The sequence below is a fragment of the Flavobacterium frigoris genome (genome assembly GCF_900111075.1).
Lineage (GTDB): Bacteria > Bacteroidota > Bacteroidia > Flavobacteriales > Flavobacteriaceae > Flavobacterium > Flavobacterium frigoris.
In genome coordinates, this window is record NZ_FOFZ01000002.1 from 461373 (window position 1) to 519043 (window position 57671).

Genomic DNA, 57671 nt, shown 5'->3' on the forward strand with positions numbered 1-57671 from the left:
AAAGTAAACGGAATAGCCGAGGATCTAACCTGGGAAGTTTTTCGCGATACTTTAATAGAACAAGCAGAACAAGGAGTTTCTTATTTCACCATTCACGCTGGAGTTCTATTGCGTTACATCCATTTAACTGCGGAACGTGTTACTGGAATCGTATCTCGTGGGGGTTCAATCATGGCCAAATGGTGTTTGTTTCATCACAAAGAAAACTTCTTATATACGCACTTCGAAGACATTTGCGAAATCATGAAACAATACGACGTGGCTTTTTCCCTTGGAGATGGTTTGCGTCCGGGTTCTATTGCTGATGCTAATGATGCCGCACAGTTCGCTGAACTAGAAACTTTAGGTGAACTAGCAAAAATTGCTTGGAAGCACGACGTACAAGTATTCATAGAAGGCCCAGGTCATGTACCGATGCACATGATAAAGGAAAATATGGAGAAACAATTAGAACATTGCAACGAAGCACCTTTTTACACCCTTGGTCCGTTAACGACTGATATTGCACCGGGTTACGATCACATCACCTCAGCTATTGGTGCTGCCATGATTGGTTGGTACGGTTGTGCGATGCTATGCTATGTAACTCCAAAAGAACATCTTGGCTTACCCAACAAAAAAGATGTAAAAGACGGTGTCATCACTTATAAAATTGCTGCCCATGCTGCCGATTTAGCCAAAGGACATCCGGGTTCTCAATACCGTGACAATGCCTTGAGTAAAGCGCGATTTGAATTCCGCTGGAATGATCAATTTAATTTATCATTAGATCCAGATACCGCTAGAGAATTTCACGATGAAACACTTCCGGCAGAAGGGGCAAAAGTGGCTCATTTTTGTTCTATGTGCGGACCCAAATTCTGCTCGATGAAAATATCACAAGAAATTCGTGATGTCGCCGAAGCTGAGAAAGGCATGAAAGAAAAATCAGAAGAGTTTATTGAACAAGGAAAAGAGATTTATATTTAATCCCCCTAGTCCCCGAAAAGGGAACTCTAATTTGACTTATAAAATACAAATGATTGTAATCACAAATCCAATTGCTATAGCAAATGAAACCAACACCATTCACGCTCTTTTCAAGTGTGGATTGGAGTTGCTTCATGTGCGTAAACCCCATTTTTCAGAAGAAGAAATGAAAGTGTTTTTATCGAAAATTGGATTCGTTTATCGATCACGATTGGTTTTGCATCAGCACCATCAACTCGCAATCCTCTTTGGTGTCAACCGAATTCATTTTACTGAAAACGCTAGGACAAATTGGAGCTTGGAAACGAAAAACAAGCAGAAACATTTCATCAAATCGACTTCAACTCATGCTATAGCTGATTTTAACAAACTAGACTGTTCTTTTGAATACGCTTTTTTGAGTACGATTTATCAAAGTATTTCTAAACCCGATTACACATCTGATTTGAATGTACGAAAAGCCATTACCGAACGTACCAATTATAAAACCAAACTAGTGGCTTTGGGTGGAATATCAGCGCAAAACATTGAAAAAACCTTTCAGCTCGGATTTGATTCTGTTGCACTATTAGGAAGTATTTGGAATACTAATCAACCTATACAAAATTTTAAATTATGCCAGAAAATCGCCCTTTTGTATTAAGTATTGCCGGTTTTGACCCTTCGGGAAGCGCAGGATTCTTGGCTGATTGCAAAACATTCGAACAACATCAGGTATATGGTCTTGCTATCAACTCGGCAAATACGATCCAGACTGAAAATGAGTTTTTTGAAATAGAGTGGACTTCATTAGAATTCACCATGCGTTCGATAGAAAAGCTTTTTGATTCTTATAAAATTAAGGCTGTCAAGATTGGGATAGTTCCTTCGCTATTTTATTTGGGAACCATTGTCACATTAATTAAACAACGCTCTCCAGCAACTCAAATTATATGGGATACCGTTGTAAAATCTTCGACCACATTTGATTTTCTGGAAATTAAAAACCACGAGTCTTTAAAAATTATTTTAAAAGAGATAGATGTAATTACGCCCAATTACGATGAGATTCTAAAACTATCAAAAGAGGAAATAGATCCCGAGTCTATAGCCGAAATGCTATCAGAACATTGCACTGTTTTACTAAAAGGCGGCCACAACCCCAGTGAAGCGGGAGTAGATTATTTGTACACTAAAGATCGCTTTTTTAGACTAGAACCGCATCACAGCGAAGTATATGAAAAGCACGGTTCTGGTTGCGTATTATCATCTGCTATTACGGCTAATCTTGCCAAAGGACAAAATATAGTTACTGCTTGCAAAAACGCTAAAATTTATATTGAAAACTACTTACTATCTAACCACACAAAACTAGGGTATCATTATGTTTAACAAATTACAATACATTTCTCAAGGAAATACCGTTGACGAGCAATTGAATAATATTCATCAAGCTTTAGACAACGGATGTAAATGGATTCAAATTCGGTTTAAAAACCACTTTTCAGATAACGCATTTACTTTGGCGGAAGCCGTAAAAACTTTATGCGAAGAGTATTTAGCTAATTTCATTATAAATGACAACGTATATCTCGCACAGCAAATCGCTGCAGATGGTGTTCATCTTGGTCTAGACGATATGTCAATTAGTGAAGCGCGTAGCATTCTAGGAGACACAAAAATTATTGGAGCGACCGCAAATACTTTCGAAGACATTCAAAATCACATTCTAAATGGCTGTGATTATATTGGTCTCGGACCATTTAAATTCACGACAACCAAGCAGAATCTGAGTCCAATATTAGGTCTTGAAGGCTACCGCACCATCATGGGAAAAATGCAAGAAAACGAACTCACAACACCCGTTTATGCAATAGGCGGAATCACATTAGACGATATCGAACCGCTACTGCAAACTGGAATTTATGGTATTGCCGTTTCAGGTTTAATCACTCAAGCAACGAACAAGAAAAAAATAATCAAACAACTAAAAAACGACTTACATGGAAGCATCATTATTTAAAATAGGCGATAAGATATTGCGTTCTCGTTTGTTTTTAGGAACAGGGAAATTTGGTTCTAATCAGCAAATGGAAGAGGCAATTTTAGCCTCAGAAAGTGAATTAGTGACCGTCGCGTTAAAACGCATCGATTTAGAAACAGACACTGATGCTGTTTTATCTCATTTACAGCATCCGAATATCAATTTATTACCCAATACTTCAGGAGCACGAAATGCGAAAGAAGCCATTTTTGCGGCGCAACTCGCTAGAGAAGCTCTAGAAACAAATTGGTTAAAACTCGAAATACATCCGGATCCAAGATACTTAATGCCAGACGCAATTGAAACTTTGAGAGCGACCGAAGAATTGGCTAAACTTGGATTTATTGTTTTGCCCTACATTCATGCTGATCCCGTTTTATGCAAGCGCTTGGAAGATGTAGGAACCGCTGCGGTAATGCCTTTAGGTTCGCCAATAGGGAGTAATAAAGGTTTAAAAACAATTGATTTTCTTGAGATTATTATCGAACAATCTAAAGTTCCTGTAATCATCGATGCGGGAATTGGAGCTCCTTCAGATGCAGCAAAAGCAATGGAACTAGGAGCAGATGCAGTATTAGTAAACACAGCGATTGCTGTAGCTGGAAAACCAATATTAATGGCAGAAGCTTTTAAAGAAGCGGTTATTGCGGGACGAAAAGCGTATGAAGCGAAACTGGGACAACAATACAAACAAGCAGTGGCATCGAGTCCGTTGACGGCATTTTTGTACGAGTAATCCTCCCCCAACCCCTGCGAAGGAGGGGAGATTTTATCAATAAAAATTGTTGAAAAAACATTATTAACTGCTCGATAACCTTGCACGCTTTGCGTTTAAGGTTATCAAATTCAACCACAAATTTCACAAGGAAAGAACGCTAAGCGGGCCATGCTTTGCAAACCTTCCGAAAAAAAACCTAGCGCACTTTGCGTTTAAGCTTATGAAAACATTCAAATCTACTTTTGAACAATACAATTGGGATGAAATCCAATCCGAAATTTATGCTAGTACTTCAAAGCAAGTTGAGCAAGTATTGGCTAAATCCACAAGAAATCTAGATGATTTTTTAGTGTTGCTTTCTCCTGCCGCACAACCCTATTTAGAACAAATGGCGCAAGAATGCCATGAACTGACTAAGAAGCGTTTTGGAAAAACCATCCAGATGTATGCGCCTTTGTATTTAAGTAATGAATGTCAGAATATTTGCACCTATTGCGGTTTTAGTTTGGATAACAAAATCAAACGCAAGACTTTGATGGATTCAGAGATTAAACAAGAGGTGGAAGTACTAAAAACGCTTGGATTTGATCATGTTTTATTAGTCGCTGGAGAAGCTAATTATACCGTAAATATCAATTATTTTCTAAATGCAACCGAAGTAATAAAAAATGATTTTTCGACTATATCCGTTGAGGTCCAACCCCTATCACAAGAAGAATACGAACGTTTGCATGAAGCAGGAGTGTATTCGGTTTTAGTGTATCAAGAAACTTATCATCAAGAAGTCTATAAAAAGTACCATACCAAGGGAAAGAAATCCAATTTTGATTTCCGCTTAGACACTCCAGATCGTATTGGAAAAGCAGGAATTCATAAAATAGGATTGGGTGTTTTACTTGGATTAGAAGACTGGCGCACGGATAGTTATTTTAATGCCTTGCATCTAGATTATTTACAAAAAACCTATTGGCAAACAAAATACTCGGTTTCCTTCCCCAGATTACGTCCTGCTGAAGGAACGGTTCCTCCCAACTTCATTATGGATGATAAAGATTTAACCCAACTGATTTGCGCTTATCGTTTATGGAACGAAGATTTGGAGATTTCGATTTCGACTCGGGAAAACGAGAAGTTTAGAAACAACATTATTCCTATTGGAACGACAAGTATGAGCGCGGGTTCAAAAACGAATCCCGGCGGTTATGTGGTCGATCCACAATCACTGGAACAATTTGAAATTAGCGATGAGCGATCGGTCGCGGAGATTGCGAATATTATTACGTTGAGAGGCTACGAACCGGTTTGGAAGGATTGGGACAGAAGCTACAAATGATTTTTGATTAACGATTTTTGATGACAGCGGTCGAAGTGACATATGATTCAATAACACCGCGATAAGAAAACTAAAAAACACACTAACTACTTAAGGACTTTTTCACTAAGGACTAACCAACTATTTACTACGACCTAAACATGAGCGTTATACAAGATTTTTTACGTTACAACAGACAAGTTATTTTACCCGAGATTGGTGATGAGGGACAAGCAAAATTAAAAAAAGCGAAGGTTCTCGTAATTGGTGCTGGTGGTTTGGGTTGTCCTGTTTTGCAATATATTGCCACGGCTGGCGTGGGGACTATTGGAATTGTTGACTTTGATATAATCGAAATTCACAACTTACACCGACAAATTTTATATACCGAAGACCTAGTAGGATTGCCAAAGGCTACTACTGCAAGAGCTACAGTTGAAAAACTGAATCCGCTGATAGAAGTCCAGGCATTTGAGGAAAAACTAACCGTTGAAAATGCTTCTAGAATTATCGATGAATTTGATATTGTGGTCGATGGTTCGGATAATTTTAGCACTCGATATTTAGTTAATGATACTTGTGTGACTTTGGGCAAAACATTGGTGTATGGAAGTATTTTAGGTTTCGAAGGTCAGCTTGCTATTTTTAACCATCAAGGAAGTAAAAATTTACGCGATTTATTCCCTGAACTACCTAATCCTAAAGATGTGCCGAATTGTAGTTTTAATGGAGTCCTAGGGACTTTACCAGGAATGATTGGCACGATGATGGCACATGAAACTTTGAAATTGATTATTGGGTTGCCAAGTTTGAGGAATGAACTGGTTTTATTTAAAACTTTAGATTGGAGTTTTGCTAAACTGAATTTCTAAAACTCTAAAACATCTCCAACAGTTAATATTCCTGAATTTTGACAAACAATATTTACACCAAATAAAATGGAATTATTTACCGTTCTATACGTTGCGTTGTGCACTGATTTTCTTCGTCAATGAGCATCCATCATCGGTCGTATTCAAAACCTATTTCTTACGCTTTTGCACTTTGGATGCTTATTCCAGTAAGACTTTTTATTGGATAAACAAACAATTCCTTTACAATATGAGTACTTTTCATAATTGGTCCATTTTCAATAATTCCATAAAATCGATTCTATCGATTTCTCGGCAACCCAAACTTTCTAAATGAGGATTGTAAACTTGGCAATCCAACAACTTATAATTCTCATTTTTTAATTGGTTTACCAAAGCTATAAAAGCCACTTTAGAAGCATTCGAAACTTTAGAAAACATACTTTCGCCGCAGAAAATATGCCCTAAGTCAATCCCGTATAATCCACCTACTAATTCATCATTTTGCCAAACTTCGATTGACTTTGCAATACCTAATTCATTTAGTTTACAATAGGCCTCAACCATATCATTAGTAATCCAAGTTCCATTTTGCCCATCGCGTTTTATTTGCTGACAATTAGCTATTACATCTCTAAAATTTTGATTGAACGTAACTGTAAAAATATTTCGGTTCAAAATGTTTCGCATACTTTTAGAAACTACTAATTCATCAAGGAACAAAACCATGCGCGGATTAGGCGACCACCAAGTAATGGGTTCTCCATCTTCAAACCAAGGAAAGATGCCGCTTTTATAAGCTAATTGTAAACGATCTGGAGACAAGTCCCCACCAAGTGCAACAATGCCATGTGACTTAGTTTCAGAAACTAGAGGGAAAAATAATTCTTGAGATAAATAAAACATGATTTTAAACTTAAATATAAAACTAACTACTAAATTTGAAACAACTTATTTATTTGACTATTTTAAAAATGAAAAAATTATCAACGCTATTCCTTTTGGTATTGTTTGTCTCACAAATGTACGGTCAAAAAATTGATAGTTTAGCAATCCATAAAAAACTATCTTACAAGAACTTTATTGTGCCTGCAGCTGTGTTGATCGGTGGTATATTCCTATTAAATTCTAGTCAAAATAATAGCATCCAAGAAAAATCAAATGCTTTTTTTGGAATTGGGTTTAATTCTAAAATAGACAACTTCACGCCTTTAGTACCAGTAGCTCAAATATACGCTGGAAGATACCTTGGGTTCCAACCTAAAAATACAGTTTTACATCAAACAATAGATATTGTTATTGCTAATTCTTTAACATTAGCCGTTGTACAAATCACTAAAAACCTAGTAAAAGAAGAAAGACCGGATGCCTCAAACAATCTTAGCTTTCCTTCGGGTCATACTGCCATAGCCTTTACCAATGCAGCGTTGCTATTTCAAGAATATAAAGATTCGAATTTTTGGTATGCTAGTAGTGGTTTTATATTTGCAACAACTACCGGCATCTTACGAGTTGCAAATAACAGGCATTATTCATCTGATGTATTAGCAGGAGCTGGAATTGGATTACTTTCCGGAATTATAGTCTCTAATTACAATCCTTTCCAGGCAATTAAATTTGGCAGAAAGAAAAGTACCTCAGCGTTTGTATATCCCCAATTTGGAAGAACTAATGGTTTAGGAATTCTTATAAAACCCGATTTTTAAAATTTTTTAAAACAAAAAAGCCCTGATAAATCAAGGCTTTTTCTATATTGGACTATAAATTAAAAAGGCAAATCATCTGGTTCGTCTTCGTTTAAGTTTGATGCCGGAGCAAAAGTTTGAGCTGATGGCATAGGCGCAGATGGCGCTTGAGGCTCCACTCCTGCTTTCTCAATTCTCCATCCTTGGATGCTATTGAAATATTTAGTCTCTCCTTGTGGATTAACCCATTCTCTACCTCTTAAATTGATAGAAACCTTTACTGGCTCACCAACTGTATAATTGTTTAACAAGTCACATTTGTCTTGAGTAAACTCAATCATAATATGTTGAGGATATTGTTCTTCTGTCGTAACAACTAGCTCTCTCTTTTTAAATGCGGCACTAATTTGTTGTTCTGGATTAACAACTTTAATTTTTCCTGTAACTTCCATCTTCGTTATTTTAATTGTTATTTACTCTTCTTTTTTTGCCAAAAGTACTTTCCATGCGGTAAGAACATCGTCTTCATCTAGATATTTCTTAGCCTCTAAATGTAGTTTATCCTGATCATCAGCACTTAAAACTCCTTTCACAGAAAAATTCTGTTTTACAAATATACTAACTTCTTCTGGGGTAGGCAAGGCTTCTATGTTTCCTAATTTACCTAAATCATTTCCATCAAAAATGTGACTTTCCTTAACGTAAGACGGAATAACATCTACTCCGATTCCCAGCGTTGACAGAGGCTTAGGCACTTCAAACAAACCTTGATTTGATCGTGAATACCAATTACCTCCTAACCTGGAAACTAGATCGATTTTATACTGATCTATCGCCCCGTTAGCATCTAAAACCGCTTCGTTAATATGAATTCGCACCACTTCACAAAGGATTAAATTTCCAGCTCCGCCTTCACTTCCTAATGGAATTATCTGCTTCACTTTACACTCAAATTGTACAGGTGACTCCTTTACTCGAAATGGCTTTACAACATCAGAAGGAACTTGCGTTAAACCTGATTTTAAAAACTCATTTACACCATCAGCATATTCTGTGCTTGCAAGAGACGTTTGCTGTACCATGTCAAAATTCACGACATTAATAACCACTTCTCCCGTTGCTTCACAATTAATTAAAGTGTGCTTAATCGAATTATCGCGAACGCGTCTTGCAGGAGAGAAAACAAGAATAGGCGGATTCGCGCTAAAAACGTTAAAAAAGCTGAAAGGAGATACATTTGGATTTCCATTTTTATCTATGGTACTTGCAAAAGCAATGGGTCTTGGCCCTACAGAACCTTGAAGATATCCTTGTAACTTAGCTGTTTCTATACTTTTTGGATCAATACTAATCATACTATTTGTTTTCGCTTATTTAGTTCTTCGATTTACAAAAGTAAGTAAATGGTTTAAGTTTAAAAAGAGAGCGCCTGCTTATTTAATCGCAAAAAAAATTCCAGCAAAATAATATTTTTCCTTTGTATTAAGAACTAAAATAATAGTGTTTATATTTCGTTATATTTATACCTCAAAATCTCCTTTATGCAGTTTTCCGAAAGAAGAAATACAACACGTTGGATTATTATTTTTGTTTCATTTTTGATAATTTCAATGATTCTATGGAACACCTATACCTTTTTTCAAATATTCAAAAATGAAGAACGTTTAAAGATGAATCTTTGGGCAAAAGCTCAAAAAACACTTATTAACGCTGGACAAAATACTGATGTTGAGCTCCCGCTTCAAATCTTCAGTAACAATACGTCAATACCTATTATCCTTACTGAGAATGACAGCATCATCAATACCGTGAATATCGATGATGCAATTGTAAAAGACAATACTAGAGCTAACGCATTTTTATCAAATTTAAAAAATGAAAATACCCCTATCGTAATTGAATATGATCCCGGAAAATTTCAAAAATTATATTATGGTAATTCGGCATTGTTGAATAAATTAAAATATTATCCCATTGCCTTATTACTCATAATTGTTTTATTTTCTGCCTTAGTCTATTATTTTTATCGAAGCACGAAAATAGCAACTCAAAACAAACTTTGGGCGGGAATGGCAAAAGAAACAGCACACCAAATAGGCACACCACTTTCTTCTTTAATAGGATGGGTCGAAATCTTGAAATCTGAAAATGTTGATGAATCAACAACGATGGAAATTGAAAAAGACATTGAACGCTTACAGACCATTACAGATCGTTTCTCAAAAATTGGCTCGGAACCCATCTTAGAAAAGAAGGACATTATTGAGGAGACCTTTCAATCCTATAACTATCTTCAATCTCGCTTTTCGAAACAAATAGAATTTACTTTTGAAAGTCCGAAATCGCCCATTTTTATCATGCTTAACGCAACCTTACACAGCTGGACGATTGAAAATCTGGTTAAGAATGCTATTGATGCCATGAAAGGAAGAGGCAAACTGGCTTTAAAAATAGAACAAGACCACGATTCCGTAAAAATAAGTGTGACTGATAGCGGAAGTGGAATTCAGAAAAGCCAATTTAAAAGGGTCTTTGAGCCAGGCTTTACTACCAAAAAAAGAGGATGGGGATTAGGTTTATCTCTAACAAAAAGGATTGTAGAAGAATACCACAAAGGATCGATTAAAGTGTCTCGTTCTGAAATAGGGAAAGGAACTACTATGCAAATCACTTTTAAAAAAAGCAATCTAGTTTAAAGGAACTCCGAACCAAGACACTTTCGAGAACATGGTTTTTCTAACTATTTTAGATTTACTTAAATAATTTTCAACAAACAAAGCATGCTCGTCGGCTTGCGCCAAAGCTGTCTCAATTGATTTTTTAATCGAAGCTACATTTGATCCGTTTTCAGTCCCTACTGAACCAATGCTGTAAATATTGTTTTGACATTTGGCAAGCTTTTCTCTTGGAGTTTGAATCATTTTATTAATCTCTTCATCTGAAAAAGTGGGTTTAAACTTATTGTTTCTGTAATAAATAAAATCATTCAGTAGGACAACCGCTTCATTCAATTCGATCACAATGGAATTCAATTTCTCAATATTTGTATTTTGTCGCACAGAGGCCAACTCTTTCTTTTTGCCTTCGTAACGTTCTAGAATCATAGCGTTTTTTATACCATTTTTTTCTATTCGCGCAGCTGATTCAAACAACTGATCGATTTCTGACAAAGCATTTTGTTTGGTGATTTCTTTTTTAAAGTCAAAATATTTCTTGGATTTATTCACTTGGATTTTACCCTCATAAAACTCACCATTAGTAATGGGGTAATTTAAGAATTGCCATAAATAATCAAATGGAATATGTGAGGCAATCATTTTAGCAGGTTCTACCTTAAAATAAGCATTATTCAATTTCTTATAAAATTTGCCATTATTAACATAGCCAGCACCCCAAGTGGGGTCAAACACATACCACACACCATCGATATTTGCAGCGGCCCAAGCATGAGCCAAGTTCCCCACTTTTCCGTTTTGCTTTGTATACCCTTCAATTATATAGGATTCTATTCCAACTTTACTCGAAAGTTCATTAAAAACGGTAGCATAATGAATACAAACCCCTTTTTTTGTCTGTAAAGTCTTTGTTATTTTTTCCTGAACTGTTTCATCGAAGTTTACTGCGTACATATTAGCCACATCATAGCTTATAGTAGATGCGGTCCAATAAAAAATAGCCCGTATTTTATCAGTGTCCGTTTTGAAATTAGCATTGATGTATTTAGCAATTGATTCCGCAGAAGTAGCAGAAACGGCAGCCATTTTACCGTCAATCAAAGCATATCCAGTAGTGACTTGCCCGAAACTTAGAAAAGAGAAAAAGAAAGAAAATAGTATAAAAATATTTCTCATATTATATAGTGTAAGCCCATAAATTAAAAGGGAATAGGTTTTCACCTATTCCCTTTCTAAACGAAAACCATACCAATTTATTTTATTTATAAAAAATTATAGGTTGATTTTAATATTTTCTGCTAAAGCTTCAAATTCTTCCTTAGTTAAAGATACTTTATTTTGAAAACGCATTTCATCCATCTCATTCAATGGAATCAAATGAACATGTGCATGAGGAACTTCCAGTCCTACGACTGCCATTCCTACCCTTTTGCAAGGAACTGTTTTTTCTAATGCGATAGCTACTTTTCTTGCAAAATGCATTAATCCCAAATAATGGGCTTCATCCATATCAAAAATCTTATCGACTTCAAATTTCGGGATACAAAGTGTATGCCCTTTTGCATTTGGATTGACATCTAGAAAAGCCAAATAATTTTCGTCTTCCGCTATTTTATAACAAGGAATTTCTCCGTTTACGATTTTAGTGAATATTGAACTCATTTTTTAAGACTTTTATTAAATCCTCCCCCAGTCCCCCTATGAATGAAGGGGAGTCAATCCGGAAGTAGATTGTGAATATTATAATTAATTTATAACTGTAAACTGCGACTGAATACTCAAAACTGAATACTCCCTTAGTCGCGCGAAATCTCCATAATTTCAAATTTCAGCACTCCATTTGGCACTGTAATTTCGGCAACATCACCTACTTTTTTACCAAGTAATCCTTTTCCAATAGGAGAAGTAACTGATATTTTTCCGCTTTTTAAATCGGCTTCACTTTCAGCAACAAGTCGATATTTCAATTCCATTCCGTTAGATTGGTTTTTGATTTTTACGTTAGATAAAACCAACACCTTAGAAACATCAAGATGAGTTTCATCAATCAGTCGCGCATTAGAATGTACTTCCTCTAGCTTAGCAATTCTCATCTCCAGCATTCCTTGCGCTTCTTTTGCGGCATCGTACTCTGCATTTTCAGACAAATCTCCTTTATCTCTCGCTTCAGCTATATCTGCAGATGCTTTTGGACGCATCACGCTTTTTAAATAATCTAATTCCTCTCTTAATTTTTTTAATCCTTCTGCCGTGTAATAAGATATTGCGCTCATAGTTTCATCGTTTATGTAAATAGAAAAAATCCCATCAGGACGGGATTTCTTTTCTCAAAGATACTTTTATTTTTTTAAGTCTATAATTATATGTTAATCATATTTAATTCAAAGTTAAATAAATTAAATTTGTTTCGCTAATACTTTTAATTTATTTTAAATAATGAAAAAACACCTTTTTCTACTCGTACTATTGCCTCTTTTTTTTAACTGTAGCGACAATGGTTCTCGCAATAATAACCCTTATCTACCTAACTATACATTTACTATAGATATCAACATGAATTTGCCTGCCTATTCGAACCTAAAATTCGTAAGTAATGCTGTTTATTACTCTGGCGTGGGAGTCAAAGGCATTTACATATTCAACACTGGAAGTGGCTATAATGCATTCGACGCCGCTTGTCCAAATCAAGCTTTAAGTTCTTGTTCTACTATGACCTTAAAAGGAATAAATATAGTTTGTGATTGCGATAACGCTGAATATAGCTTGTTTAGCGGTTTAAGTCAAACTGGACTACAATATCCTCTAAAACAATATCGGGTGGAAGTTAACGGAACTTCGTTGAGAGTGTATAATTAAAACTAAAAAAGCCTGAAAGCGAATGTTTTCAGGCTTTTCACTACTACAATATAAAAAACTAAAACTTCAATGTCAATCCTGCCAAGAAATTAATTCGCGCTTGTGGATAATAATATGGATAAACGTCATACATATATCCATTTGATACATATTTCTTGTCTAAAATATTGTTCACCAATCCAGTAATTACAATTGATTTAAAAACAGATTTTGGTTTAATTTCATATGCCACATTCAAATCGATGACAAAATAATTAGCCAATTTTGCAGCCGGCAGTTCAATATTATTCATGTATTGCTCTCCTACAAATTTTTGCAACCAAGAAATCTGAAGATTCTGTAAAGGCTTGTACGTAATAACATTCCCAACTATAACCGATGGCGAATAAGCAATGTCTGTAGTTCCATAATTTTCGCCTTCAACGGCTAAATCAACATTTTTATTAGTGCTCAAAGTAAAATTTGGCCTCACCATAAACTTCTCTGAAACAGTAATAGAGGCATCAACTTCTAAACCTAAACGATAACTTTTTTCGCTGTTAGAACGAATTGGACTCCCAACATTATCCAGTTTTCCAGTTAATATCAATTGATCTTTGTATGCCATATAGTACACATTCGAATTGAATTTGATTTTGTTTGAAGCATATCTCCAACCCATTTCAAAATCATTTAATTTTTCAGGTTTTGCATTTCCGCCTTCATAATCAGTTCTGTTAGGTTCGCGATTGGCTCTGGCATAAGAAAAATACAAAGCGTTATTAGAGTTAAGATCAAAATTCAAACCTGCCTTTGGATTGAAGAAATTAAAGTTGTCATTGACAATTCCAGTTTCGGCTCCATTAGCTTTATACTGTACGTTTCTCAATTGTAAATCGCCAAATAAACTTAGTTTATCAGTAATTTGATAATTGGCTTTGGCAAAAATATTCCCATCTGTTTTGGTTGCAACATCACTATAATAACGATCTCCTAATTCGCTTGTTGAAGCATAACGTGCCCAAATTACTTTCCCAAAATGAATTCCTTCATACTTGTTGTAGCCACCGCCAAAAATCACATCTAGTTTTCCGCTTTTATAATTAGCCGAGAAAGTCGTTCCGTAGAAATCATTATCCAACCATTTCTGACGAATAAGGTCTGTTTTATTAATTGTTGTTCCACCAATAACAATTGGAGTTAATCCATAAGCCGAGAATTTTGCGTTCTCTTTATAATTTTCATAATAACCTTTCCCTTTGGTATAATGGAAAGCTAAATTTGTGCTCCAGTTTGTTGACACCTTTTCATTCCAATGCAGTTGATAATGGTCTTGTTGGTAATTATCAGTTTCATTGTCATAAAAACGAGTTTTTCCAAACTCATCTGTATACATTCCAGCAGTATTGAAAGTCCGGTCGTTTTGTAGCAAATCCAAATCTTCTAAACCATTCCAAGACTGATAGGTTTTTTCTGTACCTCCAAAAGCCAATGCTTTAATCAAGGTCGTTTTACCCACATAAGTTCCTTGTAAGAAATAGGATTTTAAATCCGAAGCCGCTCTGTCAATATACCCATCCGATTTTAAAGCAGAAAGACGTCCTGCCACTTCAAAATGATTGTCAATTAAACCAGTACTAAATTTAACCGTATGTTTTCTAGTATTAAAACTCCCAAAAGAATTAGAGATTTCTCCATTGCTATCTTTAGCATAACTATCTGTAAGCATGTTCAGGCTTGCGCCAAAAGCACCCGATCCATTAGTGGATGTTCCTACACCACGTTGCAGTTGCAAGCTTTCTAGTGAAGAAGCAAAGTCAGGCATGTTTACCCAATAGGTTCCATGACTTTCCGAGTCGTTGTAAGGTATTCCGTTGATCGTTACATTCACACGAGTGGCATCGCTACCACGAACACGAATACCAGTATACCCTACTCCATTTCCAGCATCAGAAGTGGTGACAACTGACGGTAAATAATTCATTAAAATAGGAATGTCTTGTCCTAAATTACGTGGAGCAATCTCTTTTTTACTCAAATTACTAAAACTAACCGGTGTCTTTGCAGTAACTCGAACCGCCGAAACTAGCACCTCATCCAGTTGATTTACCGAAGTAGTGTCTTTAACTTGTGAAAAGGAGTGAAAAGAAAAGAATGAAAAGAAAAGAGACAGTAAAAAAGTTACACTTTGTGTCTTTGTACTCCTGCCTATCGCAGGCAGGTTTGTGCGAGAAAAATTAAAAATAGTATTCATCCGTAAAAAAGATTACGAATAAAAGGGGGAATTATTCCTTTTGTTAAATTAAAAAATGATTGTTTCCTACGACAAAATAATAGCGTGCACTCTATAATTGTATCGTTTTTTCCCTTAGCAACATTACTTGCTCAGGTTCGTTGGGTATGATCTCAGCTCGTTATTTAGAGCACCCCTTTGAGACGGTGCAAATGTAACCTTAAAAATATCAAATATCAAAATTTTATTCGTCGGAAAATCAGCATTAGTCATGATCTGGTTTTCTACGATTTTGCTTAACTTGGGATACGTTCTTTTTATTTTTAATCCGCTTTCGTATCGCTGATTTAGGAATTTTTGTTGCTAGTCTAATTTTCGGAACCTCCAAGCCTTTTTTGACGACTTCCAAAAAACGTTTGGTAACTATTTCTTTATTTCTAAGCTGACTACGGTCTTCATCACAATTTAGAATTAAAACAAAATCAGTAGTTAATCGTGAGGCCAAATTCACTTTCAGCAATTCTTTTTCTTTCTCGGTTACACCTTGTGAATGTTCCACATCAAAAGTCAATACCACTTTAGAGGAAACTTTGTTGACATTTTGCCCACCAGCCCCGCTACTGCGAACCGCTTTATATTGTAATTCTGATATTATTTTTTGAATCTCCATTTGGATTTAATTTAGTACACCAAAACAACGTTATTGTTGGTGCGCATTTTTCAACAAATCATTTACCGTTTTAACTGGATTAAAAGTTATCAACGGGACTTCTATAAAGATCGTTAACCAATTAGCCATTGCCCCATTCCATAGTCCGGGCAATTCATATCCTTTAATATTTTTTCCAGAATTAGTCTTTTTGACTAAAAACCCACTATTCTGGTTAATGAATTGAGTCAAATCAAACTTTTCGTTTTTATAATTCTTAGTTCCACATACTAAATCAACCGGATTAAAATGGGTCGCACTATTCAATATACTATTTTGCTTGTTATCATTTAAATCAATCTGTGAAGTTTCAACGATTTGCAATGAAACTTGATTCTTTTCGTCTTTTACCCAGAATGGACCACCACCAGCTTCTCCTTCATTTATTACCATTCCGCATACACGTATGGGTCTATTTAAAGCAGATGTAATTGCGGCAATTTTATTTTCAAATGTAAAAGAATCAAAACTTTCAGCTAATTTTACATTGAATTTTTTATCTAAAAATAGCGCTATTTCCTCCACTTTAGTAGCGTCATTTTCATCAGAGTCTATTACATTTAGATAGTCAAAAACTTGATTTTGCAACTCTAACAAAACTCCTGCCAATGCTTTCTTATACAATGCAATTGCATCATTATTATGCAAGATTACATTATCAATATTCTTAATAAAAATAACATCTGCATCTAGCGCATTTAGATTTTCAATTAAAGCTCCATGTCCTCCTGGTCTAAAAACCAAATTCCCTTTCTCATTTCTAAAAATAGCGTTAGATTCCTCTACAGCAATAGTATCAGTACTTTTATTCTGATAGGAATATTGAATTTCTACTGTGTTTTTTGTCTCTGTCTCCACTCTATCTAAAGTCTTTTTAATAATGTCTTGAAATTGAGACTGATGTTCTTTTGAAACTGTAAAATGAAGATTCGATTTACCATTTGAACTTGAGTAATAGCCACACTCATACAAATGTTCTTCTATTGGAGATGCTATATTGGCGTAATATTTATGAAAAGGCAAAATTCCTTTTGGCTTATTTGCGAAATCAAAATACTGAGGATCTAACATCATTTTTATAAAAAAATAATTTTTATAATCTCGATCTAGACTATCAAAATTTGGGTGCACTTTTTTTAATTGCTCGTGAACCATATTAAAAAAAGCAAATTTATCCATACCCACAATAAACACAGCCAGATCAGTATCTTTTTTTCTATTGATATAGGCGTTTATCGTTTCCTCTCCTATTTTAAAATCAGATAAAAAGACCGATAAAAATTTAAACATTCTACTCGCAGCTCCTGAGGCAGGAACAAACTTTAGCAATTTAAGCTTCGATTTCTCTTGATCAAAAAAAGCGGCTTTCTCAGAAAATTCTTTTTCAGAAAATTTCACAATGCCATTATTGAATGTCGCCGCTGATAATAGATGCATTTTAGGAATTCCGTTTTTAAAAATCGCTAATTGTCTTTTGATATTTTCGATTGGGATTCCATGTTCATAAATTTGAACAAAATCAAGCGAAGACAGCCCCATTTCTTTGGCTTTTGTCAAGCCCTCAATAATTGAAATTGCTTTTGCAAGCCTCAAATTTTTATCACCAGAAAGTGTTATGAATGGTTTATTATTATCTATCAATGATTTTTTAAAAACCGCAAAAACAGCGTCTCGTCCTTCCGCTTTATCCCTTAAGTCATCTTTTTCCCACGGCACATCGATGTCCGTAAGAAAAAACAAATCATACTCGTGTTCCTGAGCAGCTTTATGTAATAATGGGTCACAGTAATTGTAATACACTTCAGAAAAAACGGTAGTCACCAATAAATTTGTATCGCAGAACAAGTACTTATTAGCGATTGATAGTCCGTGATTTTCCAATTTAGTTTGACCATAAGCAATGGGTAACATATCATCAACGTCACAGATAAGTGCGCTTCTATCCCACTTTTCTTGTAAATAATCCCTAGCGAATTCAGGAACCCAGGCTGTTTTATAGTGATCGGCAAGCTGTATCGCCAAAGTTGTTTTTCCAGTACTTTCTGGTCCAAACATGGCAATTTTTATAATTGCAGATTGCTCTTGTTTAAGATTTTTCTCCATTCTAAATAGGCTGAAATAGCTAAAATTGTAAAAATTAAATATTGTAATGATAACATTCCTAGTCCGCGATACGCGTACAAAGGCGTAACTATGAGATCCCCAATAATCCAAAGGGTCCAGTTTTCTATCTTTTTATTGGCCATATACCACATCCCAGTAAAAAATATTCCAGAGGCTATAATATCAATATAATTGTCTGTTTTTATTTGATAATCAAAAAACTTATAAATACCGAAAACTACAAAAATTGTAATAAAAAACAATACTATCCCAATGATTTTTTCTTTGGTATTGGTTCTTGTAATTGGTAGATTGTCGCTGCCTTCTGTTTTTCGAGACCATTTATACCAGCCATAAATACTCATTATGGTAAAATACCCATTAATCATCATATCCCCAAGATAGCCAGCAATAAAAAGAAGATACACGGAAATTATTGTTGCAATTAATCCTGTTGGGTACACTAATATATTTTCTTGCCTCGCATACCACACACTTAAAATTCCGAATACAAAGGCGATGAATTCTAATATAATATGAGTAATAGAAACGTCTTTGTATGCATTTAAAAAAAACTCTATCATTATTTATTTTCGATTAGGTGATATTTAGCCGTTTCAAAGAAATCAAAATCTCTTTCAAAAGCAGTTCCTATAACTACAAGATCAGCTCCATAATCATAGGCGTCTTGAATTCCGAGTAAATCTACAATTCCGCCACCAACAATTAAAGGTATTTCAGTGTTTTTAGAGATTAAATCAATCATTTCTAAAGGAACTGCTTGTTTTGCGCCACTACCCGCTTCGAGATAGATCAATTTATTACCCAGCATTTCGCCTGCTTGAGCCGTTGCAAGAACCAAATCTAAATTGTTTCTATCCAAGGGTTTTGTTTTGCTTACCCTGGCTACAGCAGTTTCGTTTCCGCCATCTATTAAAATGTAACCTGTTGAAATAATCTCGAGTTGGGTTTGTTTTAGAATTGGTGCTGCTTTCACCTGATGTTCTATTAAATAATCTGGATTTCTTCCTGAAATTAGAGAAAGAAATAAAATCGCATCGGCTTCTTTTGAGATTTGCGAGGGGTTACCAGGAAAAAGCACAATTGGCAAATCGACTTTTTGTTTTAATCGAATAATTAACTCATCAATCCTATTGCTTTCTACAAGGCTTCCGCCAATAAAAATATGCGTCGCGGGTGATTGATTGATTTTCGAAATTAGATTGTCTAAATTTTTCCAAACGATCTTGTCTGGATCAAGAAGAATAGCCAGTAACTTACGTTTTTCTGACTTCGCCTGACGCATCTGATCATATATAGTACTATCTTTATTTCTCATAATGAACGTAAAAGTAAAAGTTTTTTGAAAACGAGTACTACTTTGACAAAGTATTTCTTTGTTTTAGAACCTAAAGTGCAACATAAACAAAACCATGATTGAAATAGAATTACTTGAAAAATACGATGCAGTACGAAAGCGATACAAAAAGTCGGAAATTATTTTTGAGATAGACCATCTGGCTACGCACTACTATCAAATTACTTCAGGAGCCGTAAAAATGAATAATTATAATGATGAAGGTCGGGAGTTTATTCAAGGTATTTTTTATGCGAATCAGAGTTTTGGCGAACCTCCTTTATTCTTAGACCGAACGTATCCTGCTAATGCCGAAGCAGTAGAAGATTCTGAATTGCTATGCATCTCGAAAAACAATTTCCTAAAATTAATCAATGAAAACCCCTCGGTTTCTATTAAAATAATTGAGGTTTTAGCACAACGTCTGCACTACAAATCGGTTATGGCAGCAGAGATTTCGACTCATGATTCTGAACACCGACTCCTGCAATTATTTGATTATTCTATTTCTTATTTTAATTTCATAAAAGATGAAAACGGATATGCTATTGATTTGACGCGACAACAAATTGGGGACTTAACAGGCCTTCGAGTAGAGACTGTTATCCGAACTATTAAAACATTAGAAAAAAAAGGAGAATTGAAAATCATCAATCGAAAAGTATATCGCTAATTGTGCCCATATGACCTATGTCATAAATAATTGAATTGAAGTGGTCGTAAATTTGTCACAACAAAAAATTCAATTATCATGACACTATATAAAAACACATTTGCAGATTTTAACACCAATTTTATTGGTTTCGCAACATTAATTATTATTGGACAAAGTTGTCTTGGCGCTATTGCCGCCATGAATATTCTTAAAAACGGAACAAGCGTACTACAAATGGTACAGTTAGCGGTTGTTGTATTGATTTGCATGCTTGTAAATACATCAATTCTAGCACAAATGACTCATAAAACCATCCTAAACCTTACTATTAGCAGCGTATTTTTAAGTGTTGTATTAATTTTCCTTAACGTTATTATTTTCTAATGAAAAAACTAATTGAAAACCGAGAAGACCTCTCACTATTAGTTCATACTTTTTACAATAAAATAAGAGCTGATGAAGAAATTACTTTTTATTTTAACGATATGATTCAAGACTGGGACGAACATCTAGAAAAACTAACTGATTTTTGGGAGATGAATCTTTTTGGAGGTAAAATATACAAAGGCGATCCGTTGAAAGCTCACGTAAAAGTTGACGAACATTTTGGAGGAAAAATAGGCCCGAACGAATTTGGAATCTGGTTGAACTATTGGGCGCAAACTTTAGATGAACTTTTTGAAGGCGAAAATGCGGATATTTTGAAACGTAGAGCCAGAAAAATGGGGACTTTTATCTATATGGGAATGTTTAACAGCAGAAGTTAGGGCGGTTTTTATTTAATAAAGCCATATAAGTTTATTTGCTTTACGTGGCTTTTTTACTTTATTGATGTTTAAAGTAATTTAAACATTTAAGAAATATAAGGTCATATGAGTTTTGTGGAAATTAGAATTTTGAAAAGCGTAGCTACATTCTCTTAGTTCTTTTTTCTAACCTCTATTCCCCACTCTCTTTCTGAAAAGCATAAACCAATCCAAAACCTTCAATTTCTTCATAAAACAATTCAAAATCGATAACTATACCATCGAAATGAAGTTCAGCCTTTGCTTTAATATCATCTAAACGAAAAGCTTGTACTTTAATATGTTCTTTAAAGCTGATTCCTTTTTCGTTTCTAATTTTAAAAATCGCTTCTTTGGCTCCCCAAATTACAGTTAGCTTTTTAATATAGCTTTCTAAATCATTTTTATCTAAATAGCTAAATTCGGTATCGACAAACTTATCAGCAATTCGGATTATTTTATCTCGTTGTAATTCGATATCGATCCCTACTGTTTCGTCACTTACAATAATGGCTGAAAAATTATGGGAATGGGTAATGGAAATGTATTTATCGTCTGTTAGATCCGGTTTCCCAAATTCATCATAATACAAATCAAAATCAGTGTAACCGGCAATTTGCAATAATTTGCGTACGCTTAGAAAACCCCGTTGATGCATTTCTGACTTCATTCCTTCAAGACGAATACAGTTTTTGTCGTTTAATTGTACTTCGTTGTTTAATTGCTCGAAGGATTCGGTGATTTTCCAAACGAAAATTTGTGTTGTAGAACTAAAGCGTATCGTTTTGTATAAAGGCATGATATTTACTTGATTTCCTAGCCCCGATGGAAACGACATCCTTTTTATCTTGCAAATAGTTTCTGGTCACCAAAATAAGTTCCAGATAAAAAGATATAGTGAACAGCGGGATTAGCTCCTGAAAATGAAGCTAAATGGTATTTTAATTATTATTTTACTGATTTTTAAAAGATTACACTATTAAACAATTCATAAATATAAGTGAATCCTTTTTAAATCATAAGTTATTCCGTAAATTTGCAAAAAATCACAATACAAATATACTATAAATGAGTACTACAACTATGCCTTTTGTGGCTTTCAAAGTAAAAGACATCTCTCTAGCAGCCTGGGGAAGAAAAGAAATTGAATTAGCTGAAGCTGAAATGCCAGGTCTAATGGCACTTCGTTCTGAATATAAAGACGAACAACCACTTGCTGGTTCTCGTATCGCAGGATGTTTACACATGACAATCCAAACTGCAGTTTTAATCGAGACTTTAATCGCTCTTGGTGCTGAAGTTACTTGGTCTTCATGTAACATTTTCTCCACTCAAGATCAAGCTGCTGCTGCTATGGCTGCTGCTGGAATTCAAGTTTACGCTTGGAAAGGGTTGAACGAAGTTGATTTTGACTGGTGTATTGAGCAAACATTATTCTTTGGTGAAGATAGAAAGCCATTGAACATGATTCTTGACGACGGTGGGGATTTGACTAACATGGTTATTGACCGTTACCCAGAATTAGTTGCTGGAATAAAAGGTTTGTCTGAAGAGACTACAACTGGAGTTCACAGATTGTACGAAAGAGTAAAAGCGGGAACGTTACCAATGCCTGCAATCAATGTTAATGACTCGGTTACTAAATCGAAATTTGACAACAAATATGGTTGTAAAGAATCGGCAGTAGATGCTGTTCGTCGTGCAACTGATATTATGCTTGCTGGTAAAAGAGTTGTAGTATGTGGATACGGTGACGTAGGAAAAGGTACTGCTGCTTCTTTTAGAGGTGCTGGATCTATTGTTACAGTTACTGAAATTGATCCAATTTGTGCTTTACAAGCTGCAATGGACGGTTTTGAAGTTAAAAAATTAAACACTGTTGTTGGAAATGCTGATATCATCATCACAACAACTGGAAATAAAGATATCGTTCTTGGTTCTCACTTTGAGCAAATGAAAGATAAAACTATCGTTTGTAACATTGGACATTTTGATAACGAAATTGCAGTTGCTTGGTTGAACACGAACCACGGAGCTTCTAAAGTGGAAATCAAACCACAGGTTGATAAATATACTATCGATGGTAAAGACATCATCCTTTTGGCTGAAGGTCGTTTAGTAAACCTTGGTTGTGCTACAGGTCATCCAAGTTTTGTAATGAGTAACTCATTTACTAACCAAACTCTAGCTCAAATCGAATTGTGGAAAAACAGCGCAGCTTACAACAATGACGTTTATATGTTACCAAAACACTTAGATGAAAAAGTAGCTATGTTGCACCTTGCTAAATTAGGAGTTGAATTAGAGACTTTACGTGACGATCAAGCAGCATACATTGGCGTTCCTGTTGATGGTCCATTCAAACCAGAATACTACAGATACTAAATTTTAGTGAATAGTAATTAGCTAAAAATTATAATTAGAGAAACCCTTGCAGTAATGCGAGGGTTTTTTGTTTTTGGGCGTGACCCTTCGTAAAAACTTCGGGTCGGGCTATTCGTTACAATCTTTACTCCACTCCGTTCCGTAAAGGATTTTCACTGCTATCCCTCACGCAAATCGCCACTAAATACTACTTCAATTCAAGAAATACAGAGTTTTCAATAAAAACCAAAAAAAGCATTTTTGCATTCAATATCTCAAGAACAACCGGAATATTTTATACCTTTGTATCTCAAATGATTATCAAAATGACTACACTTACTGTAAACATAAAAGACAGTTCTAAACTTGCTATCATCAAAAAAATTTTGAAGGCTTTTGATGTGGAAGTAATTGAACAAAACAGAGAGATAACAAATCCTGAAATAGTGAAAAGATTAGAAAAACACCGTAAAAATTTCCATAACCCTACTTATAGAGAAGAAAACTACACCAAAGTAGATCCAAAAAATATATGGGCCGATATTTAATAGAAATAAGCAAAGAAGCACTTGCCGACTTATCTAAAATTAAAAAATCTGGTAAGAAAGCGGATATTTCTAAACTTGAAAAAATATTTTCGGAACTTGAAATTCATCCAACAACTGGAATTGGAAAACCCGAAAAGCTAAAATACAAAACCGAAAATGTTTGGTCGAGAAAAATCAACAAAAAAGACAGATTGGTATATGAAATCATTGACTACGAAGTAATCATTATTATTATATCGGTTTTGGGTCATTATAAAGATAAATAGCTATGTTTCAACTTGCTAAATTAGGAGCTAATTTAGAGACTTTACGTGATAATCAAGCAGCATACATTGGTGTTCCTGTTGATGATCCATTCAAACCCGAATACTAAAGATTTTAAGTCCCGTGTCTTCGGGATAATCTTAGATTTTTTAATTCAGATTTCAAACCAGACAGATTTTTAAAACCTGTCTGGTTTTTTTATGTCTTACGCTTTCAATAGAAAAAAGAAAACAAATATTTAAGAAAATTTTTCATAATTTCGACAACTAACTTTCAAATTTGACTTAAATAAACCAACTACATGAAAAAATATTTATTTGTAATATTGTTTGCACTACTGCCTTTTTTATCAAATGCTCAAATGCCAAACTCCCCAAGAGTACAAATGGCTCAAAGTAATCAACAGTGGACAAATCGTCAAAACCAAAAATGGCACGATAGAGGTATGGGAAATTCAAAGTCTCAAACTAAAATAACAGAAAAGAAAATTGCCAAAGAAGAAAAGAATAAACTGAAATTAGAAGAAAAAATAACACAATTAAATTCCGATTTAGAACAACAAACAAATCAGTCAACAGCCCTTGAAAATTCTGCTAACAACACACATAATTACTCCCAAAAAGATACTGAAGAAATAAAAGTACAAATAGCAAAGACCGAAGAAAAACTAATCAAAACAAAAGCCGAACTCGAAACAAATTCTAAGAAAATAGGAAGCTTGAAATCAGTCGGCCAATTTTCTGTAACAAATAAAAAAGAACTTAATAAATAAGTACACCTAAATATGAAACCACTTATCACAATCATAACATTACTGCTACTACCTATTCTTGCAATGGCACAGTTTTCTAGCGCTCAAAGACAAATGAACATGTCCAACAATATTGTTAGACAACAAAATCAAATGTCTTTGCAAATACAATCACAACAACGTCTTTTAGCCAACTACAGCAATAGAACTGTAACCGCTCAATCCAATTTAGCCAAAGAAGAAAAAAAAATTCAAAAATTATCCCAAAAAGTAGAAGAGAAAAAAGCAGCTCGACAAACAGAGCGAGATCGATTAGCAAATCTTCAAAACAGCAATAAAAATACTAACGAAAGTGACATAAAAGGGAATCAAAAAAAATATCTAAAGCTAAAAATAAAGTCACCTCAGCCGAAAAAAAATTAAGCGAAGCAAATGTTAAATTAGAATCAAGCTCTAACATAATCGCGCTACTAAAAAAAGAAGTCGCAACTGCTAATTCAGAAAAAGAAGCACTTATTAAAAAACAAGAAGAAGAGCAAAAATTAAAAAAAAAGAAAAAAGAAAAGAAACATAAAGAGAATAAATAAACAGTTTCGACTTACACACTTTAAGACACAGTGCCCGCTTGCTTTAAAAACCAATTTCGAATACCATGAGAAACCATCTACTTCTTCTATTACTGTTATTATTGACCATTCCAATTTCGGCTCAAGACAATAATCGAAACGAATACCAAAAACAACTATTTGAATTAGGCAAAAACACAGTAAAGAATCTCAATTACCCACAAGCCATAAAAAATATTTACTACTGCCTACAACATAAATCCTAACGCTCAAATTGCTATCAAAAAAGCAGATTCTTTAAAAACTATTTTTAGAAAAGACAAAATAAATACTTTAATAGGGAATTGGAAATAGAGTTCTAAAGAAGCAAATGGGAAATAAGAGATGATGGCTTAGTTGGAAAAATGATAACAATCACCCCCGATGAAATTCTGTTTTACGAATTATATCGTCATTCAAAAAGATGGGAATTATTCAAAACAGAGAAGATTGCTTTTTCTGAAAACCCAGATTCATATTCTTTTACAGAATTTTTATATTCTAATAATGAAATTTGGGAGTATACAATAAACAAAGATTCAGGTGAATTAACTACATTTTACATTGGAGAAAAAATAGAAGATAATTATACTCAATTGGTCTGTGGTAACCCACTGTTTTACTATTTTAAATTGCATAAGTATTTAATCAAAAAATACACAACACACTGGGCTAGACTTTCGCTCATGAAACCCACAAATACAATCAAACCAATCCATTTTTCACCTAACCTCCCTCTCTTTGGGAGAGTCCATAAAAAAACCCAATCTTTTCAGATTGGGTTTTCTAATAAATTGAGTAAATCAATTATGCTTCAACTTCAAATGGAATGATTGAAACGTATGATTTGTTATCTCTTTTCTTTTGGAAATGTACAACACCATCTACTCTTGCGTGTAGGGTGTGATCTTTACTGATGTAAACATTTGCACCTGGATTATGTTTTGAACCTCTTTGTCTTATGATGATATTCCCTGCAATAGCAGCTTGTCCTCCAAAAATCTTAACACCTAAACGTTTTGATTCTGATTCTCTACCATTCTTGGAACTACCGACACCTTTCTTGTGAGCCATGACGTATTAGTTTAATATTGTTATTATTCTTTAGTATCTTCTTTTTTAGCTTTAGGAGCTTTTTTTACTTTAGCAGCCGGAGCTTCTTCAGTACTTGCTTCTACCGCTGCTTTCTTAGGAGCTGCTTCTTTTTTAGGAGCCGCTTTTTTAGCACCTGATGCAGTAATACCTTCAATTACAATTTGAGTAAGATATTGTCTGTGACCATTTCTCTTTTTGTATCCTTTTCTTCTTTTCTTTTTGAAAATGATAACTTTATCTCCTTTTAAGTGTTGTAACACTTTAGCTTCTACTGAAGCACCTTCTATAGCGGGGGCGCCTATTGTGATTACGCCATTGTCGTCTAACAAATAAACTTTGTCGAAAGAAACTGTAGTTCCTTCTTCATTTGCCAAACGGTGAACGTAAACCTTTAGGTCTTTGCTTACTTTGAATTGTTGCCCTGCTATCTCTACGATTGCATACATACCAAATTGATTTATTGATTTTTAAGGTTGCAAATATACAATTAAATTTTTACTATGCAATCCCTTAAAACTAAAAATATAATTTCTTTGCTTTTTACCGTGTTTTCAATGGATTACCTTACCAAAATATCCCTCATTTTCCTAAAAAAACAAAATACCAGACTCACCTCACTAAAAATAAGTATTTTTGAAGTAACAATAATTTGCATTTTCTTCTATTGTAAATGCATTTTTATTAATCTAAATGAAAAAATCAATAATGGGATTAACTAATGTCCTTCTCCTTGGCGGAGTTGCTACTGCTCAAAAAATAGCTTTTGAAGAATACAATTTGGATAATGGATTGCATGTTATTCTGCACCACGATTCTTCGGCACCTGTCGTGATAACTTCGGTGATGTACCATGTAGGGTCCAAAGATGAGAATCCAGAAAAAACAGGTTTTGCCCACTTTTTCGAACATCTTTTATTCGAAGGAACCAAAAACATCAAAAGAGGTGAATGGTTCAAAATTGTAACTTCTAACGGAGGAGTTAATAATGCCAATACTTCTGATGATCGTACCTACTATTATGAAGTATTCCCTTCCAATAATTTAGAACTGGCTCTTTGGATGGAATCCGAAAGGCTAATGCATCCTGTTATCAACCAAATTGGGGTTGATACCCAAAACGGGGTTATTAAAGAAGAAAAAAACTCGCGTTATGATAACCAGCCTTACGGGAAAATTTTACCTATTATTAAGGAAAATATGTTTAAAAACCATCCGTACCGCTGGTCTACTATTGGATCTATGGAACATTTAGACACCGCAACTTTAGAAGATTTTAAAGCTTTTCACAAAAAGTTCTATACACCTAACAACGCTGCCTTGGTGGTCGCTGGAGATTTCGAAAAAAAACAAACAAAAGAATGGATAGAGAAATATTTTGGGCCAATAGAAAAAGGCGAAGTATTAAAAAAACAAACGTTTGTTGAAGAACCAATAACACAAACTATTAAAGCAACCTACCAAGATCCCAATATTCAAATTCCGATGGTCGTCGCGTCTTACAGAACACCATCAATGAAAACTAGAGATGCTCGCGTTCTAGACTTTATATCGTCGTATTTAAGCGATGGTAGGAGTTCGAAATTATACAAAAAAGTCGTAGACGAAAAAAAGATAGCCTTGCAAATAGGCGCTGTAGGTTTTAGCCAAGAAGATTACGGAATGTACATACTATATGGCTTACCGATGGGAACACATACTGCCAAAGATTTGCTATATGAAATTGACGAGGAAATCGTAAAAATCCAAACGGATTTGATCTCTGAGAAAGATTATCAGAAATTACAAAATCAGTTTGAAAACCAATATGTAAGTAACAACTCCACTGTGGAAGGAATTGCTGAGAATCTGGCAAAGTATTATTTACTATATGGAGACATCCATTTAATTAATACTGAAATAGATCTTTACCACTCTATTAGCAGAGAAGAAATTAGAGAAGTGGCAAAAAAATATTTAAATGCGAATCAGAGATTAGTCTTGGATTATATCCCTACTAAAGAAACAACTCAGAATTAACGCCTTCGTAACTACGAAAAAAACAACTATTCTATTCATCCTTTTATTTATAACAGGAATTATGCATACACAAGATCGCACCCAACCCAAACCTGGAAAACCACCAGTTGTAAATCTAAAAAAACCACAGACATTTTTCTTGGCTAACGGACTGAAAGTACTGGTTGTAGAAAATCATAAACTACCCAAAGTCACTTTTAAACTCACTATAGACAATCCTCCTTTTGCAGAAGACAGCAAAAAGGGAGTAGACGAACTATGTAGTAACTTAATAGGTAACGGAAACACCAAAATAACCAAAGACGATTTTAATGAAGAAGTAGATTTCCTGGGAGCCAATATTAATTTCAATTCACATGGCGCTGATGCTAGTGCACTTTCTAAATATTCTGGTCGTGTACTGCAACTTTTAACGTACGGAGCCCTGTATCCCAATTTTACTCAGGAAGAATTTGACAAGGAAAAAGCAAAGTTGCTAGAAGGTATAAAATCGCAGGAAAAAAGCGTTCCTGCAATTGCTAACAGGGTTGTAAATGCTTTAGCCTTTGGGATGGATCATCCCGCGGGAGAATACACGACGATAGAAACAATTAACAACGTCACCCTTGCGGATGTAAAAGCGAATTATTCTGCGCGTTTCGCGCCAGAAAACGCCTATTTAGTAATTATTGGAGATATAAAATATAAGGAAGTAAAACCTATTGTTGAAAAACTTTTTGGATCTTGGAAAAGAGCAAACACACCAAAAATAACGTATAACTCCCCACAAAATGTCCCTTTTACTCAAATTAATTTTGTAGATGTTCCAAACGCTGTTCAATCCGAAATATCATTGGTCAATACTTTACATTTAAAAATGGCTGACAAAGACTTTTTTCCAGCAGCTATCGCCACATATATTTTAGGAGGAGATTACAATAGTTATTTGAATATGAACTTAAGAGAGGAACACGGCTGGACATATGGCGCTAGCACTGTTATCGGAGCGGGGAAATATGTTTCGAAATTAAAATCAACGGCATCAATAAGAAATACGGCAACCGATAGCGCAGTGCTTGAATTCATAAAAGAAATCAATAGAATCAGAACTGAAAAAGTATCTGAGGAAGTCCTTAAAAATGTGAAAGCTGGGTATATTGGTCGTTTTGTAATGCAGGTGGAAAAACCTTCAGCCATTGCACGCTATGCCTTAAATGTAGAAACGGAAGAGCTGCGTCCTGATTTTTATGAAAATTATATCAAAACCATAAATGCAGTAACCGCAGACGCTGTTCTCGAAGCCGCTAAGAAATATTTCCTGATCGACAATACCCGAATTATAATTGCTGGAAAAGGCGCAGATGTTATTCCGGGATTGGAGAAACTAAATATCCCATTGTTTTATTTTGATAAATTTGGTCATCCTGTAAAGAAGCCTACTCTGGGATAACGACAGCTAATAGCGATTAAAAAAAGGCTAAGGCACTCCTTCAAGACTCAAAGATGGAGTGCCTTTTTTTGTTTTTTTTTACATCGAAATAAAAGCAATAGCTATTTAATTAATTGGCCATATTATAAAAAAAGATGTGTATTCTTATAAAAAAGTTGTTATTTAGTGTAACAATAAACTCTAAAGAGCGACATATAAATTAATTAACCTATTAACACCTATGAAAAAATCAATAATGGCGTTAAGCGCCACACTTTTGCTTGGCGGAGCTGTTTCTGCACAAAAAGTAGCCTTCGAAGAATACAATTTAGACAATGGTTTACATGTTATTTTACAAAACGATCCTTCGGCTCCGGTTGTAATAACATCAGTAATGTATCACGTAGGAGCTAAAAATGAAAATCCAGAAAGAACTGGTTTTGCTCACTTTTTTGAACATTTATTATTTGAAGGTACTGAGAACATCAAGCGTGGAGAATGGTTTAAAATTGTCACCGGAAATGGAGGGACAAATAACGCCAACACCACCGAAGACCGTACTTATTATTACGAAGTATTCCCATCGAACAATCTTGAATTAGGATTATGGATGGAATCCGAAAGAATGCTACACCCTGTGATTAACCAAATTGGCGTTGATACCCAAAATGAGGTTGTCAAAGAGGAAAAAAGATTGCGTTATGACAATAGTCCTTATGGACAAATGATTCCGGAAGTAAAGAAAAAGATGTTCACAAACCATCCTTATCGCTGGACAACTATTGGTTCAATGGACCATTTAGACGCCGCAAAATTAGAGGAATTCCAAAGCTTCAACAAGAAATTCTACATCCCGAACAACGCAGTTCTTGTAGTCGCTGGAGATTTTAACGCAACTCAAACGAAAGAATGGATCCAAAAATACTTTGGTGCGATAAAAAAAGGAACTACTATTGAAAGAGAAACTTTCGTAGAAGAACCAATTACCGAAACCATCAAAGCAAAATTTGAGGACTCCAACATTCAAATCCCAATGGTTGTAGCTGCTTACAGAACTCCATCAATGAAAACTCGTGATGCCAGAGTTTTGGATTTTATTTCCACAATCTTAAGTGACGGTAAGAGCTCTAGATTATACAAAAAAATAGTGGACGACAAAAAAATGGCCTTACAAATTGGTGCGTTTAGTTATAGTCAAGAAGATTACGGAACGTATATTCTTTATGGTTTACCGCAAGCACCAAGTACGTCTGAAAATCTACTTACTGAAATTGATGCCGAAATCGTGAAGCTACAGACTGAATTAATTTCTGATAAGGAATTGCAAAAACTTCAGAACAAGTATGAGAATCAATACGTAAATAGTAACGCCTCTATTGAAGGAGTAGCAGATAATCTTGCAACCTACTATATGCTCTACAAGGACGTAAACTTAATCAATACAGAAATTGAAATGTATCGTACTATTACACCGGAAGAGATTAGAACTGTTGCAAAAAAATATCTAAATCCAAACCAAAGATTAGTATTAGATTATGTTCCATCATCAGACAAAGCCACAAAATAATACAGAACCATCATGAAAAAAACAATATATATACTATCAAGTCTATTTTTGACTTTAGTTTTGCAAGCACAAATAATCCCGCAACCAAAACCTGCAGCTCCTCCGACAATTAAGATTGGTAAATCCAGTAATTTTGAGCTTAAGAACGGACTGAAAATAATGGTCGTAGAAAACCACAAACTGCCTCGAGTAGCCTATAGCCTTAGTTTAGACAACATGCCTTATGCCGAAGGAGACAAAAAAGGAGTAGCAGATATTACCAGTCAACTTATCGGAAGCGGAACCACAAAAACATCAAAAGATGCCTTTAATGAAGAAGTTGATTTCTTAGGTGCAAATATAAATTTTAATTCAAATGGTGCTTATGCCAGCGGACTGTCTAAATATTCTGAAAGAATATTAGAATTAATGGCTGACGGCGCACTCAATACCGTCTTTACTCAAGAAGAATTTGATAAAATAAAAGCAAAGCTTTTAGAAGGAATAAAAACACAAGAAAAGAGCGTCGCTGCTGTTGCAGGACGCGTTGAAGATGTTTTAGCCTTTGGGGTAAGCCATCCTTCAGGAGAGTTTTTAAGTGCCGAAACCATTGACAAAGTTGCCCTAAAAGATGCCGTTGCAAACTACAAAACTAATTTCGTTCCCGGAAATGCCTACTTGGTTATTGTAGGAGATGTCAATACGAAAGAAGTAAAAAAAATGGTTGAGAAACTTTTTGGCTCTTGGGCCAAAGGCATTGCCCCTCAGATCACATATCCTGATCCTAAAAACGTGCAACAAACTCAGATTGATTTTGTAGATATGCCAAACGCTGTCCAGTCTGAAATCGCAGTGGTAAATACCATCAATTTAAAACTTACTGACAAACAATATTTTTCTGCAATTTTAGCAAATCAAATTCTTGGTGGTGGCGGAGAAGGAAGATTATTTTTAAACTTACGTGAAAAACACGGATGGACATACGGCGCTTATTCTAATATAGGATTTGGTAAATACGTAGAAAAATTTCGTTCTTCAACTTCAGTAAGAAATGCAGTAACAGACAGTTCTGTAGTTGAAATTTTAAGCGAATTAAAAAAAATCAGAACAGAATTTGTGTCTGCTGACGATCTAAAAAACGCAAAAGCAAAATACATAGGTAACTTTGTAATGCAAATCCAAAAGCCAACTACGGTTGCACGTTATGCCTTAAATACAGAAATCTATAATTTGCCTTCTGATTTTTACGAAAACTACATTAAAAGCATAAATGCAGTAACTGTAGAAGATATTAAAGATGTAGCTAATAAATATTTCCTGGCTGACAATATAAGAGTATTGGTTGTGGGTAAAGGATCTGAAGTAGCTCCCGCATTGGAGAAACTAAAAATGCCAATGTTTTATTTTGATAAATACGGAACGCCAATTGAAAAACCAATTTTCAAAAAAGAGATACCAGCAGGCGTAACTATTAAAAGTGTCTTAGACAATTACATCGTTGCAATAGGTGGAGAAAAAGCGGTGAAAGCCGTGAAAACAATCTCTATGGTAGGTTCAACAGTAATACCTCAAGCGCCATCGCCTTTAACTTTTACTTCAAAAGCGGATGCAAAAGGAAAATTAAGTATAGAACTAGCAATGGGAACTATGAGCATGATGAAACAAGTAGTCAATGAAACCAGTGCTTATGCGCTACAACAAGGGCAACGAAAAGATTTTAAAGGCGATGAGTTAGCTGAAATGAAAAATAGCGCAGTCTTATTCGAAGAATTACTTTTGGATAAAAAAGACGGCGTAACACTAACTGGTATCGAAACCATTAACGGTAAAGACACTTATGCTATTAAAGACGGTAAAACTACACTCTATTATGATGTGACTACCGGTTTAAAACTGGCAGACGCAAAAACAATGGAGCAAGGAGGCAAATCTATTACTCAAGTAACTAATTTTGGGGATTACAGAGAAGTTAAAGGTGTAAAAGTTCCTTTCAACATCATTCAAAACGTAGGCTTTGAATTAGACATCAAAATGTCCGATGTAAAAATTAATGAAGGTGTTACAGATGCTGATTTTAAATAATCAAATCCTGAAATAAACAATAAAGGCTGTCTAAAACGACAGCCTTTATTATTATACAAAAAATCCTATATGTATTGAATGTTACTTTTTTGCCGACAAATACACTCCAATTAAGATGATAAAAGCACCTACAAACTGCACCGACGTTAGTATTTCATTATCCAACAATCCCCAGAAGAAGGCTACCACCGGAATCAAATAGGTCACCGAAGTTGCAAAAACCGGCGAAGACATTTGTATTAGTTTAAAGAAAAGAATATTGGCAATTCCAGTTCCAAGAACTCCTAAGATTATGATAAATACAACTGCCTGCTGTACTTTTTCAACATGTACAACATCTGCAAAACTGGTGAAATACAATATAATCAAAGATGGAAAAAGCAGTACTAGAAAATTACCTGTTGTAATACTAAGCGGACTCAAGTCTGACAAAAATCGTTTGATTAGATTGACATTAATAGCATAACAAACCGAAGCAATAACCACTAAAATAGCATAATAGTAATTCTGATCGGGATGATTCATTGCTCCATTGAAAACTAACAATAAACTTCCAATTAGTCCAATAAAAACACCCCAAACTTGTCTTCTTTCGAAACTAACACCAAAGACTAGCGCACCCAAAATCAACGTATTTAAGGGCGTCAAAGAGTTTAAAATAGAGCTTACAGAACTATCAATTTCCGTTTGTGCTAAAGCAAAAAGAAAAGCAGGAACAAATGTCCCGAACATAGAAGTTATCGCAATGAACTTCCATTTTTCTTTTGGGATTTTTGACAAGCTTTTGAAACCAATCAGCAATAAAAAAATCGCAGCAAAAATGATTCTTAACGAACCAACTTGTAAAGCTGACAATCCAATTAATCCTTTTTTTATCAAAATAAATGAACTTCCCCAAATCAAGGCAAGTCCCATTAAATAAATCCATTTTAATTGTTTCGATTCCATATTGTTAGTTTACCTCAAAATTGTAATAATTTTATGAATTAGCGCTACTTTTTTAAGTAATTTTGTTTTCGAATAAAAAAAACGGGTAAAACACTTAAAATCATATCATAATGAACATTACAAAATCAATCGCTATAGTAGCACTAGCTGGACTTTTGTTTGTAAGCTGCAAAAAAAACACTGAAGAAGCCCCAAAAGAAACTTCAAAAACAGAAACGGAAGCCCCAAAAGTAAAAAAAGAAATAGCTGCCGAAAACGTACAAACTGCTAACTTTTCTATTGAAGGAATGACTTGTGCAGTAGGTTGCGCTAAAACAATCCAAGAAGAATTAACGGTTCTTGACGGAGTACAAACCGCTAAGGTGGATTTTGACACAAAATCAGCAATAGTAACTTTTGATAAAACAGTACAAACTCCTGAAAGCTTAACTAAAGTCGTTCAAGATACCGGTGACGGAAAAACATACACCGTTTCGAATATGAAATCGTAATTAACAGATTTTATTTCATAAAAAAAGCTTCTCGTTGAGAAGCTTTTTTTATGAAATCTATTTCCATTTTAAAGTTTCCAGCAACCGTTGCATGTCATTTTTAACATAACTCGCCGCTGGCATTATAGAATCAAAATTAGGTTTTGCGTAAAAATAAACGGAACCGGTAACGAAATGTTTCGTACTATCGGTTGCATAGAATTGCGAATTGGTTGCTGCATTTCCATCCACCTGATAAAACATACCATACACTTTTTTGGCAGGATTCATATAAGGCTGCTCCAATATATCATCGGCCTTTATAACATGCTCGTAAGTTAGCTTCTGGGCATCCCGCAGCAAGGTATTGATATTGTTATTCACTGGCTTATAAGTCAAATAAATTGTCGCTTTCATTTTTGGGTACGTAATCGTAAATCCGCAATCCTTTTCTCCTTTTATGACCGCTTCTGAATTCATTTCGAAAGTAAACGGACATTCATTTTCAAAATTAGCATAGGTCGCAACCGGATAATCCAAGCGCAAATAACTGGATGGTTTTGGAAGAACATCGTCCTTACAGCTTGAAAACAGGAACAATCCCATAAACACGATTACAACTATTATACTAGAAAAATATATATTTTTGTCCTGATTCAAATTAAACATCAACCGTTACTTTTATCTGTTTTATACGTTTTTTATCTATTGTCTCAATTGTGAATAGGCAATTTTCATATGATATTTTTTGCCCTTTCATCGGGAAATTACCTGAAATTTCAAGAATAAATCCAGCCAAAGTTTCAGCTTCTCCTTTTCTTATCTCAAACTCTTCCTCGTTGACATCAATAATTCTATAGAAATCTTTCAGATTTATTTTACCCTCAAAAAGATAGTTTTTTTCATCAATTTTAATGAAATTAACATTGTCATCATCAAACTCATCACTGATATCTCCAACAATTTCCTCAATAACATCTTCGAGAGAAACCAAACCAGAGGTTCCGCCGTATTCATCCACCACAATAGCAAGATGACTTTTCATTCTTTGAAAGTCTTTTAGCAGGTTATCCAATTTCTTATTCTCTGGGATAAAAAACGGCTCCCGTATTAAGGTGTTCCACATAAAATCTTTCTCATCAAGGTGACGCAATAAATCCTTCACAAACAAAACGCCTTCTATCTGGTCAATATTGTCCCGATAAACAGGAATTCGGGAATATCCTTTTTCGATAATCTTAGAATAGATTTCAGAAAATGATTCTGTTATCTCTAAAGCAAAGATATCAATCCTCGGACTCATAACCTGCTTCGTATCTGTATTACCAAAAGTTACAATCCCCATCAATATCTTCTGCTCCTCTAAAGAAGTTTCATCTGAAGAAGTAAGTTCTAAAGCTTGTGACAGCTGATCAACTGAAAAATTTGTTTTTTGTTTCCCTAGTTTATTGTGTAAATAAATGGTTGTTTCTCGCATAGGAACACTAATAGGTGAAAGCAATTTATCAAGTACGGCAATCGGGTATGCAATCATTTTTGCAAACTTAATGTTGTTTCGACTGGCATATACCTTAGGTAATACTTCGCCAAATAACAAAAGTAAAAAGGTAACAACGATGACTTCGACAGTAAACTTTAAAGCCGGTGAACTAATCGCAGCAAACAAGTTTTTCCCAATAAATGAAAATAAAATTACCACTCCAATATTAATAAAATTATTAGCCACAAGAAGCGTAGCCAATAGTTTTTTGGGTCTCTCTATAAGATCAGCGAGAATTTTCCCTTTGGAATCATTCCCTTGTATTGTTTCGTCAATGTCTTGTTGTGACAACGAAAACAAGGCTACTTCAGCTCCGGAAACTAATGCAGAGCAAAAAAGCAATACAAATATACCGGCAAAACCAAACAATAGATTGGTATCTACTGTATACGCGAAATTTAAACTGGGCTCTGGGTCCAAATTAAAAAAGATTAGTTAAACAATTAAAATGGCAAATCATTGATAGGCAAGCCATTATTTTGTGGGGCAAAGTTAGTGTTTTTTACGGATTCCGTGATATCAATTTGTTTGTTGTTTTCGCTAGCTTTCTTCGTTGATAAAAAAGTGAACTCCGTAACTTGAATTTCGGTAGTGTGCTTTGTGGTTCCGTCCTCTGTCTGCCATTGACGCGATTTAATACGTCCCTCTACATAAATTTTATCGCCTTTTGATAAATGTTTCTCACAAATTTCGGCCGCTTTATTACGTACCACTAAATTATGCCACTCCGTAGAAGTGATTTTTTCGTTTGTAGTTTTATTAATATACACTTCATTTGTAGCCAATTGAAACCTGCCGATACAGTTCCCTCCATCAAAATAATGCATTTTTATTTCATCTCCAAGGTGCCCAATCAGCATCACCTTATTTAACGTTCCGTTCATGGTATTTGGTGTGTATTTTACTCAAAGGTACATTTTTTTACTTCTTTTAATTATTCCTTTTCAATAAAATTATGAATCACGATAGGGAATGGAAACGTTTTCAAAACCTCATTGTTTATTCCGTTTTCAATAGTCCCTTTTAGACCTACTTTCCAGAACTTAATATAAAGGTGTTGATGCGATAATTTATGAATAATACTTTTCGCATTGCATTCCATCACACTGACCACCTCATTCTCCTCAAAATAATGCTCTTGAATCTTTTCAGCAACATAATCAAAACCCTCCTCTTTGACCGTTTCCATCAAAGGAAACTCATATAGATTTTGCCAAATCCCTTTGGCCGTTCTCTTTTGTATTATGGTGTTTTCATTATCATCAGCAACAACCAAGTAATTAAAGTAGCGATTGCGCACTTTCAACTTCTTAGACTTCACTGGCAACTGAGCTACTTTATTTTTCTGCAGTGCAGCACAACTTTCATTAAACACACAAATACTGCAATTCGGACTTTTGGGAACACATTGCAAAGCACCAAACTCCATAATCGCTTGATTAAAAATAGCGGGGTTGTCTTTAGGTATTAATTCGAAAGCCAAGGCAGCGAATTCTTTTTTGGCGGAAGCCAAAGCAATATCGGTTTCGACATCAAAATAGCGCGACAACACCCGAAACACATTTCCGTCCACTACAGGAACGATCTCATTATAAGAAAAAGAGGCAATGGCGGCAGCGGTGTACTCGCCCACTCCTTTTAATTTCAACAAGTCATTATAACTACCGGGAAAAACACCATTTAATTCAAATGCTACATATTGAGCTGTTTTATGCAAGTTTCTGGCACGCGAGTAATACCCAAGTCCTTGCCAAAGCTTTAGCACTTCTTCTTCATTGGCTTTAGCCAAATCAAAAACAGTGGGAAATGCAGCTGTAAATGCCAAAAAATACGGCGTCCCCTGAGCCACTCGAGTCTGTTGAAGCATGATTTCGGAGAGCCAAATTAGGTACGGATTTGTAGTGCTTCGCCATGGCAAATCTCTTTTATTTTGTAAATACCACTTTATAAGCAAGTTAGAAAATTTCATTATTAATTATTTGTTGACAAAAGTAAAAGTTTATGTGATTAAATTTTAATGAATTAGCTTGAATAATTGTTTTTTAAATTCATATATTTGCACACTCAAAAAAATGATTACAATATAATAAATAAGGAAAGAAAATGACGAAAGCAGATATCGTAGCAAAAATTTCAGAAAAATTAGGTCTTGAAAAAGGTGATGTGCAAGCAACTGTAGAGACTTTTATGAATGAAGTTAAAAATTCATTAGAAACTGGAGACAATGTTTATTTAAGAGGTTTTGGAAGTTTTATCGTGAAAACTAGAGCTGAAAAAACTGGAAGAAATATTTCCAAAAATACAACAATAAAAATTCCTGCACATAACATTCCTGCTTTCAAACCAGCAAAAGTTTTTGTTGAAGGAGTAAAGATCAATAACGAAGCAAAATAAAAATATTAATTAATCATAAAATCGATAAGATATGCCAAGTGGTAAAAAAAGAAAGAGACATAAGGTAGCAACTCACAAACGTAAAAAAAGAGCGAGAGCTAACCGTCACAAAAAGAAAAAGTAGTTTTAAACTACTTTTTCCTTTTTAAAAGTTCATTGAAATTGAAATTTAGTGATTTCAGGTTTACAGAGCATAATCTAAGATTTAAGTATCTGAAAATTGCGAGTTAATCTGCCAGCCTAAATTTCTCCGGGTTCAATACCTGTTAAAATTATTGTTTAATCCATCCTTATTTTTAATTTAGGAATTTAGATTCAGGATTCAGGATTATAAAATCCAAAATCTCAAATCCAATATCCCAAATCATCAGTTCGGATAAAAATTTACAACGTGAATAAAGAATTAATCATTCGATCTAGTTCTGATTTTGTAGATTTTGCCTTATTAAAAGATGGAAAACTAATTGAATTACACAAGGAAGAAGAAAAAAGCAACTTTCAAGTAGGTGATATTTTTATTGCCAAAATAAGAAAACCAGTTGCTGGTCTTAATGCTGCTTTTGTAAATGTAGGCTTCGAAAAAGATGCTTTTTTACATTATCACGATTTAGGACCTAATTTAGCTTCTCAGATGAAATTCATAAAACTTGTAAGCGCAGGTAAAATAAAAGATTTCTCCCTAAAAAACTTTCAGTTTGATAAAGAGATAGACAAAGACGGTATTATTACTGATGTAATTAATGCCAATCAATCTATCTTAGTACAAGTTGTAAAAGAACCAATATCTACAAAAGGACCAAGAATTAGCGCTGAGCTTTCTCTTGCCGGAAGATTTATTGTTTTAGTTCCTTTTTCTGATCGAGTTTCTATTTCTCAAAAAATAGAAGACAAGAAAGAAAAAGACAGACTAAAAAAACTTGTGCAATCCATCAAGCCAAAAGGATTTGGTGTTATTGTTCGCACAGTAGCAGAAGGCAAAAATACAGCCGAATTAGAAAAAGACATGCAGAATCTGCTTAGCAGGTGGGATGCAATGTGTAAAAAATTACCGACCGCTCATCATCCGTCAAAAATTTTAGGAGAGCTCAATAGAGCTTCTTCAATATTAAGAGACGTTTTTAATGATACTTTTACTAGTATACAAATTGATGATGAAGAGTTGTACAACCAAACGAAGGATTATTTGCAAGAAATTGCACCTTCAAAACAATCAATTGTTAAGTTTTATCAATCAAATGATACGCCCATTTTTGAGAAATACAACATAGAGAGACAAATCAAGACTTCATTCGGGAAAACAGTGTCCATGAGTAAAGGTGCTTATCTTATTATCGAACATACTGAAGCTTTACACGTCATTGACGTAAACAGCGGAAACCGTTCTAATAAAGCATCTAATCAGGAAGATACTGCCATGGAAGTCAATATGATTGCCGCTGCCGAAATCGCTAGACAATTGCGTCTACGTGACATGGGAGGTATTATCGTAATTGATTTTATCGATTTGTCTAATCCTGAAAACCGTAAAATATTGTTCGACTTCTTGAGAGAAGAAATGAGCGACGATAAAGCGAAACACAAGATCTTACCCCCTAGTAAATTTGGACTAGTCCAGATTACAAGACAAAGAGTAAGACCTGAAGTAAATATTAAAACTAGAGAAGAAGATCCAAACGATGTGAATGGCGAAATTGAAGCGCCAATTTTAATCATTGACCGAATCATTTCTGATTTAGAAAGAATTTTAAAAACTCACAAAAAAGTTGTGCTTAATGTACACCCTTTTGTGGCAGCATACCTTACCAAAGGTTTTCCATCATTACGTTCAAAATGGTTTTTTGAACATAAAAAGTGGGTAAAAATCATACCGCGTGACGCTTACACGTACTTAGAATATCATTTCTACGACAAAACGGGAAATGTTATAAAAGAATAAATCAGAAACTCCTCAAGAAATTGAGGAGTTTTTTTTTGTCTTTTTTTCAAGGAGCTTTTTACTTCGTCAGTTCGCTTCGCTCGTGTCCTGCTTTACACTACAATCTTTTTATTTTTAAAGAAAAAAATAAAAAGGATTTTCGTTGCAATCAGAGCTAAAAAAATTCTACACAAACACCCAAATTACAACTAAGTAACTTATTACTGTAAAAAAATAGCATACATTAGTATCACGAAAAATAAAGCATTTGATTCCCAACAAAAAACATAAAAAAGAACAACCATTTATACCAAATAAAAGACAAATCACCATCGTTGTTACGACAATAATTTTATTGCTAATACAGTTAATAGCCATGTAATTTACAACCGAAGTACATTGCACTCCAATTGATTTTGCTGCAGTGCGAGTATTACTTCTTGGCAACGGACTTCTATGCGAGTTGGTATTAAGAAAGATTCCTCAAACGAAATATCGTATTGTTATCTGCTTAAGCTTACTCATAATCCTCGTTATGATTTGGACACAATTAGCTGTTGGTATTTTCGGCTCACCATTTAGCGGTACATAAAGATCAACTAATAACACCAAAACAAGATAGCAAACGTAACTTTAGTATTAAATTGAACAAAGCACTCATACGAATACTTGCGCAAGATTTACGGTAAAACTAAGTGTCCAGCCATTTGTGTTTATTTACTATATTAGCCACCTGACCAAATATCAAAACACAAGACTACTGCAGTAGCCCAATACTATATTTTTTTGATGTTATAGATTAAAATAAATACCATGAACTATTTTGTGTTTTTCCTAGGAGTCATACTTCTTCTCGTTACCGCCACTGATTTAATCAACACGTCCTTATCTGTAAGAGGGGCGGGTTTTCTTACAAAACGACTTTCCATGTCCATCTGGAACTTACTTTTAATCATTAATAAAAAAATGGGACGCAGAAAAGTACTGGAAATCGGCGGGGCTATCATATTGGTTTCTATTTTAATAAACTGGTTGCTGCTCATCTGGATTTCGGCCAGTCTATTATTCATCAGTCATCCCGATTCACTGATGAATGTTGAGACCAACTCTCCTACAACTGTAGTTAATAAGATCTTTTTCACTGGTTATACTTTATCTACTTTAGGCCTTGGCGACATAGAACCCGAAGGAAACTTCTGGGATATTCTTACCGCGATACTTTCATTCACCGGATTAATTCTGATTTCCATAGCAATTACCTACTTAATTCCAGTGGTTTCAGCTGAAATAACAAAAAGAAAAATTAGTGTTAACATCAATACACTTGGCGGTTCTGTGGAAGAGATACTATTGAATTATTGGAATGGAAAAGACTTTAAGGAACTAGAACAGCCTTTCATTCCCCTTATTGATTCTATCATCTTACACGCTCAAAATCATAAAGCCTACTCTGTATTGCATTTTTTCCATTCTTCAGATAGGAAAGAAGCCTTTGTTCTTAATATCACAAACCTCGATGAAGTAATTACTGTACTACTCCATAACATTCCTAAAGAACAACAACCTTCATTCAATGTGCTTATCAGACTGAGAAAAGCGATTTCCAGCTACCTAGTAACGCTACCAGCCACCTTCATAACTCCAGGAAAAAAAACACCACCAGTTTTAATTCTTACTGCACTTGAAAACAAGGGAATAAAAATAATATCTGGTGAAATGGTAGATTTAGAATATGATAAGCTGAGAACGAGACGCCGATTATTATTGTCTCTACTGATAGATGACGGATGGGAATGGACTGACCTTAATTGCGGAAGTTATAATCATGAAATAATAATGAATGAAACCAATTAAAATGCGTTCCTAAACTTATTTCCTTTTCTTAGCAAAAAACTGCTTCATCAAGTCCGAAGCCTCTTCAGCTAAAACACCTCGTTTTACGACCGTTTTTGGATGCAGTTGTGTACCCATTTTCATGTAACCGCGGTGCTCATCACTTGCGCCAAAAACAATTTTAGAAATTTGACTCCAATACAAAGCACCGGCGCACATCTGGCAGGGTTCGAGAGTAACATAAAGCGTACAGTCTTTTAAATATTTTCCACCAAGGTAATTTGCGGCGGCGGTAATCGCTTGCATTTCTGCATGAGCAGTAACGTCATTAAGCAATTCGGTGAGATTATGACTTCGCGCGATAACCGTATTATTAACTACGATAATAGCCCCAACAGGAATTTCGCCTTTATCGAAAGCCATTTCAGCTTCCTGCAAAGCTTTCTTCATGAAGTACTCGTCAGTGAAAGGATTTATCATATTATTGACCGCGCATTCCCAAATTTTAAATTCTTTGTGAATCTTCGCTTTTTTTTTGTGAATCTTTGTAAAACAAGTTATTTTATCGAATGTAAAAATACAAATTCAAATCGTACATTTGCTTTATGTCAGACAATTTACTTTTAAACATTGATAGTCCCATTGATTTGCGCAAACTGGACGAAGCCCAACTTCCAAAGCTGGCTCAAGAATTACGTAATTTTATCATCGATGTTGTTTCCGTAAAAGAAGGTCATCTCGGTGCCAGTTTAGGCGTTATCGAACTCACCATCGCCTTGCATTATGTATTTAATACCCCCGATGATTTATTGATTTGGGACGTGGGGCATCAGGCATACGGACATAAAATACTGACTGGAAGAAGAGACAGTTTTCATACGAACAGACAATTGGGCGGCCTATCTGGTTTCCCAAAAAGAAGTGAGAGTATTTACGACGCTTTTGGCGTAGGCCACTCCTCAACTTCTATTTCGGCAGCACTAGGAATGGCAATTGCATCTAATTTAAAAGAGGATTTTGAAAAACAACACATTGCCGTTATCGGAGATGCTTCTATAGCATCAGGAATGGCTTTTGAAGGACTCAATCACGCTGGAGTCACTGATGCAAATTTATTAGTAATCCTAAACGACAACGCCATCGGAATTGACCCAAGCGTAGGTGCCTTGAAGAATTACCTGACTGCAGTGAAAAACGGAAAAAATCCGAGGCAAAACAATATGATCAAATCCTTAAATATCGACTACTCCGGTCCTATTGACGGACATGATATTTTTGCAGTAATTAAAGAACTGAAACGTTTACAAAAAATAAAAGGCCCAAAATTTCTTCATGTTATTACTACAAAAGGCAAAGGACTAAAACAAGCCGAAGAAGATCAAGTAAAATACCATGCACCAGGAAAATTTGATGCCAAATCTGGTGAAATACATTTAAAGTCGGAAGAAAATCTTCCACCAAAATACCAAGACGTTTTTGGCTTGACCGTTTTAGATTTAGCTAAAAAAAACGAAAAAATAGTAGGGATTACGCCCGCTATGCCATCAGGAAGTTCATTGAAATTCATGATGGACGCTTTGCCAGAGCGTGCCTTTGATGTGGGAATTGCCGAGCAACATGCTGTTACCCTCTCTGCCGGAATGGCGACGCAAGGAATGGTGGTTTTTTGCAACATCTACTCCACTTTTTTACAAAGAGCCTACGATCAAGTGATTCATGACGTAGCCTTACAAAACTTACCCGTGATTTTTTGCCTAGACAGAGCGGGACTCGTGGGAGAAGATGGAGCAACCCATCATGGCGTTTTTGATTTGGCTTATTTGCGCTGTATTCCTAATATGATCATCTATTCTCCACTGAATGAAATTGGACTGCAAAACATACTTTACAGTGCCCAGCTAGGCCTAGATCATCCTATAGCCATTCGTTATCCTCGTGGTCGTGGCGTGCTCGCAGACTGGCAATCCAAAAACTTCGGAAACTACGAAAAAATTGAAATCGGTAGCGCCAATTGCTTAAAGCACGGAACTGAAACTGCAGTTTTATCGAATGGCTCAATAGGCAAAAACGTCACTTTGGCATTAGCTAATTTAAACAACCCAAAAACTATTGCTCATTACGACTTTGCATTCGTTAAACCATTGGATGAAAAAGAATTACATACTATTTTCAAAACCTTCAAAAAGATTGTAACAATCGAAGATGGAGTAACAAAAGGCGGATTTGGAAGTGCAATCCTAGAGTTTGCAGCAAAAAATAATTATACTGCAAAAATACAATTACTGGGAATTCCAGATGAATTTATAGAACACGGAACTGTAGAAAGACTACAACAATACTGTAACATTGACGTTAAAAGTTTAGAAATAATTTTTTCCTCTGAGTGAAAACAATTATTTTGCGCCCACTAAACACAATGAGCTTATAATGAAATTACCGCATTCGTCCGTCCTGTTAATCATATTGCTGTTTTCAGCAAATATGTTCTCCCAGAAAATTATTACCACCATAGATGGTCCTGAAAAAGTCGATATAGATAGCCTTTCTCATTGGGTAAATAAAAACCGAATTGGATTTGATATCTCTGAAATTGCTTTTCTAAATTGGAATGCCGGAGGAACTAGCTCCATTTCAGGCTTACTAAAAGGAAAATTTAATCGAGTATACACCAAAGACAATTACAACTGGACTAACGAATTGATCGTACGTTATGGATTGAACAAACAAGATGGAATTGAACTTCGAAAAACAGAAGACGTACTGCAGTTAAGTTCTGCTTTAGGGTATCGTCAAGACACATTATCGAACTGGTTCCATACTGCAAAATTCAATTTTGCTACCCAACTCACTGATGGGTATGCGTATCCAAATAAGGAAACCTCCATATCCAGAGCATTTGCACCCGCTTATATATTCCTAGGACTTGGAGCAGAATATGCTTCAAAAGACAAACACAAACTACTATACTTATCTCCTTTCACTTCAAAAATAACGATGGTATTAGACCAAAGATTAGCTAATCTAGGTACTTTTGGTGTTAAAAAGGCGACATATGATTTAAATGGAAATTTAATTGCTGAAGGAGAAAAATCAAAAGTGGAACTTGGTTTTCTTTTAACTGGTTTTTATAAAAAAGAAATATTCAAAAATATCACTATTGAAAACAGACTGAGTTTATATTCTGACTACATCAATAAATTTGGAAATGTTGATATCGATTACGATCTGACATTAGAATTAGTGGTCAATCAACACGTGAAGACAAATATTGGGATGCATGTCATTTATGATGATGACATTAAAGCAAAAGAAGACATCAACGGAGAACAAGTTACCGTAGGTCCAAAACTACAATTAAAACAAATTTTAGGAGTGGGAGTTGTCTATAATTTTTAAAAAAAAGTCGGTTGGTAAATAATACCAACCGACTTTTTTTAATGTAATTCGGATTAATTTAAAATAATTTTTTCAACATAGTTTAAAGAATCTCCATTAATTTTTAAAATATAAATCCCAGGGTTAAGATGACTTAAATCAATACTTTTCTGACTTTTAAAATCTTCATTTTTAGCACCATAAACTTGTCTTCCAGTAACGTCTATTACTTGAATATCCACTTTACCAAAGTATTGAGTTACTCGAACATTTATTAGCCCATTAGAAGGATTTGGAAATACTTTCATCACATCATCACTATCAAAATTACTGACCCCTAAAGTGCAATTAGGGCCTGCTAAAGAAGGAGTACTAAAATCCTCCACTTGATCATTACCCTTATTTCCATCTCCCGCAGATGCAACTGCACCTAATCCTCTGGCTGCAAAAACCTCCCAAATCATACAATAATCTTTACCGCCAGTAATTGCTTGATCGGCTGCTATAATTGCATCACGCCCACTCACAAAAGTTGGACTACAGGGTTGCATTTTGATGCCATCGATAACTATTTGCATTAACTTATTATTACCACCAGTACCAGTATATTTATTATCATTGTATCCATATTTATCAATATAAGCCCATGTTAAATCCCACAACATTGTAGCCCAAACGGACCCTATCCCGTGAACTGAAGTTTTCTCCAATCCGTCACTGCCAGTATACTGAAACTTGTTAGTATTATTATAAGTCATTGGATTTATAGTTATATCTGTAGAATATGGATAACTTCTGATTCCAACACCATCCGTCGCTTGATTTGAAACAAACGTTCCAATTCCTCTTTTCGATTTCCCCGAATCTCCAGGTTTTATCTGCATCATAAGTGCAAACCAATCTGACCAACCTTCACCCATTTGATCCGTATTATTCAAACAGTTGGAGTTGTTAGCTCCACCAGCTAAACGGGTAGAAATACCATGTCCATATTCATGTGCAATCACTCCATTGTCAAAATCTCCATCTGTATTTACAAATGACGAAGCTTGCACTTGTAGTTTGACATTAACAGCCTGCGTTTTCATTTCATTAATAATTAATTCCCCTATTTCTCTCGTCATACTTATAACAGGAATAGCGATAGTCGCATCTGCTCCAGACATTCCTATAGTCCCATCAACATCATTTACAACAATGACAGCTATTGCACCTGCATCCTGTGCTGCTTTTGATTTAAGAACAAAACTGCAAGTTCCTCTTCTCAATATAACAATTTTACCATTCATCGCAGCTGAATTTACGGGTCTTTCACATCCATCAGACTGTCCTGCACTATCAAGAAATAGCACTAAGTCTGACTGGATAAAATCAGGTGCAGTTGGCAGTCCCACATAACCTGGATCAAATGAATTTTGTCTACCCGGATAATTTCCGGCAATAATACTCGGAGAATTCACAGTAACAGGCCTATTTTCGGGAGATTGATCCCATAAAAACATTTGTATCCTACCGTTTTTCCCATCCACTGGAGCAGAAAAATTTGCATTGTTGATACTTTTTGGATTCGATAAAGATCCATCTTGGGCATCTGCAAAAACATAATCTAAACCGACTCCTCCTTTACCATAATTATTATTTTGAAAATTCCCGTTTTTCTCCGTAAACCCATATTGATACCAAATGTCATGCATTACATTATTCATATAGAATAAGTTTGTTGTGGAAGCATTAATGTATGATGAAGCATCAACATCACGGCCTCCGTAAAGAAAATCAAATTCTAAAAGCTGACCTCCTTCAGGACTATAACCACTATCTGAGTTATTTCCAATAAGATCCTCTTTAGCCCATACATTATTCCCTCTAGTATACGTATATTCGGCACCAGCCAATCCATCAGTATCATGCCATCCATAAGGGGAAGCCACCCTATTTTCAGGATTTAATATTAATTTACTATCAATATGATTGGGACTTTCATAGTTAAAAGGAATTACACGGTAAGCGCCTCCCAATAGCGTTGAGGAAGCTGGTGAAAATAGCTGCTTATATGAATTGTCAAACGAAACAATTGACCTAGTATTTTTTTCGTTCTCTTTAGAAAAAACATTTTGTTTGTCAAATTCACATGAAATAACAAAATCATTTTTTTCTAACATGCTTCCATTCAAAGCATCAATTCTAACACTCCAAATATGATCGTGCTTAGGCGTGTCAATTATAAGATCCCAAGCCAAAATTAAATTTTCATTTATAGATTGATGATAAACTAAATTTGCAATTACGGGCTCTTCAAACGCTAATCCCTTGCTGATTTTAAATTTATTTTCACCACTTTTCTCTATAATGGAAAATAAACCAGAGTGTGTCATACCTAACAAAAAATAAGCTTTTGACAACGCATCAAGAGCAGAAAGCGTTGGTTTCAAGGAATTTACTTTACGCGACACGTTAGATATAAATTTCTTTTGAGCATCAACTACCTTCCCCTCTTTAATTGAGAAATTAGAAACTGCTCTAAAAATTTCAATTCCATTATATCGTTGAACTACATAACAATAGTCGTTTTTTGTACTAGCAGAACTCCCTTCGCTTTGAATAACCCAATCTTGTACATCATTTTTAGAAAGCCCCAATTTAGCACTATTCGTACTTAAATAGTTTTGAATGATTTCCTTATTTGATTGCGAAGAGGATACAAAGGAAATAAACAAAAAAGTTAACAAGGTAAATTTTTTCATAAGCTACAGTTTCTGCATTTTTTATTATTTAGCGCCGCAAACATAATTATTTATATTTAATTTAACAATTAAGAGTTAATATGTTTACTATTTAACTTTAAAAATAATTAATCCTTTTTCTTTCCATTGATAGTTTCAAATAACTCTAAGGCATTTCCATCTGTAAGTAAGGACACAAAATGACAGATATGAAGCAATCTTTCATACAGATCTGCTTTTTCGTAATGGTGTTTCTCCGGCAGTAATTTTAAAATTAACGCATCATAATTAGATGCATTTCCATTATACTTGTTATCGTAGGCCGTTATAAATTTATCCAACAAAGTTTGGATAATTTGGTAACCCACAATCTCTTTTTCGATAACTTCCCGACTCTGATAAATATTGTTCACACTAATGCTGATGATATCATCCATTTGTGCTTTATACTTACTCTTATCAGTTAACGCAAACGGAAATTTTCCGTTTAAAATGGCTTCCTCGTTGTCTATGAAAACTTTTACTGCATCATTAATCAAACTACCGATTGCCAAAGCACGCAAATAACTAATGCGATCTTCCTTAGTAGTAAGCGTTTTATATTTGGAAGTATCAATGCTGTCTTTAACTAATTTAATCAAATATTCTAAAGCAAAATCCTCTGAGACTAATCCTAAATTTATTCCGTCTTCAAAATCAATAATGGTGTAACAAATATCATCTGCAGCTTCTACTAAATAAGCAAGAGGATGTCTTTCAAAACCAATATTGTCTCCAGACTTATTCGGAATCATTCCCATATCACGAGCCGCTTCTTCAAAGAATTTTTTATCAGTTTGAAAGAAACCGTATTTTTTATCAGCAATATTTTTAGTTGGCTTTTTAGGCAAACTTTCTTTTGGGTATTTCATAAAAGCACCAAGAGTGGCATAAGAGATTCGAAGACCGCCCTCTATTCCGGGACGACTTGCAGTCAAAACCGCAAACCCATTGGCATTTCCTTCAAAATCAATTAAATCCTGCCATTGTTTTTTAGACAATTTATCTTCGTATTTTTTTCCGTTTCCAATAGAAAAATACTCCCCGATAGCTTTCTCGCCAGAATGTCCGAAAGGTGGATTCCCAATATCATGCGCCAAAGATGCAGCAGCAACAATAGCTCCAAAATCATTCATGTGATACCCATGAACTTCTTTTAAATGTGGATACTTTTCAATTATTTTCTTTCCAACTAATCTTCCTAATGAACGACCCACAACCGAAACCTCTAAACTATGTGTCAAACGCGTGTGTACAAAGTCGGTTTTTGAAAGTGGAATTACCTGTGTTTTATCTTGTAGACTTCTAAATGCCGCAGAAAAAATAATACGGTCATAGTCTACTTCAAAACCCAAGCGGGTATCATCTTGCTCTATACGCAATCGTTTGCTTGTGTCGCCTTGTCTTTTTAGTGATAGAAGTTGTTCCCAGTTCATACTGTCTTTTTCAAATTTGAATAATTGGATTATTTTTCAAAGATAAAGAAATAGCAATAACATAAAATAGCTTTTAATTGTTTTATAAACGGATGTGTGAAAACAAAAATCGAAACAGCATCTGCACACAAGCATGTACTAAAACGTACTATAGTGGTATTTGATAATATGATTGCTAAAAAGTATCTTATAGACAAACAGATTGTATTTTTACGCGCAATTTCAAAAGAAAAAAATGACTAAAAAAATCACCATACTTGGCGCTGGATTAAGCGGATTATTAACCGCTTACCACCTACAAAATAAAGACTTTGATATCGAAATTATTGAAGCTAGAAACCGCATTGGCGGGCGAATCCACACTATAAATTCTGATACCGCTCAAGTAGAAATGGGTGCGACTTGGTTTAATGAGATTCATGTTAATTTCAAAAATCTCTTAAGCGAATTAGAGCTGGGTTATTTCGAACAATTCATGCAAGGCACTTCCTATTTCGAACCATTTTCAGCTGCACCAGCACAAGAGATCCAGATTCCACAAAATAGTCCGAGTTACCGAGTTGTAGGCGGAACAAGCCAACTTATCGAAACCTTAAAATCTAAATTGACTGATGTTCCAATTCATTTAAACGAAGTAGTTTCTAACATCGATTTTGACAATGAGAAAATAAAAATTACAACTCCAAACAAAATATTCGAAACTGATTATGTGATTTCGACTTTGCCGCAAGCGTTGTTTGCAAATGATATTAACATAAATCCTCCACTGCCGCAAAAACTAACAGATATTGCTAAAAAAACGCATACTTGGATGCAAGATTCTATTAAAATTGCCTTTGTTTACGATGACCCTTTTTGGCGCAACAAGAATTATTCAGGTACTTTATTTAGTAATGTGGGCCCGATAACGGAGTTTTACGATCAATCCAATGCGGCGTTGAACAAATTTGCTCTTTGTGGCTTCATCAGTTCCGGAATGGAAATGTACACTCAGGAAGAGCGATTAGAAAAACTAAAAATACAATTAGAGAAGATTTTTGGTCAGGAATCGCTCAACTTTACGTCTTATCATGAAACGGTTTGGGCAAAGGAAACAGCCACTAAAAGCGCGAAGCAAATAGGATTTATGTATCCACATCAAAACAATGGACATCCTTTATTCCGAGAATCTTATTACGATAATCGGTTATTTTTTGCTGGAACCGAAACCGCTAATCAATATCCAGGTTATATGGAAGGCGCTGTAATAGCTGCCAAAAATACCGCCGAAACTATTTTAAAATTACAAAGTAAGGTCTAGCATAAGATTACAAAAACCATTTATATAGTGTTGCTGCTATTTTCAATAGTTTGCGATTTATTTATCATCAATGTAGTTGCAAAGGGTTTAGCTTTAATAAGATAGGCCCTGTGTAATATACTAACAAATTAAGAAAGATCCAGTTCAAATGATCCTATTTCATTATATTTGAGAGGGAGTTCAAAACAAAACAATTTTAAATAATGAAAAAAACATTCAAAATAATTGGCACTATTATTCTTGTCCTTATTATCGCGCTCGTAGCCTTTTTATATTTCACGAGTAAACCACTACCGCAAGGTGAAAAAGGAATAAAAGCCGAAGCGCTTACGGATAAAATTCAACAAGCAATCAATCAAAAAGCCTGGGACTCGATCGTAGCAGTTGCCTTTACCTTTAAAGGAAGCCATCATTATCTGTGGGACAAAAAACGCAATTTGGTTCAAGTGCAATGGGATCATAAAAAGGTAATTTACAACAATCAAACTTTAGAAGGTGTTGCTTATGAAAATGACAAAAAATTGGCTGATACTGATAAAACAAAAGCTATAAAACAAGCGAATGATTCTTTTAATAATGATTCTTTCTGGCTTATTGCTCCGTTCAAATTACGGGACGCTGGAACAACTCGAAGTATTGTAATGCAGGACAATCAGGAAGCTTTGATGGTTACCTACGCTACTGGCGGTAGCACTCCAGGCGATTCTTATCTTTGGTTAGTCGATCAAAATTATGTTCCTAAAGTCTGGAGACTTTGGGTTAGCATTATTCCCGTGGGCGGACTAGAAACAAGCTGGGAAGATTGGAAAACATTTCAGAACAATGTCAAAATTGCGACAAGCCATAAAGGGTTAATTAATTTGAAACTACAAAATATTAAAATCGGAAAATCGATTGAAGCCATTAATAATGGTGTAAATCCATTTACTGAGTTGTAAATTTTAAATAATACCTGTTAGTATAAAATTTGAAGAGAAAATAATACGGCGTCACTATAATCAAAAGCCCTAGTACCTTATACGTACTAGGGTTATTAATTATTCTGTTTTTCTAAATTCTTCTGGGTTATTAAAAAACCCTCTACTTTTTGACAACTTCTTCTTTTTGACCACGTACGTATCCGAAAAAGTATCATGCCAACCGCGGGGAATCGCTCCTAAAAAGGAAAAAGGCTCAAATGGAATAAACCTGCAGAGCGTGCGTATCACTAACGTTTTTATATCTGGTTTTACGCCATCCTTATTAACTACAACCGTTTTGGTAATTAGTTGCGCGATGGTTCTGGAAAAGTAGATTTCAGTAAGGCTATAATAGAGCAGCATGATAAATATGCTATAAAGTACGATTTCTCCTTTGGACATCGTCTCGACCCAAGTAGAAACCGCAAACTTACTCGCAGCATCAGCAATCAGGATAATAGAAGTCCCAATGCTCAGTATGATAATATAAAGGAATACTAAATCAATACTAAAATTAAGAAATCGCTGTCCCCGTGTAGCGAGTAAATCATCCGTAATTGCAAATCTTGTATTTTTCATATTATCAGTATTTTTAGCTAACAAAAAGAATAAACCCACAGCTTAATCTACTCAAATATAAGCAATTAATATTAAAATATTAATCAGAATATTCATTATTACGAGTTTGTCATTAGTCCTTAAACACAATTTTAACAACTATATTCATAGCCCTGATTGCAGTGAAAATCCTTTTTATTTTTTCTTTAAAAATAAAAAGATTGTAACGGAAAGCGGGACACGAGCGAAGCGAACTGACGAAGTAAACTGCTCCTAAAAATAAAACAGCTACCAAAAAATTGATAGCTGCTTCATTTACTTTATTCTATTTTCTAATTTACGATCCACACATTTCACAATCATCTGGACCAGCATTTTTAGCTAGTTCGATCATTGCTTTGTATTCATCTGCTGTCATCTCTACTGCCGCTTCCACAGCAACCGGAGTTGCTACTGGCGCTGGTCTAGACATTACTTCGATTGGCTCTGCTTTTTTATCATTGTTCAATGTAAATTTAATCGCATCAACTGCCGCTTTTGTTCTTAAGTAATACATTCCCGTTTTCAATCCAGACTGCCATGCATAAAAATGCATTGACGTTAGTTTTGAATAATTGGCATTTTGCATAAACAAGTTCAATGATTGCGATTGATCTACAAAATAACCACGATGACGTGACATATCGATAATATCTTTCATTGACATTTCCCAAACTGTTTTATACAATTCTTTCAAGTCTTGAGGAATATTTAAATCTTGTACTGATCCGTTATTTCTCATCAATTCTTGTTTCAACGTTTCATTCCACAAACCAAGCTCAACTAAATCATGCAATAAATGCTTGTTTACCACAATGAACTCTCCGGATAATACACGACGAGTGTAAATATTAGAAGTATAAGGTTCGAATGCTTCGTTATTTCCTAAAATTTGAGAAGTTGAAGCGGTAGGCATTGGTGCAACTAATAATGAATTACGAACTCCGTGCTCCATTACCTCTTTTCTTAACGATGCCCAATCCCAACGGCCTGATAATTCCTCATCTTTCATTCCCCATAAATTGTACTGGAATTCTCCCTGAGAGATTGGCGATCCTTTAAATGATGAATAAGGCCCTTCCACTTTTGCCATTTCCATAGAAGCGGTTACAGCAGCAAAATAAAGTGTTTCGAAGATTTCTTGGTTCAGCTTTTTAGCCTCATCAGATGTAAAAGGCAAACGCAACATGATAAAAGCATCTGCTAATCCTTGTACTCCAAGACCTACTGGTCTGTGACGTAGGTTAGAATTTTCTGCTTCTTTTACCGGATAGTAATTTCTATCAATAACTTTATTCAAGTTTTTGGTAACGCGTTTTGTTACATTATAGAATGCTTCGTGATCAAACTTACCATTATCCACAAACATGGGTAATGAAAGTGATGCTAGATTACAAACCGCTACCTCATCAGGAGAAGTGTACTCCATAATCTCTGTACACAAGTTTGACGAACGTATCGTTCCTAAATTCTTTTGATTTGATTTGCGGTTTGCCGCATCTTTATATAACATGTAAGGCGTTCCAGTCTCAATTTGAGATTCTAGAATTTTCTCCCACAATTCTTGTGCTTTAATTGTTTTTCTTCCTTTACCAGCTTTTTCGTAATCAGTGTACATTTTTTCAAATTCTTCACCATATACATCATACAATCCGGGACATTCGTTAGGACACATCAACGTCCAATTACCGTCTTCCTGAACTCTTTTCATAAACAAATCAGAAGTCCACATTGCGAAAAATAAATCTCTCGCACGCATTTCTTCTTTTCCTGTATTCTTTTTTAAATCCAAGAAATCAAAAATATCTGCATGCCAAGTTTCGATATAAATAGCAAAACTACCTTTACGTTTTCCTCCCCCTTGATCTACGTAGCGTGCCGTATCGTTAAAAACTCTCAACATAGGAACGATTCCGTTAGAAGTTCCGTTTGTACCACGAATGTACGAACCTGTAGCACGTACATTGTGAATAGAAAGTCCTACTCCTCCGGCAGATTGCGAAATTTTAGCCGTTTGTTTCAACGTATCATAAATCCCATCAATACTATCATCTTGCATTGCTAAAAGGAAACAAGAAGACATTTGAGGTTTTGGTGTTCCTGAATTAAATAATGTTGGTGTTGCATGCGTAAAGAATTTTTTAGACATTAAATCATAGGTCTCTAAAACCGACTCTAAATCATCTAAGTGAATCCCAACAGAAACACGCATTAACATATGTTGTGGTCGCTCTACAATTTTCCCGTTTATCTTAAGCAAATAAGAACGTTCTAATGTCTTGAATCCAAAATAATCATAGTTAAAATCTCTATTATAAATGATATGCGAATCTAAAAACTCAGCGTTTTCCTGAATTACTTTGTAAACATCCTCAGCAATTAATGGAGCGTATTGTCCATTTCTCGGATTTACATATTCAAACATTTCGGTCATTGTTTCCGAAAATGATTTTGTTGTATTGGAATGCAAATTTGAAATCGCAATTCTCGCTGCCAATTGTGCATAATCCGGGTGCGCAATAGTCATCGAAGCTGCGGTTTCAGCTGCTAAATTATCTAATTCTGACGTAGAAACTCCATCATAAAGTCCTTCAATTACTCGCATTGCCACTTTAACGGCATCCACTAAATCATTCAAACCATAACATAGTTTTTTAATTCTATCTGTTATTTTGTCGAACATTACTGGCTCCTTGTGGCCATCTCTTTTTACTACGTACATACTTTTGTTTGTTTTTAAAAACAGTAAATCCCTTCGCTGTTTCTGGTTATTTGTTATTTAATTTTTGCCACTAGAGCGCTAAGGCACAATGTATTTATGCTTTAGTATTTCATCTCCGATAGCCGTAAAGACACGAAGACTTAAAGTTTCTATTATTATAGTTTTTCTGCTAAAACTAAGCTTTCAATTTACTTTGCAACCTAATTTCTTTGCTTCTAAAAATTAAAAGTCTGCGTCAAAAGATATTTTTTGAGCATCACCATCAGTGTTCATCACACCAGATTTTTGATATTCGGCTACTTTCTTTTCAAAGAAATTTGTTTTTCCTTGAAGCGAAATCATATCCATAAAATCAAATGGATTTGTAGTATTGTATTCTCTGTCGCAACCCAATTCAACTAACAATCGATCAGCAACAAATTCTAAGTATTGCGTCATCAAGACCGCATTCATCCCTATTAAACTTACCGGAAGTGACTCTGTAATAAATTCTCTTTCTATATTTAAAGCATCTACAATAATGCTTCTAATTCTTTCTTTTGGAACTTTATTAACCAAGTGGTGGTTATGTAAGTGTACCGCAAAATCGCAGTGAACTCCCTCATCACGAGAAATCAACTCGTTAGAAAAAGTTAATCCTGGCATTAACCCTCTTTTCTTTAACCAGTAAATAGAACAAAATGCTCCTGAGAAGAAAATCCCTTCAACTGCTGCAAAAGCAATTAATCGCTCTGCAAAAGAATCAGATTCTATCCATTTCAAAGCCCAATCTGCTTTTTTCTTAATAGCTGGAAAAACTTCCAAAGCATTAAACAAATCATCTTTTTCAGCCTCGTCTTTTACGTAGGTGTCAATCAACAACGAATAGGTTTCACTGTGAATATTTTCCATCATAATTTGAAAACCATAAAAGAATTTGGCTTCAGCATATTGTACTTCATTTACAAAATTTTCCGCTAGGTTTTCATTTACAATTCCGTCTGAAGCGGCAAAAAAAGCAAGAATATGTTTCACGAAATATCTTTCATCATCGTTCAACTTATTATTCCAGTCATTCAAATCTTGGGACAAATCGATTTCTTCAGCAGTCCAAAAACTAGCTTCCATCTTCTTATACCATTCCCAGATATCATGATGCTTGATGGGAAAAATTACGAATCGATTTTTATTCTCTTGTAATATTGGTTCAATTTGCGACATTGTTGTTTGTTTTATTTTGATGTTTTAAAGAATTTTTATGCGTTCTGGGGATTACAAAGATTGTAAAATATTGCGATAATTAAAAGCCAAACTTATCCACAATCGGCCATAGTTTTTAACAAACATGAAAAAACAGAACGTTTTTCATGAAATCACAAATTACTAATAATCAATAGATTAAATTTATCGATGCTCGCTAAAGCACCGTAAAACATAGGGATTTAAAAACAAATCGCGATAAAAAAAGGCGATTTTTCGGAATTACTTTTTTAGCTCTTCGGCGACTTTCTCAAGTTCCAAGTACCAGTCTTCGCCAAACCTTCTAACCAAAGCTTCTTTGACGAATTTATAGATTGGAACCTCAAGTTCCTGACCTAAAGAACAGGCTGGATCACAAATATCCCATCTGTCATAATTAACAGCAGCAAATTCAGTGAAATCTTTTACACGAATTGGGTATAAATGACAAGAAACAGGTTTTTTCCAGTGTATTTCTCCTTGATTGTAAGCTTGTTCAATACCACAAAGTGCTGTTTTGCCATCATAGATTACATAAGCGCAATCTTTGTCGTCAATCAGTGGCGTTTCAAGGTCACCGTCTGTACCCACTATCGAAGTTCCTTGAGCCTCA

The 57671-nt window shown here is 34.9% G+C and carries 58 protein-coding genes (2 of these 58 cut by a window edge); 32 read left to right on the plus strand and 26 right to left on the minus strand.

Features of this window, described 5'->3' with window-relative positions:
* The 7 genes from thiC to BMW63_RS05160 form a co-directional block, all read left to right on the plus strand.
* Positions 1 to 969: the 3' portion of a phosphomethylpyrimidine synthase ThiC gene (gene thiC, locus BMW63_RS05130; protein ID WP_074721871.1), read on the plus strand. 855 nt of this gene lie to the left of the window's left edge; only the last 969 of its 1824 coding nucleotides appear in the window; the start codon falls outside the window, past its left edge; its stop codon occupies positions 967 to 969.
* Between the two features lie 49 nt (positions 970 to 1018).
* On the plus strand, positions 1019 to 1612 hold the full coding sequence (locus BMW63_RS05135) for a thiamine phosphate synthase (RefSeq protein ID WP_074721873.1): 594 nt from the start codon (positions 1019 to 1021) through the stop codon (positions 1610 to 1612).
* A complete protein-coding gene (locus tag BMW63_RS05140) occupies positions 1585 to 2340 on the plus strand; it encodes a hydroxymethylpyrimidine/phosphomethylpyrimidine kinase (RefSeq protein ID WP_074721875.1) in 756 nt (251 codons plus the stop codon). Before BMW63_RS05135 ends, BMW63_RS05140 begins: the two co-directional genes overlap by 28 nt.
* A complete protein-coding gene (locus BMW63_RS05145; RefSeq protein WP_074721877.1) occupies positions 2333 to 2971 on the plus strand; it encodes a thiamine phosphate synthase in 639 nt (212 codons plus the stop codon). Before BMW63_RS05140 ends, BMW63_RS05145 begins: the two co-directional genes overlap by 8 nt.
* Positions 2952 to 3728: a thiazole synthase gene (locus BMW63_RS05150; protein WP_074721879.1), complete on the plus strand. Its 777-nt coding sequence runs from the start codon at positions 2952 to 2954 to the stop codon at positions 3726 to 3728. The genes BMW63_RS05145 and BMW63_RS05150 overlap by 20 nt, the downstream gene beginning before the upstream one ends.
* A gap of 202 nt (positions 3729 to 3930) precedes the next feature.
* On the plus strand, positions 3931 to 5043 hold the full coding sequence (gene thiH / locus BMW63_RS05155) for a 2-iminoacetate synthase ThiH (RefSeq protein ID WP_074721881.1): 1113 nt from the start codon (positions 3931 to 3933) through the stop codon (positions 5041 to 5043).
* A 140-nt stretch (positions 5044 to 5183) separates the two neighbouring features.
* On the plus strand, positions 5184 to 5894 hold the full coding sequence (locus BMW63_RS05160; protein WP_074721883.1) for a HesA/MoeB/ThiF family protein: 711 nt from the start codon (positions 5184 to 5186) through the stop codon (positions 5892 to 5894).
* 240 nt (positions 5895 to 6134) lie between these two features.
* Here BMW63_RS05160 and aat read toward each other — a convergent pair whose 3' ends face one another.
* Complete coding sequence (gene aat, locus BMW63_RS05165; RefSeq protein WP_074721885.1) at positions 6135 to 6779, minus strand: leucyl/phenylalanyl-tRNA--protein transferase; 645 nt, start codon at positions 6777 to 6779, stop codon at positions 6135 to 6137.
* Positions 6780 to 6847: 68 nt separating this feature from the next.
* Here aat and BMW63_RS05170 point away from each other — a divergent pair, with 68 nt between their 5' ends.
* Positions 6848 to 7579 (plus strand): phosphatase PAP2 family protein, encoded by a 732-nt coding sequence (locus BMW63_RS05170; protein WP_074721887.1) that lies wholly within the window; start codon positions 6848 to 6850, stop codon positions 7577 to 7579.
* Positions 7580 to 7638: 59 nt separating this feature from the next.
* Here BMW63_RS05170 and BMW63_RS05175 read toward each other — a convergent pair whose 3' ends face one another.
* Positions 7639 to 8010, minus strand: a complete 372-nt coding sequence (locus BMW63_RS05175; RefSeq protein WP_074721889.1) for a DUF3127 domain-containing protein — start codon at positions 8008 to 8010, stop codon at positions 7639 to 7641.
* Positions 8011 to 8031: 21 nt separating this feature from the next.
* Positions 8032 to 8913, minus strand: a complete 882-nt coding sequence (locus tag BMW63_RS05180; protein ID WP_074721891.1) for a flavin reductase family protein — start codon at positions 8911 to 8913, stop codon at positions 8032 to 8034.
* Positions 8914 to 9099: 186 nt separating this feature from the next.
* Here BMW63_RS05180 and BMW63_RS05185 point away from each other — a divergent pair, with 186 nt between their 5' ends.
* Positions 9100 to 10254: a sensor histidine kinase gene (locus BMW63_RS05185; RefSeq protein WP_074721893.1), complete on the plus strand. Its 1155-nt coding sequence runs from the start codon at positions 9100 to 9102 to the stop codon at positions 10252 to 10254.
* Here BMW63_RS05185 and BMW63_RS05190 read toward each other — a convergent pair.
* From BMW63_RS05190 to greA, 3 genes are all read right to left on the minus strand, one after another.
* Positions 10246 to 11409 carry a transglutaminase domain-containing protein gene (locus BMW63_RS05190; protein WP_074721895.1) on the minus strand — a complete coding sequence of 388 codons (1164 nt, stop codon included), beginning with the start codon at positions 11407 to 11409 and terminating at the stop codon, positions 10246 to 10248. The genes BMW63_RS05185 and BMW63_RS05190 overlap by 9 nt on opposite strands.
* 96 nt (positions 11410 to 11505) lie before the next feature.
* A complete protein-coding gene (locus BMW63_RS05195; protein ID WP_074721896.1) occupies positions 11506 to 11895 on the minus strand; it encodes an HIT family protein in 390 nt (129 codons plus the stop codon).
* A 134-nt stretch (positions 11896 to 12029) separates the two neighbouring features.
* Entirely contained in the window at positions 12030 to 12506 is a 477-nt protein-coding gene (greA, locus tag BMW63_RS05200; protein WP_074721898.1) for a transcription elongation factor GreA, read from the minus strand.
* A 163-nt stretch (positions 12507 to 12669) separates the two neighbouring features.
* On the opposite strand from greA, the gene BMW63_RS05205 reads away from it, so the two are divergent.
* The gene (locus BMW63_RS05205) at positions 12670 to 13089 is read left to right on the plus strand and encodes a Rieske (2Fe-2S) protein (protein WP_074721900.1); all 420 of its coding nucleotides are present in this window, start codon (positions 12670 to 12672) and stop codon (positions 13087 to 13089) included.
* A gap of 58 nt (positions 13090 to 13147) precedes the next feature.
* Here BMW63_RS05205 and BMW63_RS05210 read toward each other — a convergent pair whose 3' ends face one another.
* From BMW63_RS05210 to BMW63_RS05230, 5 genes are all read right to left on the minus strand, one after another.
* The gene (locus BMW63_RS05210) at positions 13148 to 15322 is read right to left on the minus strand and encodes a TonB-dependent receptor (protein ID WP_074721902.1); all 2175 of its coding nucleotides are present in this window, start codon (positions 15320 to 15322) and stop codon (positions 13148 to 13150) included.
* Between the two features lie 244 nt (positions 15323 to 15566).
* Positions 15567 to 15971, minus strand: a complete 405-nt coding sequence (gene arfB / locus BMW63_RS05215; protein WP_074721904.1) for an alternative ribosome rescue aminoacyl-tRNA hydrolase ArfB — start codon at positions 15969 to 15971, stop codon at positions 15567 to 15569.
* 30 nt (positions 15972 to 16001) lie between these two features.
* Complete coding sequence (locus BMW63_RS05220) at positions 16002 to 18113, minus strand: DUF4301 family protein (RefSeq protein WP_074721906.1); 2112 nt, start codon at positions 18111 to 18113, stop codon at positions 16002 to 16004.
* Positions 18074 to 18697, minus strand: a complete 624-nt coding sequence (gene pnuC, locus BMW63_RS05225) for a nicotinamide riboside transporter PnuC (RefSeq protein ID WP_074721908.1) — start codon at positions 18695 to 18697, stop codon at positions 18074 to 18076. The genes BMW63_RS05220 and pnuC overlap by 40 nt, the downstream gene beginning before the upstream one ends.
* Positions 18697 to 19452, minus strand: a complete 756-nt coding sequence (locus BMW63_RS05230; RefSeq protein ID WP_074721910.1) for a phosphoglycerol geranylgeranyltransferase — start codon at positions 19450 to 19452, stop codon at positions 18697 to 18699. Before BMW63_RS05230 ends, pnuC begins: the two co-directional genes overlap by 1 nt.
* A gap of 94 nt (positions 19453 to 19546) precedes the next feature.
* Here BMW63_RS05230 and BMW63_RS05235 point away from each other — a divergent pair, with 94 nt between their 5' ends.
* From BMW63_RS05235 to BMW63_RS05245, 3 genes are all read left to right on the plus strand, one after another.
* Positions 19547 to 20143: a Crp/Fnr family transcriptional regulator gene (locus BMW63_RS05235; RefSeq protein ID WP_074721912.1), complete on the plus strand. Its 597-nt coding sequence runs from the start codon at positions 19547 to 19549 to the stop codon at positions 20141 to 20143.
* Between the two features lie 78 nt (positions 20144 to 20221).
* A complete protein-coding gene (locus BMW63_RS05240) occupies positions 20222 to 20509 on the plus strand; it encodes a hypothetical protein (protein ID WP_074721914.1) in 288 nt (95 codons plus the stop codon).
* A complete protein-coding gene (locus BMW63_RS05245; protein WP_074721916.1) occupies positions 20509 to 20892 on the plus strand; it encodes a group III truncated hemoglobin in 384 nt (127 codons plus the stop codon). Before BMW63_RS05240 ends, BMW63_RS05245 begins: the two co-directional genes overlap by 1 nt.
* A 172-nt stretch (positions 20893 to 21064) precedes the next feature.
* Here BMW63_RS05245 and BMW63_RS05250 read toward each other — a convergent pair whose 3' ends face one another.
* Positions 21065 to 21709 carry a 4'-phosphopantetheinyl transferase family protein gene (locus BMW63_RS05250; protein WP_074722096.1) on the minus strand — a complete coding sequence of 215 codons (645 nt, stop codon included), beginning with the start codon at positions 21707 to 21709 and terminating at the stop codon, positions 21065 to 21067.
* Positions 21710 to 21978: 269 nt separating this feature from the next.
* Between BMW63_RS05250 and ahcY the strand changes: the two genes are divergently transcribed.
* The 7 genes from ahcY (at position 21979) to BMW63_RS18090 (ending at position 26275) form a co-directional block, all read left to right on the plus strand.
* Entirely contained in the window at positions 21979 to 23295 is a 1317-nt protein-coding gene (gene ahcY / locus BMW63_RS05255) for an adenosylhomocysteinase (RefSeq protein ID WP_074721918.1), read from the plus strand.
* Between the two features lie 305 nt (positions 23296 to 23600).
* Positions 23601 to 23822, plus strand: coding sequence for a DUF2683 family protein (locus BMW63_RS05260; protein ID WP_074721920.1), 222 nt, complete (start codon positions 23601 to 23603; stop codon positions 23820 to 23822).
* On the plus strand, positions 23807 to 24088 hold the full coding sequence (locus tag BMW63_RS05265) for a Txe/YoeB family addiction module toxin (RefSeq protein WP_074721922.1): 282 nt from the start codon (positions 23807 to 23809) through the stop codon (positions 24086 to 24088). Before BMW63_RS05260 ends, BMW63_RS05265 begins: the two co-directional genes overlap by 16 nt.
* 2 nt (positions 24089 to 24090) lie before the next feature.
* Positions 24091 to 24195 (plus strand): adenosylhomocysteinase, encoded by a 105-nt coding sequence (locus BMW63_RS05270; protein ID WP_074721924.1) that lies wholly within the window; start codon positions 24091 to 24093, stop codon positions 24193 to 24195.
* Between the two features lie 192 nt (positions 24196 to 24387).
* Positions 24388 to 24858 carry a hypothetical protein gene (locus BMW63_RS05275; RefSeq protein ID WP_074721926.1) on the plus strand — a complete coding sequence of 157 codons (471 nt, stop codon included), beginning with the start codon at positions 24388 to 24390 and terminating at the stop codon, positions 24856 to 24858.
* A 12-nt stretch (positions 24859 to 24870) separates the two neighbouring features.
* Positions 24871 to 25260 (plus strand): hypothetical protein, encoded by a 390-nt coding sequence (locus BMW63_RS05280; RefSeq protein ID WP_139174190.1) that lies wholly within the window; start codon positions 24871 to 24873, stop codon positions 25258 to 25260.
* A gap of 547 nt (positions 25261 to 25807) precedes the next feature.
* Complete coding sequence (locus BMW63_RS18090) at positions 25808 to 26275, plus strand: hypothetical protein (protein WP_074721930.1); 468 nt, start codon at positions 25808 to 25810, stop codon at positions 26273 to 26275.
* Here the strand turns inward: BMW63_RS18090 and rpmA are convergent.
* Both rpmA and rplU read right to left on the minus strand, forming a co-directional pair.
* Complete coding sequence (rpmA, locus tag BMW63_RS05290) at positions 26250 to 26516, minus strand: 50S ribosomal protein L27 (protein WP_016989063.1); 267 nt, start codon at positions 26514 to 26516, stop codon at positions 26250 to 26252. The genes BMW63_RS18090 and rpmA overlap by 26 nt on opposite strands.
* A gap of 23 nt (positions 26517 to 26539) precedes the next feature.
* On the minus strand, positions 26540 to 26983 hold the full coding sequence (rplU, locus tag BMW63_RS05295) for a 50S ribosomal protein L21 (RefSeq protein WP_074721932.1): 444 nt from the start codon (positions 26981 to 26983) through the stop codon (positions 26540 to 26542).
* A 244-nt stretch (positions 26984 to 27227) separates the two neighbouring features.
* Between rplU and BMW63_RS05300 the strand changes: the two genes are divergently transcribed.
* The 4 genes from BMW63_RS05300 (at position 27228) to BMW63_RS05315 (ending at position 33589) form a co-directional block, all read left to right on the plus strand.
* Positions 27228 to 28553 carry a M16 family metallopeptidase gene (locus BMW63_RS05300; RefSeq protein ID WP_074721934.1) on the plus strand — a complete coding sequence of 442 codons (1326 nt, stop codon included), beginning with the start codon at positions 27228 to 27230 and terminating at the stop codon, positions 28551 to 28553.
* A 61-nt stretch (positions 28554 to 28614) separates the two neighbouring features.
* On the plus strand, positions 28615 to 29982 hold the full coding sequence (locus BMW63_RS05305) for a M16 family metallopeptidase (protein ID WP_074721936.1): 1368 nt from the start codon (positions 28615 to 28617) through the stop codon (positions 29980 to 29982).
* Between the two features lie 220 nt (positions 29983 to 30202).
* Complete coding sequence (locus BMW63_RS05310) at positions 30203 to 31528, plus strand: M16 family metallopeptidase (protein ID WP_074721938.1); 1326 nt, start codon at positions 30203 to 30205, stop codon at positions 31526 to 31528.
* Between the two features lie 12 nt (positions 31529 to 31540).
* Positions 31541 to 33589, plus strand: coding sequence for a M16 family metallopeptidase (locus tag BMW63_RS05315; RefSeq protein WP_074721940.1), 2049 nt, complete (start codon positions 31541 to 31543; stop codon positions 33587 to 33589).
* 81 nt (positions 33590 to 33670) lie between these two features.
* Here BMW63_RS05315 and BMW63_RS05320 read toward each other — a convergent pair whose 3' ends face one another.
* Positions 33671 to 34537 (minus strand): DMT family transporter, encoded by an 867-nt coding sequence (locus BMW63_RS05320; protein ID WP_074721942.1) that lies wholly within the window; start codon positions 34535 to 34537, stop codon positions 33671 to 33673.
* 110 nt (positions 34538 to 34647) lie between these two features.
* On the opposite strand from BMW63_RS05320, the gene BMW63_RS05325 reads away from it, so the two are divergent.
* The gene (locus tag BMW63_RS05325) at positions 34648 to 35028 is read left to right on the plus strand and encodes a heavy-metal-associated domain-containing protein (protein ID WP_074721944.1); all 381 of its coding nucleotides are present in this window, start codon (positions 34648 to 34650) and stop codon (positions 35026 to 35028) included.
* Between the two features lie 57 nt (positions 35029 to 35085).
* On the opposite strand, the gene gldD is transcribed toward BMW63_RS05325, so the two are convergent.
* The 4 genes from gldD to mutY are packed head-to-tail and all read right to left on the minus strand — an operon-like array spanning position 35086 to position 38516.
* A complete protein-coding gene (gene gldD, locus BMW63_RS05330) occupies positions 35086 to 35613 on the minus strand; it encodes a gliding motility lipoprotein GldD (protein WP_245744864.1) in 528 nt (175 codons plus the stop codon).
* A gap of 55 nt (positions 35614 to 35668) precedes the next feature.
* A complete protein-coding gene (locus tag BMW63_RS05335) occupies positions 35669 to 36967 on the minus strand; it encodes a gliding motility-associated protein GldE (protein WP_074721948.1) in 1299 nt (432 codons plus the stop codon).
* 23 nt (positions 36968 to 36990) lie between these two features.
* Positions 36991 to 37431, minus strand: a complete 441-nt coding sequence (locus BMW63_RS05340; RefSeq protein ID WP_074721950.1) for a single-stranded DNA-binding protein — start codon at positions 37429 to 37431, stop codon at positions 36991 to 36993.
* A 50-nt stretch (positions 37432 to 37481) separates the two neighbouring features.
* Entirely contained in the window at positions 37482 to 38516 is a 1035-nt protein-coding gene (mutY, locus tag BMW63_RS05345; protein ID WP_074721952.1) for an A/G-specific adenine glycosylase, read from the minus strand.
* A gap of 134 nt (positions 38517 to 38650) precedes the next feature.
* On the opposite strand from mutY, the gene BMW63_RS05350 reads away from it, so the two are divergent.
* The 3 genes from BMW63_RS05350 to BMW63_RS05365 all read left to right on the plus strand — a co-directional run bounded on the left by BMW63_RS05350 (position 38651) and on the right by BMW63_RS05365 (position 42710).
* Complete coding sequence (locus BMW63_RS05350) at positions 38651 to 38941, plus strand: HU family DNA-binding protein (protein ID WP_016989051.1); 291 nt, start codon at positions 38651 to 38653, stop codon at positions 38939 to 38941.
* 391 nt (positions 38942 to 39332) lie between these two features.
* Positions 39333 to 40877: an Rne/Rng family ribonuclease gene (locus BMW63_RS05355; protein WP_074721954.1), complete on the plus strand. Its 1545-nt coding sequence runs from the start codon at positions 39333 to 39335 to the stop codon at positions 40875 to 40877.
* Between the two features lie 792 nt (positions 40878 to 41669).
* Positions 41670 to 42710: a potassium channel family protein gene (locus BMW63_RS05365; RefSeq protein ID WP_083380350.1), complete on the plus strand. Its 1041-nt coding sequence runs from the start codon at positions 41670 to 41672 to the stop codon at positions 42708 to 42710.
* A 15-nt stretch (positions 42711 to 42725) separates the two neighbouring features.
* Here BMW63_RS05365 and BMW63_RS05370 read toward each other — a convergent pair whose 3' ends face one another.
* Positions 42726 to 43169, minus strand: a complete 444-nt coding sequence (locus BMW63_RS05370) for a nucleoside deaminase (protein ID WP_074721958.1) — start codon at positions 43167 to 43169, stop codon at positions 42726 to 42728.
* A 125-nt stretch (positions 43170 to 43294) separates the two neighbouring features.
* On the opposite strand from BMW63_RS05370, the gene BMW63_RS05375 reads away from it, so the two are divergent.
* Both BMW63_RS05375 and BMW63_RS05380 read left to right on the plus strand, forming a co-directional pair.
* A complete protein-coding gene (locus tag BMW63_RS05375) occupies positions 43295 to 45076 on the plus strand; it encodes a 1-deoxy-D-xylulose-5-phosphate synthase (protein ID WP_074721960.1) in 1782 nt (593 codons plus the stop codon).
* Positions 45077 to 45116: 40 nt separating this feature from the next.
* Positions 45117 to 46085 (plus strand): DUF3078 domain-containing protein, encoded by a 969-nt coding sequence (locus tag BMW63_RS05380; protein ID WP_074721962.1) that lies wholly within the window; start codon positions 45117 to 45119, stop codon positions 46083 to 46085.
* A 53-nt stretch (positions 46086 to 46138) separates the two neighbouring features.
* On the opposite strand, the gene BMW63_RS05385 is transcribed toward BMW63_RS05380, so the two are convergent.
* Both BMW63_RS05385 and BMW63_RS05390 read right to left on the minus strand, forming a co-directional pair.
* Entirely contained in the window at positions 46139 to 48808 is a 2670-nt protein-coding gene (locus tag BMW63_RS05385) for a T9SS-dependent M36 family metallopeptidase (protein ID WP_074721964.1), read from the minus strand.
* Between the two features lie 107 nt (positions 48809 to 48915).
* Positions 48916 to 50262, minus strand: a complete 1347-nt coding sequence (locus BMW63_RS05390; RefSeq protein ID WP_074721966.1) for a deoxyguanosinetriphosphate triphosphohydrolase — start codon at positions 50260 to 50262, stop codon at positions 48916 to 48918.
* Positions 50263 to 50497: 235 nt separating this feature from the next.
* Between BMW63_RS05390 and BMW63_RS05395 the strand changes: the two genes are divergently transcribed.
* Together BMW63_RS05395 and BMW63_RS05400 are read left to right on the plus strand one after the other, a co-directional pair.
* On the plus strand, positions 50498 to 51562 hold the full coding sequence (locus BMW63_RS05395) for a flavin monoamine oxidase family protein (RefSeq protein WP_074721968.1): 1065 nt from the start codon (positions 50498 to 50500) through the stop codon (positions 51560 to 51562).
* A 203-nt stretch (positions 51563 to 51765) separates the two neighbouring features.
* A complete protein-coding gene (locus BMW63_RS05400) occupies positions 51766 to 52500 on the plus strand; it encodes a hypothetical protein (RefSeq protein ID WP_074721970.1) in 735 nt (244 codons plus the stop codon).
* A gap of 99 nt (positions 52501 to 52599) precedes the next feature.
* On the opposite strand, the gene BMW63_RS05405 is transcribed toward BMW63_RS05400, so the two are convergent.
* The 4 genes from BMW63_RS05405 to BMW63_RS05420 form a co-directional block, all read right to left on the minus strand.
* A complete protein-coding gene (locus BMW63_RS05405) occupies positions 52600 to 53100 on the minus strand; it encodes an RDD family protein (protein ID WP_074721972.1) in 501 nt (166 codons plus the stop codon).
* 316 nt (positions 53101 to 53416) lie between these two features.
* A complete protein-coding gene (locus BMW63_RS05410; protein WP_074721974.1) occupies positions 53417 to 55840 on the minus strand; it encodes a ribonucleoside-diphosphate reductase subunit alpha in 2424 nt (807 codons plus the stop codon).
* Between the two features lie 222 nt (positions 55841 to 56062).
* Positions 56063 to 57040, minus strand: coding sequence for a ribonucleotide-diphosphate reductase subunit beta (locus tag BMW63_RS05415; RefSeq protein WP_074721976.1), 978 nt, complete (start codon positions 57038 to 57040; stop codon positions 56063 to 56065).
* A 261-nt stretch (positions 57041 to 57301) separates the two neighbouring features.
* A protein-coding gene (locus tag BMW63_RS05420) for a DUF3109 family protein (RefSeq protein WP_074721978.1) crosses the window boundary here: on the minus strand, positions 57302 to 57671 show its 3' portion. The gene runs 197 nt beyond the window's last position; the window shows 370 of its 567 coding nt (coding positions 198–567); its start codon lies off the right edge, out of view — the gene reads right to left on this strand; the stop codon is at positions 57302 to 57304.

Bases quoted from the DNA above. Each gene is read 5' to 3' on its own strand.
- BMW63_RS05135 (WP_074721873.1), top strand. From the start codon at position 1,019: ATGATTGTAATCACAAATCCAATTGCTATAGCAAATGAAACCAACACC.
- BMW63_RS05140 (WP_074721875.1), top strand. From the start codon at position 1,585: ATGCCAGAAAATCGCCCTTTTGTATTAAGTATTGCCGGTTTTGACCCT.
- BMW63_RS05145 (WP_074721877.1), top strand. From the start codon at position 2,333: ATGTTTAACAAATTACAATACATTTCTCAAGGAAATACCGTTGACGAG.
- BMW63_RS05150 (WP_074721879.1), top strand. From the start codon at position 2,952: ATGGAAGCATCATTATTTAAAATAGGCGATAAGATATTGCGTTCTCGT.
- thiH (WP_074721881.1), top strand. From the start codon at position 3,931: ATGAAAACATTCAAATCTACTTTTGAACAATACAATTGGGATGAAATC.
- BMW63_RS05160 (WP_074721883.1), top strand. From the start codon at position 5,184: ATGAGCGTTATACAAGATTTTTTACGTTACAACAGACAAGTTATTTTA.
- aat (WP_074721885.1), bottom strand. From the start codon at position 6,779: ATGTTTTATTTATCTCAAGAATTATTTTTCCCTCTAGTTTCTGAAACT.
- BMW63_RS05170 (WP_074721887.1), top strand. From the start codon at position 6,848: ATGAAAAAATTATCAACGCTATTCCTTTTGGTATTGTTTGTCTCACAA.
- BMW63_RS05175 (WP_074721889.1), bottom strand. From the start codon at position 8,010: ATGGAAGTTACAGGAAAAATTAAAGTTGTTAATCCAGAACAACAAATT.
- BMW63_RS05180 (WP_074721891.1), bottom strand. From the start codon at position 8,913: ATGATTAGTATTGATCCAAAAAGTATAGAAACAGCTAAGTTACAAGGA.
- BMW63_RS05185 (WP_074721893.1), top strand. From the start codon at position 9,100: ATGCAGTTTTCCGAAAGAAGAAATACAACACGTTGGATTATTATTTTT.
- BMW63_RS05190 (WP_074721895.1), bottom strand. From the start codon at position 11,409: ATGAGAAATATTTTTATACTATTTTCTTTCTTTTTCTCTTTTCTAAGT.
- BMW63_RS05195 (WP_074721896.1), bottom strand. From the start codon at position 11,895: ATGAGTTCAATATTCACTAAAATCGTAAACGGAGAAATTCCTTGTTAT.
- greA (WP_074721898.1), bottom strand. From the start codon at position 12,506: ATGAGCGCAATATCTTATTACACGGCAGAAGGATTAAAAAAATTAAGA.
- BMW63_RS05205 (WP_074721900.1), top strand. From the start codon at position 12,670: ATGAAAAAACACCTTTTTCTACTCGTACTATTGCCTCTTTTTTTTAAC.
- BMW63_RS05210 (WP_074721902.1), bottom strand. From the start codon at position 15,322: ATGAATACTATTTTTAATTTTTCTCGCACAAACCTGCCTGCGATAGGC.
- arfB (WP_074721904.1), bottom strand. From the start codon at position 15,971: ATGGAGATTCAAAAAATAATATCAGAATTACAATATAAAGCGGTTCGC.
- BMW63_RS05220 (WP_074721906.1), bottom strand. From the start codon at position 18,113: ATGGAGAAAAATCTTAAACAAGAGCAATCTGCAATTATAAAAATTGCC.
- pnuC (WP_074721908.1), bottom strand. From the start codon at position 18,697: ATGATAGAGTTTTTTTTAAATGCATACAAAGACGTTTCTATTACTCAT.
- BMW63_RS05230 (WP_074721910.1), bottom strand. From the start codon at position 19,452: ATGAGAAATAAAGATAGTACTATATATGATCAGATGCGTCAGGCGAAG.
- BMW63_RS05235 (WP_074721912.1), top strand. From the start codon at position 19,547: ATGATTGAAATAGAATTACTTGAAAAATACGATGCAGTACGAAAGCGA.
- BMW63_RS05240 (WP_074721914.1), top strand. From the start codon at position 20,222: ATGACACTATATAAAAACACATTTGCAGATTTTAACACCAATTTTATT.
- BMW63_RS05245 (WP_074721916.1), top strand. From the start codon at position 20,509: ATGAAAAAACTAATTGAAAACCGAGAAGACCTCTCACTATTAGTTCAT.
- BMW63_RS05250 (WP_074722096.1), bottom strand. From the start codon at position 21,709: ATGCCTTTATACAAAACGATACGCTTTAGTTCTACAACACAAATTTTC.
- ahcY (WP_074721918.1), top strand. From the start codon at position 21,979: ATGAGTACTACAACTATGCCTTTTGTGGCTTTCAAAGTAAAAGACATC.
- BMW63_RS05260 (WP_074721920.1), top strand. From the start codon at position 23,601: ATGACTACACTTACTGTAAACATAAAAGACAGTTCTAAACTTGCTATC.
- BMW63_RS05265 (WP_074721922.1), top strand. From the start codon at position 23,807: ATGGGCCGATATTTAATAGAAATAAGCAAAGAAGCACTTGCCGACTTA.
- BMW63_RS05270 (WP_074721924.1), top strand. From the start codon at position 24,091: ATGTTTCAACTTGCTAAATTAGGAGCTAATTTAGAGACTTTACGTGAT.
- BMW63_RS05275 (WP_074721926.1), top strand. From the start codon at position 24,388: ATGAAAAAATATTTATTTGTAATATTGTTTGCACTACTGCCTTTTTTA.
- BMW63_RS05280 (WP_139174190.1), top strand. From the start codon at position 24,871: ATGAAACCACTTATCACAATCATAACATTACTGCTACTACCTATTCTT.
- BMW63_RS18090 (WP_074721930.1), top strand. From the start codon at position 25,808: ATGATAACAATCACCCCCGATGAAATTCTGTTTTACGAATTATATCGT.
- rpmA (WP_016989063.1), bottom strand. From the start codon at position 26,516: ATGGCTCACAAGAAAGGTGTCGGTAGTTCCAAGAATGGTAGAGAATCA.
- rplU (WP_074721932.1), bottom strand. From the start codon at position 26,983: ATGTATGCAATCGTAGAGATAGCAGGGCAACAATTCAAAGTAAGCAAA.
- BMW63_RS05300 (WP_074721934.1), top strand. From the start codon at position 27,228: ATGAAAAAATCAATAATGGGATTAACTAATGTCCTTCTCCTTGGCGGA.
- BMW63_RS05305 (WP_074721936.1), top strand. From the start codon at position 28,615: ATGCATACACAAGATCGCACCCAACCCAAACCTGGAAAACCACCAGTT.
- BMW63_RS05310 (WP_074721938.1), top strand. From the start codon at position 30,203: ATGAAAAAATCAATAATGGCGTTAAGCGCCACACTTTTGCTTGGCGGA.
- BMW63_RS05315 (WP_074721940.1), top strand. From the start codon at position 31,541: ATGAAAAAAACAATATATATACTATCAAGTCTATTTTTGACTTTAGTT.
- BMW63_RS05320 (WP_074721942.1), bottom strand. From the start codon at position 34,537: ATGGAATCGAAACAATTAAAATGGATTTATTTAATGGGACTTGCCTTG.
- BMW63_RS05325 (WP_074721944.1), top strand. From the start codon at position 34,648: ATGAACATTACAAAATCAATCGCTATAGTAGCACTAGCTGGACTTTTG.
- gldD (WP_245744864.1), bottom strand. From the start codon at position 35,613: ATGGGATTGTTCCTGTTTTCAAGCTGTAAGGACGATGTTCTTCCAAAA.
- BMW63_RS05340 (WP_074721950.1), bottom strand. From the start codon at position 37,431: ATGAACGGAACGTTAAATAAGGTGATGCTGATTGGGCACCTTGGAGAT.
- mutY (WP_074721952.1), bottom strand. From the start codon at position 38,516: ATGAAATTTTCTAACTTGCTTATAAAGTGGTATTTACAAAATAAAAGA.
- BMW63_RS05350 (WP_016989051.1), top strand. From the start codon at position 38,651: ATGACGAAAGCAGATATCGTAGCAAAAATTTCAGAAAAATTAGGTCTT.
- BMW63_RS05365 (WP_083380350.1), top strand. From the start codon at position 41,670: ATGAACTATTTTGTGTTTTTCCTAGGAGTCATACTTCTTCTCGTTACC.
- BMW63_RS05370 (WP_074721958.1), bottom strand. From the start codon at position 43,169: ATGATAAATCCTTTCACTGACGAGTACTTCATGAAGAAAGCTTTGCAG.
- BMW63_RS05375 (WP_074721960.1), top strand. From the start codon at position 43,295: ATGTCAGACAATTTACTTTTAAACATTGATAGTCCCATTGATTTGCGC.
- BMW63_RS05380 (WP_074721962.1), top strand. From the start codon at position 45,117: ATGAAATTACCGCATTCGTCCGTCCTGTTAATCATATTGCTGTTTTCA.
- BMW63_RS05385 (WP_074721964.1), bottom strand. From the start codon at position 48,808: ATGAAAAAATTTACCTTGTTAACTTTTTTGTTTATTTCCTTTGTATCC.
- BMW63_RS05390 (WP_074721966.1), bottom strand. From the start codon at position 50,262: ATGAACTGGGAACAACTTCTATCACTAAAAAGACAAGGCGACACAAGC.
- BMW63_RS05395 (WP_074721968.1), top strand. From the start codon at position 50,498: ATGACTAAAAAAATCACCATACTTGGCGCTGGATTAAGCGGATTATTA.
- BMW63_RS05400 (WP_074721970.1), top strand. From the start codon at position 51,766: ATGAAAAAAACATTCAAAATAATTGGCACTATTATTCTTGTCCTTATT.
- BMW63_RS05405 (WP_074721972.1), bottom strand. From the start codon at position 53,100: ATGAAAAATACAAGATTTGCAATTACGGATGATTTACTCGCTACACGG.
- BMW63_RS05410 (WP_074721974.1), bottom strand. From the start codon at position 55,840: ATGTACGTAGTAAAAAGAGATGGCCACAAGGAGCCAGTAATGTTCGAC.
- BMW63_RS05415 (WP_074721976.1), bottom strand. From the start codon at position 57,040: ATGTCGCAAATTGAACCAATATTACAAGAGAATAAAAATCGATTCGTA.